The organism is Bradyrhizobium zhanjiangense (genome assembly GCF_004114935.1).
In the GTDB taxonomy this organism is placed as follows: domain Bacteria; phylum Pseudomonadota; class Alphaproteobacteria; order Rhizobiales; family Xanthobacteraceae; genus Bradyrhizobium; species Bradyrhizobium zhanjiangense.
Window position 1 is genome coordinate 2,118,008 of record NZ_CP022221.1, and the last position, 57,671, is coordinate 2,175,678.

Below are 57,671 nucleotides of genomic sequence, written 5' to 3' on the forward strand. Positions count from 1 at the left end.
AGGCGGGCGAGGGCTGTTGATCGGTGGGGTGCCCGGTGTTCAGCCTGCCCGTATCGTGGTGATCGGAGGTGGCGTCGTCGGTACGCACGCGGCACGCATGGCGGTCGGTCTGGGCGCAGAAGTGACTATCATCGACCGTTCGATACGCCGGCTCCGCGAGCTGGACGAGCTATTCGAAGGACGCGTTCGCACCAGGTTTTCGACTATCGACTCCGTGGAGGAAGAGGTATTTGCGGCGGATGTGGTGATTGGTGCAGTGCTCGTTCCAGGTGCGAGCGCGCCGAAGCTGGTCCGCCGGAGCATGCTGAGCTCGATGCGCAAGAGGGGGGTGCTAGTGGACGTCGCTATCGATCAGGGCGGCTGCTTTGAGACATCGCACCCAACCACTCACGCTGATCCTACTTACGAAGTGGATGGCGTCATTCATTATTGCGTGGCGAATATGCCCGGGGCTGTACCGCTGACCTCGAGCCAGGCACTGAATAACGCGACGCTGCCGTTTGGTTTGGCTCTGGCCAACAAGGGTTTTTCCGCCGTACTCGAAAATCCGCATTTGCGCGCGGGCCTCAACGTCCATCGGGGCCGACTAACTTACAAAGCGGTGGCCGAAAGCCTCGGGCTGCCCTTCTCACCGATCGAACAGGCTGCGGCCTGATCCCAGAGGCCCTTATGGGCGTTTCCTCCCTGACTTAGGCCACCCTCCGGGGTGGCTTTTTTTTGGCTCCATCGATCTGCTGACCGCCGTCGGCATTTATTTGGAACGCGGAGCGAAGCGAAGGATCACCAGACGAACGCCTGGCTTCAGTCGCCCGCACGTTCGCCCATACAGGGCATATGAATGCCGGTTTTGCCAGGTAATCCAAGGCAATTGAGAATGCGTCCCGCGGGTCCGCAGGGGACCCGCAATCATGGAGCGACTTTATCAGGCGCGATCGCCGTGTCCCTTTCTGGCTGGCTGTGGAACGCCGACCGGACCGGTGATGACTGCGCGGGTCGCTTATCGCGGTGCGGTCGCCGAAGCCGCCGCTGTCCCGGTGAGTGGAACCAACAAGATGCGGCTTGGGGTCGACCTGACACACCGGCGGAGAACTTTGTGAAGTCGCGTGGCGCATCGATCATAGCCGCGGCACGGCGGCCTTAGGATGCGTCGCAGGCTCGCGAACGCGATTTACCTGATCGCTAACTGCCGAGAGATCGACCATGCGCAAACGACGGCATCGAGATCAAGCTGCTGTCATGCGTGTTGTAGGAATTGCGACAACGTGTCGAGGCGGCGACTTGCGTTATCGAAAATAGCCCAGACAAATCAAGGTTAAACTGTCTGGCACAGGACTTGAAAGCAAGAAACTGTCCCGCAACTTTTGCTCATGGAATCGCAGTGATGGCCTACAAGATAATCGCATCCCAGTGCACCGTCTGCGGTGCGTGTGAGTTCGAATGTCCCAATGCCGCGATTAGCTTGAAGAACGATATATATGTGATCAATCCGACCCAGTGTACGCAATGTGAGGGACATTTTGACGCGCCGCAATGTGCCGTCGTTTGCCCGGTGCCCGATACCTGCGTGCCGGCATAGGTGGGGGAGCCGATGAGAGGAGCTCCGGCGCGAAACATGATGAAGACGCTATCGTCAGCCGCCGTCTTTTGGATCCATCTCCTGTTTCTCTCACGCGCTGGCTCCGAGTTGGCGGCGACTTGCGCGATCCGCTCAGAGAGATTGCGGGGCTATCCTCGCCGGCGGGGGGGGGTGTCGTTGCGCGAGTGGAGCGGGCAATGGTAGCTCTACAAGAGACGGTCGAGCGCGTGAAGCGCATCGACGTCGACCAGTATCGTTATGGGTTTGAAACCCTGATCGACTCCGAGAAGGCCCCCAAGGGGCTCTCGGAAGAGATCGTAAAGTTCATCTCGCAGAAAAAGAATGAACCCGCCTGGATGCTCCAGTGGCGGCTGGAAGCCTATCGGCGTTGGCTGACCATGACCGAGCCGACCTGGGCGCGCGTCGAATATCCCAAGATCGACTTCCAGGACATCTACTATTACGCGGCGCCGAAGCCGAAGAAGATGGTCACCTCGCTCGACGAGATCGATCCGGAGATCCTGAAGACCTACGAGAAGCTCGGCATTCCCTTGCGGGAAGTCGCCATGCTCGAAGGCGTCGAGCCCAAGGTGGGCGAGGAAGACCCGGCCCGCCGCAAGATCGCGGTCGATGCGGTGTTCGATTCGGTCTCGGTTGCGACCACCTTCAAGGAGGAGCTGAAGAAGGCCGGCGTGATCTTCATGCCGATCTCGGAGGCGATCCGCGAGCACCCTGAACTGGTGCAGAAATATCTCGGCTCCGTGGTGCCGACCTCCGACAATTTCTACGCGACGCTGAACTCGGCGGTGTTCTCCGACGGCTCGTTTGTCTACGTGCCGCCGGGCGTGCGCTGCCCGATGGAACTGTCGACCTATTTCCGCATCAACGAGCGCAACACCGGCCAGTTCGAGCGCACGCTGATCATCGCCGACAAGGGCTCCTACGTCTCCTATCTCGAGGGCTGTACCGCGCCGCAACGCGACGAGAACCAGCTGCACGCGGCCGTGGTCGAGCTGGTCGCGCTCGACGATGCCGAGATCAAATATTCGACGGTGCAGAACTGGTATCCCGGCAATTCGGAAGGCAAGGGCGGCATCTACAATTTCGTCACCAAGCGTGGCGACTGTCGCGGCAACCATTCCAAGATCTCCTGGACCCAGGTCGAAACGGGTTCGGCGATCACCTGGAAATATCCGAGCTGCATTCTCCGCGGCGACAACTCGCGTGGTGAGTTCTACTCGATCGCGATCTCGAACGGCTTCCAGCAGGTCGATTCCGGTACCAAGATGATTCATCTCGGCAAGAACACGTCGAGCCGCATCATCTCCAAGGGCATCGCCGCCGGAAAATCGCAGAACACCTATCGCGGTCTCGTCACCGCGCATCGGAAAGCGACCGGCGCACGCAACTTCACCGCCTGCGATTCCTTGTTGATCGGCGACAAATGCGGCGCGCACACCGTGCCGTACATCGAGGCGAAGAACTCCTCGGCAACCTTCGAGCACGAAGCGACGACCTCGAAAATCTCCGAGGACGTGCTCTTCTACTGCATCCAGCGGGGCCTTTCGCAGGAAGAGGCGGTCGGCCTCGTCGTCAACGGCTTCGTCAAGCAAGTTCTGCAAAGACTGCCGATGGAGTTCGCAGTGGAGGCGCAGAAGCTGATCTCGATCTCGCTCGACGGATCCGTCGGATAACCAAACCTCCCGCGAGCCCCCTCGAATGCGGCTCGCCAGATGATGCATTTCAGGGGTCAGATCAGAATGGCGCTACTCGAAATCCGAGATTTGCATGTTGGTGTCGAAGACCGCGAAATCATTCGCGGCCTGCATCTTAGCGTCCATGCCGGTGAAGTGCACGCGATCATGGGGCCGAACGGTTCCGGCAAATCGACGCTCTCGCACGTCATCGCCGGCAAGCCGGGCTATGAGATCACCGGCGGACAAATCCTGTTCAGGGGCCAGAACCTCTTGCAGATGGAGCCAAATGAACGTGCCGCCAAGGGCGTGTTCCTGGCGTTCCAGTATCCAGTCGAGATCCCCGGCGTGACCACCATGAACTTCCTGCGGGCGGCACTGAACGCCCAGCGCAAGGCGCGCGACCAACAGGAATTCTCCACCCCCGAATTTCTGAAAAGAGTCCGCGAGGTGGCCGGTTCGCTCAACATTCCCCGGGACATGATCAAGCGCGGCGTCAATGTCGGCTTCTCCGGCGGCGAGAAGAAGCGCAACGAAATTTTGCAGATGGCGTTGTTCGAGCCGAGTCTGTGCGTCCTTGACGAGATCGACTCCGGCCTCGATATCGACGCGCTGCGTATCGTCGCCAGCGGCATTAACGCCTTACGTTCGCCGGAACGAGCGATGATCGTGATCACCCACTATCGGCGGCTTCTCGAGCATATCGTGCCGGACATTGTGCACGTGATGTCGAAAGGGCGGGTCATGAAGAGCGGCGGCAAGGAACTCGCGCTGGAGCTCGAGGCTTGTGGCTACTCCCAGTTCGAAGACGCGGCCTGACGGCTCTAGGGATTTCCCGATGAAGCAGGTTTTGGTCAAAGCCGACGCCGGACGCGCAATGGGCAATGTTTTCGCTGCGGCGCGTGGACGGCTGCCTGGTGCAGGCCCTGTCCTCCAAATCCGGGCGAGGGCATTCGAGGTCTACGAGCGTACCGGCCTCCCGCATCGGCGCATGGAGGATTGGAAATACACAGATCTGCGCGCCCTGATCAGCGAGGTGCTGCCACTCGCTCCGCGGCCGGATGCTGAGGCGCTGGTGCGCGCAAAGGTCTCGGTCAAGCAAGTGGCTGCCGATCAGGCGGTCAAACTGGTTTTGGTGGATGGCATATTCGCGCCGGAGCTATCCGATCTCGGCGGGCTCGGAAACGAAGTCGTTGTGCGGTCGCTGCGAGAGGTTCTGGAGAATTCGGCCACTGGGGCCATGGCCGGTCTGGTGCTGTCGACGACGAGCGATTCAGCGATTTCGCTCAATGCCGCAATGGCGACAGATGGCCTGGTGATTACGGTCGCCGACGGCCATGCGGTGGAGCGTCCAATTCAAATCGTTCACGTCGCAACCGGGCTGTCGGTGTCCACCTTTACACGCTGCTATCTGCAGCTCGGTAAAGGAGCGCATGCGGACATCGTGGAAAGTTTCGTCCCGGCTGAACGCGCGAGCGGCTATCAAGCCAACGATGCGATAATCGCCCTGGTTGGTGACGAGGCGAGCCTTTCGTATATCCGCGTGGCAGCTGCTGCCTCTGACGCCGTAAACATCTCGTCGGCGATCATCGCAGTCGGCGCCAGGGCTAAGCTCGACCTCTTCAGTATGACCTGCAGCGGCTCCATCAGCCGCTATCAGGGATTCATCACGCTAGCCGGCGAGGGAACCAAGCTCTCGGCGAATGGGGCTAATCTCATCAGGGACAAGCTCCACGCGGACACAACGATCGTGGTCGACCACGCCATGCCACATTGCACCAGTGGGGAGAAGTTCCGCGCGGTCGTAGACGATTGCGGTCGCTCGGTGTTTCAGGGCCGAATTATCGTTCGTCCCGCCGCCCGGAAAACGGACGCCACCCTGACGACGCGAGCGTTGCTCCTATCCGACAAGGCCGAGGTCGACAATAAGCCGGAGCTCGAAATCTTGGCTGACGACGTGACCTGCCGCCACGGAGCGACATCGGGTGCGCTGGACGACACTCTCGTATTCTATCTGCGCGCTCGGGGGCTATCAGAGAAGGATGCGCAGATGTTGCTGATTAAAGCGTTCCTTGGCGAGTCGATTGAGGAGATCACTTCCGAGAATCTGCGCGATTTTGTGACGGCGCAAGCTGAACACTGGCTGCAGGCGGGCCGATGAGCGCACATCCCGCCGTGAGCAATGGCATTTATGAGGTCAACCGTCTGCGTACAGACTTTCCTGCGCTCGCCATGACGGTGTACGGCAAGCCGCTTGTTTACCTCGATAACGCTGCATCCGCGCAAAAACCCAACGCGGTGCTTGACCGTATGATGCAGGTGTACTCCAGCGAATATGCCAACGTTCATCGCGGCTTGCACTACCTCGCTAACGCGGCGACGGAGGCGTATGAAGACGCCCGTACCAAGGTGGCGCGGTTTGTGAACGCGCATTTAAACGAAGAGATCATCTTCACCCGGAGCGCCACGGAGGCAATCAATCTGGTGGCCCAGACTTTTGGCCGTGAACGCATTAGCGCGGGTGATGAGATCGTTCTCTCGATTATGGAACACCACTCCAACATTGTGCCATGGCACCTTCTCAGGGAACGACACGGTGCAGTGATCAAATGGGCCCCAGTGGATGATGACGGAAACTTTTTGCTCGATGATTTTGAGCGACTGCTGACCCCGCGCACCAAGATGGTTGCAATCACACAAATGTCGAACGTGCTCGGCACGGTGTTGCCGGTGAAAGACGTGGTGAGGATCGCGCATGCTCGTGGTATCCCGGTGCTGGTCGACGGCTCGCAAGGATGCGTCCATCTGAGCGCCGACGTCTGCGACATTGATTGCGATTTCTACGTCATGACGGGCCACAAACTCTATGGTCCGACGGGGATCGGTGTGCTTTACGGCAAGTCTGAGCATCTGGCATGGATGCCGCCCTTCAATGGCGGCGGGGAGATGATCCGCGAGGTCTCGCGTTCCGGCGTCATTTATGGTGATCCGCCACATCGCTTCGAAGCGGGTACGCCGCCGATCGTCGAAGCCATCGGTTTAGGGGCGGCTATCGATTACATCAATTCAATAGGCAAAGTGCAGATCCGCAGGCACGAGAGCGTACTGCTCGCTTACGCGCAGGAGAGGCTGGCGGACATCAACTTCGTGCGCATGATCGGGACCCCGGCCGAGCAGGGGCCGATCATTTCCTTTGATATGAAGGGTGCGCATGCCCATGATATTGCCACGGTCGTCGACCGCGCTGGTGTAGCGATGCGGGCGGGGGCCCATTGTGCGATGCCGCTGCTCAAGCGCTTCGGCGTGCTGGCGACGTGCCGTGCGTCACTCGGACTTTACAATACACGTGAAGAGATTGATGTGCTCGTGCGTGCGCTTATCAAGGCGCGGCAGCTGTTCTCGTGATCGGCGAGCCTACGACTCCGGGTAGGCAGCTCGCATTGAGGTCTGTAGCATGAGGTCATGCACCTCATCGTCATCGCAGCAGGTAAGCACCTGTAGGTCTCAGCAAGCATAGATTGCATCCGCAAGCCTGTGTCGGGCCAACCGGCCTTGCAGCCGGTCTTCCTGTACGGCCGCCTTCGGCGAGCGCGATCGCAGAGTACTGCGATCGCGGACACGCTCGAGAATTGGGCGGGGAATTTCAGGCATAGCCAGCCCTTGTTCCATTTCGAACAGGGCCAAACCAAGAGTTCTCTGCCCAAAGCGTGATGTCGGCTTCGCAACAACACCCCCTGTGACCGCACGGGGCGCGCTAAGCGATTGTGACTGTTTTGTTTTTTGTGCTCACGAGGCGCTGGCATGCTGGTTGCAAAAGTCTTGCTCAAGAAGCCGCCGTCGCAACAGCTAACCTTTGAAGGACATCAGATGAGTCTCGCTACGACCCAGAGCATCGCAGAAATCAGGGCTCGCAACAAAGAGCTGATCGAGGAGGTGCTGAAGGTCTATCCGGAGAAAACCGCGAAAAGGCGTGCCAAGCACCTCAACGTTCATCAAGCCGGCAAGTCAGACTGCGGGGTGAAGTCCAACATCAAATCCATACCTGGCGTGATGACGATCAGAGGCTGCGCCTATGCAGGGTCAAAGGGGGTGGTCTGGGGACCGATCAAGGACATGGTCCATATCAGCCATGGCCCGGTCGGCTGCGGTCAGTATTCGTGGGGCTCGCGACGCAACTATTACGTTGGCACGACGGGCATCGATAGCTTTGTGACCCTGCAGTTCACCTCCGACTTCCAGGAAAAGGATATCGTATTCGGTGGCGACAAAAAGCTGGTCAAAATTCTTGACGAAATCCAGGAGCTGTTTCCACTCAACAACGGCATCACGATCCAATCGGAATGCCCGATCGGCTTGATCGGTGACGACATCGAGGCCGTGTCAAGAGCGAAATCCAAGGAATATGGCGGCAAGACCATCGTGCCGGTCCGTTGTGAGGGCTTTCGGGGCGTGTCGCAGTCACTAGGCCACCACATTGCCAACGACGCGGTGCGGGATTGGATTTTCGACCAGCTCGAGCCCGACGGAAAATCAAAGTTCGAGCCGACGCCGTACGATGTTGCGATCATCGGAGACTACAATATCGGCGGCGACGCCTGGTCATCACGAATTCTGCTGGAGGAGATGGGCCTGCGGGTGATCGCGCAGTGGTCCGGCGACGGTTCACTGGCTGAGCTCGAGGCAACGCCGAAGGCAAAGCTCAACATTCTGCATTGCTACCGTTCCATGAACTACATCTCACGCCACATGGAAGAGAAGTTCGGTATTCCGTGGTGCGAGTACAACTTCTTCGGACCTTCAAAGATCGCAGAGTCGCTGCGCAAGATTGCGGGTTATTTCGACGACAAGATTAAGGAAGGTGCCGAGCGGGTGATTGAAAAGTACCAGCCTCTGGTGAACGCCGTGATCGCGAAATATCGTCCGCGCCTGGAGGGCAAGACGGTGATGCTGTACGTCGGCGGGCTCCGTCCGCGTCATGTGATTGGCGCATACGAGGACCTCGGGATGGAAGTCATTGGCACCGGATACGAGTTCGGTCACAACGACGACTATCAGCGCACAGCTCAGCACTACGTAAAGGACAGCACGCTCATCTACGATGACGTCAATGGCTACGAGTTTGAGCGCTTCGTCGAAAAGCTCCAGCCTGACCTTGTCGGCTCGGGCATCAAGGAAAAATACGTTTTCCAAAAGATGGGTGTGCCTTTCCGGCAGATGCACTCCTGGGACTATTCGGGTCCATATCACGGCTATGATGGCTTTGCGATCTTTGCGCGCGACATGGACATGGCCGTCAACTCGCCGGTCTGGAAGAAAACGAAGGCCCCTTGGAAAGAAGCTTCGAGGGCCAAGCTCCTGGCTGCAGAATAAAGCAACTCATCTCGCTCTCTGGGAAAGCCGGGGCGACACCAATCTCGATAGTGAAGGACTTCAACAATGGCGCAGAGTGCCGAACACGTGCTCGATCATCTCGAACTGTTCCGCGGTCCAGAATACCAGCAGATGCTGGCCAAGAAGAAGATATTCGAGAATCCTCGCGATCCCGCCGAGGTCGAACGTATCAAGGAATGGACGAAAACGGCCGAATATCGGGAAAAGAACTTTGCGCGGGAGGCGCTAGCGGTAAATCCGGCGAAGGCCTGCCAGCCGCTTGGCGCGGTATTCGCCTCTGTTGGCTTTGAGGGCACGCTGCCCTTCGTCCACGGCTCGCAAGGCTGTGTGGCCTACTACCGCAGCCATCTGTCGCGGCACTTCAAGGAGCCTTCTTCCTGCGTCTCTTCGTCGATGACGGAAGACGCTGCCGTATTCGGTGGCCTGAACAACATGATCGACGGGCTCGCGAACAGCTACAACATGTACAGACCCAAGATGATTGCGGTCTCCACGACCTGCATGGCCGAGGTGATCGGCGATGACCTCAACGCCTTCATCAAGACGTCGAAAGAAAAAGGCTCGGTTCCGGCGGACTTCGACGTGCCGTTCGCCCACACGCCGGCGTTCGTCGGCAGCCACGTCACCGGTTATGACAATGCGCTCAAGGGCATTCTGGAGCATTTTTGGGACGGCAAGGCCGGAACAGCGCCGAAGCTGAAGCGAAAGCCGAACGGGGCGATCAACATCATTGGGGGGTTCGATGGCTATACCGTCGGAAACCTTCGCGAGATCAAGCGCATCTTGGCGTTGATGGGCGTCCAGCACACGATTCTCGCCGATAATTCTGAAGTCTTCGATACTCCGACAGACGGCGAATTCCGGATGTATGACGGTGGCACGACGCTGGAAGATGCGGCCAACGCGGTTCACGCCAAGGCGACAATCTCGATGCAGCAGTGGTGCACCGAAAAAACGCTGCCATTCGTGGCTGAGCATGGCCAGGACGTCGTATCCTTCAACTACCCGGTGGGCTTGTCCGCAACAGATGAATTTATCGTCGCGCTGTCACGCATCAGCGGCAAGGAGATTCCCGAGCAACTCGCGCGAGAACGTGGCCGCCTGGTCGACGCCATCGCTGACTCCAGCGCGCATATCCATGGCAAGAAGTTCGCGATCTATGGCGATCCGGATCTTTGCTATGGGTTGGCTGCGTTTCTGCTCGAGCTCGGCGCCGAACCGACTCATGTGCTGTCTACCAACGGCAACAAGGCGTGGCACGAAAAAATGCAGTCGCTGCTTGCAAGCTCGCCATTTGGGCAGGGCTGCCAAGCCTATCCGGGCCGAGACCTCTGGCACATGCGCTCACTCCTGTTCACCGAGCCGGTCGATTTTCTGATTGGCAACACCTATGGCAAGTATCTGGAGCGCGATACTGGAACGCCACTGATCCGCATCGGCTTTCCGGTTTTTGATCGACATCACCATCACCGCTCCCCCCTATGGGGCTATCAGGGCGGCTTGAATGTGCTGGTGAAGATCCTGGACAAGATCTTCGATGAGATCGACAAGAAGACAAACGTTCTTGGCAAAACTGACTACAGTTTCGACATCATTCGTTGATGATCGACCGTGCGCGTGCCATCGCCCAAGCACTCGACGATGGCGCAAGCACACGAGGGTTGACCACGCAATTAGTTTGCGCTGAGAGGAAAAAGGGATGAGTTCACTAGCGGCCACGGTCCAGAATATTTTCGACGAGCCGGGCTGCGCCAAGAACGGCAGTAAGTCGGAGGCTGAACGCAAGAACGGCTGCACCAAACAGCTGCAGCCGGGTAGCGCTGCCGGCGGCTGCGCTTTCGATGGCGCCAAGATTGCGTTGCAGCCGTTCACCGACGTCGCTCACTTGGTGCATGGTCCGATCGCGTGCGAAGGTAATTCCTGGGACAATCGCGGCGCGGCGTCGTCCGGCGCGAACCTGTGGCGCACCGCATTCACAACCGATTTGAGCGAAACCGATATTGTATTCGGAGGCGAGAAGCGGCTCTGCAGAGCGATCAAGGAGATCATCGACAAATGCGACCCGCCCGCCATCTTCGTCTATCAAACCTGCATCCCGGCGATGATCGGCGACGACATCAACGCCGTCTGTAAGGCAGCATCTCAAAGGTTAGCAAAGCCGGTGATCCCGATCAATTCGCCGGGCTTCGTCGGCTCGAAGAACCTCGGTAACAAGCTCGCCGGCGAGGCCTTGCTCGAATATGTGATCGGGACGCAAGAACCGGACTATACCACGCCGTACGACATCAACCTGATCGGGGAATACAACCTTTCGGGAGAGCTCTGGCAAGTGAAGCCATTGCTAGACGAGCTTGGGATACGGATTCTCGCCTGCATCTCCGGCGATGGCAAATATCGCGAAGTCGCGTCATCTCATCGCGCGCGGGCGGCGATGTTGGTGTGCTCAAAGTCCATGATCAACGTCGCACGCAAGATGGAGCAACGCTACGGGATCCCGTTCTTCGAGGGGTCGTTCTACGGTATTCAAGATTCGAGCGAGTCGCTGCGTCAGCTTGCCCGCTTGTTGGTTGAACGCGGCGCGCCGACAGATCTGCTCGGGCGCACCGAAGCGGTGATCGCGCGCGAGGAAGCGTGGGCCTGGGCTGCGATCGAGCCGTACAAGCCACGATTCGAAGGCAAGAAGGCCTTGTTGATTACCGGCGGCGTCAAGTCATGGTCGGTCGTTGCGGCACTCCAGGAAGCCGGACTTGAGTTAGTCGGAACCAGTGTGAAGAAATCAACCAGGAAAGACAAGGAGCGCATCAAGGAGCTCATGGGGCAGGATGCCCACATGATCGAGGACATGACGCCGCGCGAAATGTACAAGATGTTGAAGGACGCAAAAGCGGACATCATGCTATCGGGCGGCAAGTCGCAGTTCGTCGCCCTGAAAGCGGCGATGCCCTGGCTCGATATCAACCAGGAGCGTTGCCACGCCTATATGGGCTATGTCGGAATGGTCAAGCTGGTGGAGGAGATCGATAAGTCGCTCTCCAGTCCGATGTGGGAGCAGCTACGTCGACCGGCGCCATGGGAGGCATTGGCCAAGGCGATGGAGCAGATGCAATCGTCAGCGGCTGCGATCGCCTGTGATCCGGCGCTCGCCGAAACCGCGCGCCGCGCCAGGAAGATCTGCGTGTGTAACACGGTCGATCTGGGCACGATCGAGGATGCAATTTACGCGCACGGTCTGAGGAGCGTCGCCGCGGTCAGAGAGCATACCAATGCGGTCGGTGGCTGCTGCCAAAGACGCATCGAAGGTATCTTGTTGTCCGCGCCACCTGCCATGCGACAGGCCGCAGAATAGGGAGGCGTCATGGCCATCGTCACGGCGCAGACAAAAGCCTGCGCTGTCAACCCGCTGAAGATGAGCCAACCGATCGGCGGCGCATTCGCCTTCATGGGGCTGCGCGGTGCGATGCCGCTTCTGCACGGCTCCCAGGGGTGCACATCCTTCGGGCTCACGCTCTTTGTCCGGCATTTCAAAGAGGCAGTACCGCTGCAGACCACGGCGATGAGCGAGGTCGCGACCGTACTCGGCGGCTATGAGAATCTCGAGCAGGCGATACTGAACATCTATAACCGTACCAAGCCGAAGATCATCGGAATCTGCTCGACCGGTGTCACCGAGACCAACGGCGACGATGTGGATGCCTACCTCAAGCTAATCCGGAGCAATCATCCGCAACTCGCAAAGTTGCCACTGGTGTATGTCTCGACGCCTGATTTCAAGGGCGCGTTCCAGGACGGCTGGGAGAAGGCTGTGGCGCGCATTGTGGAGGTGCTGGTGGAAGGGTCCAACGCCGATGGCCTGCGGGATCCATCGAAGGTGAATGTTCTGCCGGGATCTCACCTCACGCCCGGTGATCTTGATGAACTCCGTGTCATACTGGAGGATTTCGGGCTGTGCCCGTCCTTCCTCCCTGATCTGGCGGGATCGCTCGATGGTCATATCCCCGATGAGTTTACGCCAACGACTATCGGCGGCATCGGCGTCGACGAAATTGCGAGCATGGGTCGCGCCGGGTGGACAATTGCGATCGGCGCGCAGATGCAGCGCGCGGCAGAGGTCATGCAGGGCAAGACCGGCGTGCCTTTTCGTGTCTTCGAGCGGCTGTGTGGCCTGTGCCCGAATGACGAGTTCATGACGTTCTTGAGCGAGATCAGCGGCCGCCCTATACCGTTGAAATATCGGCGCCAGCGCAGTCAGCTCGCCGATGCAATGCTGGACGCGCACTTCCATATTGGCGGCCGCAAAGTTGCGATCGGCGCTGAGCCAGACCTCCTGTTCGATCTGTCCGGCATGCTGCATGACATGGGCGCGCAGGTGACCGCGGCCGTGACGACCACTCAGTCGGGGGTGATCGAGCGGATCAAGACCAAGGAGGTACTCATTGGCGATCTCGAGGATCTGGAAGGGCTTGCCAAAACAAAGCATTGCGACCTGCTGATCACGCATTCGCATGGCAGGCAAGCGGCGGCTCGACTGAAAGTCCCGTTCTATCGTACGGGTTTTCCGATGTTCGATCGCCTTGGCGCGGGACACCAACTATCCGTGGGCTATCGTGGTACCCGCAATCTGATCTTCGACATCGCCAATCTCGTGATCGCGCACCGCGAGGAGAACGATCAGCCTACGCCCGATAAATGGAGGACTGCGGCCGGGCTGCCACGATACTCGGGGTATCGCAGTCCGATCGGCGCAGCTGAGGGGTCGATTGCATGAAGATCGCGTTTGCCACTCAGGACCTGAAACGCGTCGATGCCCATTTTGGTTGGGCAAAGAATATCGCAATCTACGATGTCACGCCTGGCGGCCACGTGTTTCTCAAAGCGGTTGAGTTTGAGGGCGATCTTAAGGAAGACGGTAATGACGACAAGTTGGCGCCGAAGATCGAAGCAATCAAGGATTGCGCAATCCTTTACGTCGCCGCCATTGGCGGTGCTGGGGCTGCGCGAGTGGTGGCCAACAAGATCCATCCTATCAAGGTGAACAAGCCAGAAAGCATTCTGGTGTTGCTCGAAAAACTTCAGCGCGTACTGAAGGGCACGCCACCTCCCTGGCTCCGCAAGGCCATGGCAAAAGACCGACGGCGAACCTTCGAGTTCGACGAATGAGGTGATATGACCGCAAAAATAGAGCAGCAGGGGAACGCCGCCGACGCGCCGTTCCTCATGGAGTTGATCAAGGTTTGGCGTGCTCAGGACACCAGCGGAGTCTGGGAGGCGAAGAGCGATCTCGATCTGCTCGAACTCTATATTCTGGACAAGGAGAAACGGCGCGCATTGCCGATTATCGGTGATCCTGATCCCGATACGCTGTGGCGGCTTAAGCTGTTCTTCGATGCGGTCGCGCTCTCGATCGAGAGGGAGACCGGCGCGATGACCCAGCCGATTCTGGATCTGCATCATGAAGGCTTCGCCCGCATGGTGCTCATCTCAGGCCGTCTGATCGCCGTGAACAAGCAGCTGCGCGATGTGCATCGCTTCGGATTCGATAATTTGGTAAAGCTCGCGCAGCAGGGCGACAAATGTGTCAGCGACGGAATCGACTTGATTCGGAAATTTCCGGAAGTGGCGAACTATTGGGGATATTCATGAGCGATCGTGAAACACTGAAGGCAGAACTAAAGAAACTGTCCGTCAAGGCGACACAAGCCAAGATGGATCTGCACGACCTTTCGGAAGAATTGCCCGTCAACTGGACGTCGATCATGGTGGTGGCGCAGAAGGCGCACAACGCCTATGCCGAACTGGAGCGCAAGAGCCGTGATCTGAAGGCGACGGAAAATACCTAAAGGAGGCCCGAGCCATGTCATTTGCAACGCGCGATGGACGCGAATGGACGCCAGAATATCTGGTCTCGATCAATAACAAGAAGTGCATCGGCTGCGGCCGCTGTTTCAAGGTGTGCGGTCGGGATGTCATGACTTTGAAAGGAATCAACGAGGAAGGCGAACTTGTCGACCTCGACAATGACGAGGACGATGAGATCGAAAAGAAGATCATGGTTCTGAACGATCAGGGGGCCTGCATCGGCTGCGGTGCGTGCGCCAGGGTTTGCCCGGCGGACTGCCAGACCCACGTTTCAGCCGCAGCCAAAGCTGCATGAGCAAAGGCGGCTCTCTCTCTCTCTCTCTCTCTCTCTCTCTCTCTCGCAGCAGCAGCAGGCGGGATATGGAGGGAGGACCCGTTGGTGATCAGGTGAACCGGCAACGCAGACTCGGCCGGCGGGCTTGAATGGCCCAGATCTTCCACTGAACAGCAAGACGGAACGCGCGGACATAGGCCGCAAAGGCTGCTTAGTCCCCAGACAAGCCATACCGACTGAGTGGCGTCCCGCTTGCGAATCGCTCTCATATCGCAGGGTCCACGTTTTCGGCAAAGGCGCGCTGGCCCTTACGCGGGGCGGGTGATCAAGTTGCCTTCGTGGTCTTCATAGATTTCGAATTGCTGGTTTCCGAAGTAGGGGGCGTTCCTGCGGAGCCAATGGTGCCCATCTTGTCCTGTGGCGTGCCCGGTTGCTGGATCGGCATGAACGTAAGTCGGCCGCGTGCGCCGAGAGGGGACAATTGTCTGCCCGATCATGGCCAATCGCGTTGAAGCGCATGTGATGGCGGCACCTGTATCCTCCGCAATTCTCCACTGGGGACCGGATGGCGCTGCCCGGAATTGGATGGACGGTGCAATAGCGTAGGCGAGGTCGTCGACGCCGCGATAAAAGCACCGAGCTGTAATTCCGCTCGCAAGTCGCCGATCCTCGATACACGGCTGCATTGGTCAATGTGCCAGGTCGAATGGGGTGTCTCAATGGCGGCGGCGCGATACTCTCTGGTTTCGGACCCGCCCATTCAAGAGATCGGCCGAGCTGACTTCATGGAAGGAGTAAGAGAGTCTTGGCCCGTGACATCAGGCACATCGTTGAGAACCCACAAGATTACTCTGATTTCGTGTCCGAGAAAGCTTAGCGTGCAGCAACGGTTGCTGGAAGTTACGCCAACACCTACGATGATCCAAATAAGCCGGCGAAATTTTACAGCTATAAGTTGGACGACGAAACTGTTGGGCTTTTAAGAGCAGGAGGCCCGGCTCGGATTAAAGAAGACACGAGCGCTCGGACCTGAGCCACTGGCGCAAGGCTAGACGACAAGCTGGAGCTGTTGCTGGCCGATAGCCTGCGGGTGGCGCACTACGAGTCGTGGCGCCAGCGCTCGCACCCCCCTCATCGGAGAGGGCTATCGCATATGGCGTGAATAATGCTTCGGCATCGGCAGTGGGCTCCCTCTCCCGCTTGCGGGGGAGGGCTGGGGTGGGGGTGCCTCCGCGTCGGGATTGTCGAGAATTGCGGAGGCGATCCCGGTGCGGTGAGAGCCCTCACTCGCCGCGCTCGGGACGATGCTTCGCATCGCCCGGGACGCGTCGGCCTCTCCCGCAGGCGGGAGAGGCGGAGCAAACTCGCGGGTGGTCCCCGCAAAATGCATATGCGATAGCCCTACCTCATCGGACAGGCCGTAAATGTGCTTGAGTAGCAGCAGCCCGATCACAAAGCGGGTCGCGATCCAGCGCTGGCCGTTCTCGCTGTATAGCGGCGCGATCTCGCCGTCGATCGACTTCCAATCGACCTTGCCGGCGAGCTGAACCAGCGCGTGCTTCATATCGATGATCTGATCTAGCCTGGCCCGGAACAGATCGCCCGATCCTCGTCGTGTGCTTCTTCGGTTGCATCGCCACCTCCGATGCGACGACGGAGTCATGACTGGCGATTCGACGGAATTCCAAAAATGAAACTGCAAGGCTCCGATGCCCGGTGCATCAAATGCTCGGTGCATCAAACCCTGCATTCGGAAACCAGCCCACAACGACAAAATGCGATCCTAGCTCAATTGCTTAGCCGTTCTTCGTGGACGACGAAGTCGCTTCCTCCACAAGAGCGCGCGACAGACGCTCAACCTGCGCGCGTCAGCTCATAGTCAGCTAGCCCTCTTACCATCATCGGTAGAGCTCGCGCGAGCTCAGCACCCTCAACCCGTACCGACAGGAGATCGATCCAATGTATGGCCGAATTGTTGGCTCATCCAGCCAATCCACAAGCGCTAGCCAGGCTGATGAATCGAGGCATTCAGATGACGAGGGCTTTGCGGAAAGGCTTGCAGCCACGGCACCCGATGCTGGCCCAAGTTCGTCCCAGCCAGCGACACGGCGGTACTTCATAGATTCCCGAGCTCCGATCAAAGAGATCGAACGCGGTACTTTCGGGGAAGAAGTAAAGGCCTTCTACAGCGATGAGATCAAGCACATTGCCGATCATCCACTGGAGTACTCGGATTTCATATCCAAAAAAGCTGAGCGCGCAGCAAACGTTGCTAGAACCCAGGGGCACACCGACGAAGACACGGACGAGGCGCGATATTACGCATATCGCTTGGGTGACAAAACTGTTGGGCTTCTGAGAACAGAAGGCGGACTTCGGGTAGGAGGAAGGCGATTCAGCGCCCAGTTTCCCGGTCGAGACGCGGTCACATCCCAAGTAGATCTTCGGGTTACTCATCCGCTCGTCGAGAACGCTGGCGATATTCTACTGGAGCATCAGCTTCGGCAGGACGGCGAGAAAGCATTGATTATGTCAAAACCTGCGTTTACAGGCGTCGAGCCCCGTCTGGCTCAGATGGGCTTTGTTCCTGTGAGTGATAAGAATCACTGGGTGCTTGATCCTCACCAGCATCCCGATAAGTGGACGCATAACGCTGAAGGTAAATGGCAACGGGTAGGCAAACCTGAAGGATATCTCGCCGCCGAGAGTAGTGGTGGTCAGGCAAAAATCGAGCGAGCTTTGAGTGAAGCAAGTGATGAGACAGAGTCGTCCGGCGATGACACGTCTTGGTACTTCGAACGCCTCAATCTAGGCCCGGGGTCGGCTGCCGGATAGTCGCTGTGGACGAGGCCGGACCTGAAAGCGGTGGCTACTGAGCTCATCGAGTATGTCGCTGCCCAAACGGCTTGCCACTTCAAAACGAGCTTGCGTCAGGCGGCGGGATCGCGCCCGGAGTGCCCAGCGCTGGGCCGCTCGCCGCCAGTGCGGCTTAACCCTCAGCTGCCTGCGCTGGCGCCGGGCGGCCCGGTGCTCCCCCGCCGGGGTCGGCTGGGGGGCGGCCACCGACCAATCCTGCTGACTGGGACATTTTGATCAGTCGGCGACGTCTCGCTCGCGAGCGCAACCGCTTTGTCAATGCACCAAAGCAGAGCGCGTAAGAGCGGCGGCGTGCGCTCAAAGAGTACCATTAAGTGATCATGAAGCAGATCGAGGATAAGCAAGCTGGAAATGATTTGGTCTCTCTGCGAGATGGTCAAACTTGGCTGCGAGCTTCGCTTGGAGCTGTGGGGGAAAGAAAGTGGGCGATGACGGCCTGAGATAGGCGCCATATCGAGGGGCGTGTAGAAGCCTGCCGGATCCTCTCGAGGAGAGCGATACGCCATGAATGAGACTACCAATACCGTCCCGCATCGTCGGCCTACGCGATCGACGACCCACTAATCGGTGTACTGCGCGCCGGTGCGCGGCAACTTCTGGCGCAGGCCGTCGAGGTCGAAGTCGAGGCATTTCTTGCCACGGTGAAGAAGGTTAAAGCTTGCCGACGGATGCGCCCGTGTCGTGCGGCATGGTTACGGCCCGGCGCCAACATTGCGAGCATTGGCCCGGTCGAGGTGGCGCGGGCGAAGAGTCGTGGCCGCGGGGCGGCCGGAGATGGCGAGCGGATCCGGTTCAGCTCGGCGATCCTACAGCTGTGGGCACGGCGGACCAGAACTTTGCATGCCATGTTGCCGGTGTTGTACCTGCGCGGCATCTCGAGCGGTGATTTCCAGGATGACGGCCTTGCAGGGTAATAACGCGTCCAACTCGTCGCCTGCGGTGATTTCCCGGCCGACGGCGGAGTGGCAAGGCGAGTACGAGCGCTGGCAGAGGCGCGATCTGTGGGCGCGCCGATACGTCTACGTGTGGGCTGATGGGGTCTTGCTGCAGGCCGCATGGAAGATCATGACGACTGCATGCTGGTGCTGGTCGGGGCAACGCCGGAAGGCAAGAAGGAACTGATTGGTTTTCAAGTCGGCGTGCGGAAGAGCGCACAGAGCTGGCGCGAGCTCCTGATCGACATCAAGCAAGCGCGGGTTGCAGATCGCCCGGCAATTGCCGTCGGCGACGGCGCGGTCGGCTTCTGGATGGCGCTCGAGGAGGTCTTGCGGCACGCGACACCAGCGAAGCTGGGTGCACAACACCGTTAATATCCTGGACAAGGTCCCGCTCGATGCAGGCCGCCATGAAGATCTGCACGAGGTCTATTGGGCGCCGAATCGGACGTCCGCCCGAAGCGGCAATCGACGTCTTTGCGGAAAATGCCGTGCCAAACACGGGCGGGCAGTCGAATGCCCGGTCAAGGATCGCGAAACCCTGCTGGACTTCTACGGCTTCCCTGCCGACGACGGACGAGATGGAAAAGCGACTTCTTCATGGTGAGACGACGATTGCAGCGATCGCCGCAAGTCCATTCTTTTGTTCCGCCACGCTGGTGTGGAGCGGACGGCATTCCCGGCTAGAATGTGCCGTCAGCCACGATTATGGTTCTGAGCGCGGGCGACCTCGTGGCGAAGCGTGATGCGTCGGCTGCAAGCGTCACCGGATTGCCTATTTTGACTTGCCGAGCTGAGGCGCCCGCTCGTCGGTCTTTGGCCGGCGCTGTTTTCATTGCGACACGAATTGTTGGCAGCTTTGCGCCGCGTGAGTGGCAATCAACATCTCGCGGTCGCGCAGCGCCTTGATGTTGTAGGTATAGAAGGCTGGACTACTCCGGCTGCCTTTCTGTTGCGGATGTCCGGCTTGAGACTTAACCCCACAGCGGGTGCTTTGTAGCGCCAGGTGTCCGACAAAAATCTCACGTCCGGCGTCGCGCAAATACCCGGTGTCGCGGTCGGTCAGGATCCAGTTCGGCGGAATGCCATGCCCGTCGAAGAGCGGCACGACGCACTCGTTCGGCTTAAGCCGTGTGGCAGCCTCGAAATCATATGATTGCTGAAGCCTTCGCCGTGTTGGATCCTGGGGCAGCATCGGAAAAGCCGCTATGGTCAGGTTCACCGGTTCGGCCGGGGTCTCAGAGCAGGGCAAAGGTACGGGACGGATCACCAAGAAACCTGAGAGATCCCGTTCGTGCCCACGTGGAAAGCCGGTACGGAGCACCGGCCTCAACAAAGCTCCATCCTCAAATCCGGCCGTTACATCGCGCCGCCGGTGCGACGGCACTACATGCCCAAGGCGGATGGCACCGAACGGCCACTGGGGATCCCGACACTGGAGGACAACGCAGCGAGCGATTCTCCTGCTGCTGGAGCCCATTTACGAGACGGACTTCTTGCCGTGCTCGTACAGCTTCCGACCGGGACGATCGGCCCATGATGCTCTGCGCGCCCTGCGTACAGGGTTCGTGGGTAAGAATGTCGTCCGGCAGATAACGGCAAAAGACCGTTACGCTCGCGCGCTCGCATCCGTGATGGAATGGTGTCGGCTCAACCTGCATCGTCCATTCCAGGAACAGCACGCCCACTTGTCGCGGGTGATCCGGGGGCACTGCGCCTAATACGGCATCTCCGGCAACGGCCGACGGATCAGATGGTATCACCACCAGCTTACGCGGAAGAAATGGGTCGCACGGCGTGGCCGCCACAGCAATCTGCCGTGGAAGCGCTTCCGGGCCATGCTCGCGCGACACCCGCTGTCGAACAGCCAAGATCGTCCACCAATATGCCGTCCCCTGAGCGAAGCTTGCGCGTGAAGAACCGGATGCGGGTAATCCGTTCGTCCGGGTCTGTGAGGGCGGGGATGGCAACATCCCCGCCTACTCGGCAGCCATGCGGGCGCAAAGGCCTTGGCCTAAGGGGGGCGCACGCTCGCCGCGTGCGCCCCGTCGCTCGCCGGAAGCGAGCGTTCAACTTTCTGCGAAGGCACTTGCGATGCCGCGATGGGATATACCATCGGAGGGCATCGTAACCAGGCCTTCTGCAGCGTGGCGATCACCGAGCAGCAAAGACCAGCCAGCGCGTTTAGCTGTCCGGCAAATGGTTCAGAAAGGTTGGAGGCGAAAGCTGCAGCTGCGCAGCCAGCATGGAAAGGGCAGCAAGGCTCAATGCTCGTGCGAATTGGTCTGAATTGTGCGCCCGGGCCAATGAGGTGTCCTGCAATGGCGAAGCTTGCGCGTTGGATTGCCGGAAACACGAGCCGTTCCGGCACTTGTACGGTTCTTGCAGGGGTGATTGCACAGCGACAATTAACGTCTTGCAATAAACGAGCGATGAATGCAGCCAGATGCGATCTATGCGGTTTGCGGCTTTAACGACATTCCGAGCCGCCAGGCAATGGGATTTCATCTCATAGTCGTCGATGATGACGGCAATCACCGCCCGTGGTCCATCATTGTGGTGCGCTGGGGCAAAAAGGTGCTTGGCTATGTCAATAAATGCCCGCACAACAGCGTCAATTTGGACTGGGAGCGGAACCAATTCCTCGATCCATACGGCATCCGACTGATGTGCGGCAAACACGGTTCTACCTTCGAACTCGGCACTGGGCGGTGCGTCGAAGGTCCGTGTAAGGGTAGAGCGCTCACGCCGATCGCGGTGACAGTTCTGGATGGTGATATCTGTGTCGGCGGCGTGCGCCTTGTTGAAGATGATGCGGCCCAGAACGAATGAACCGCGCTTAGACTGGCCGGTTCTCGTTACGGTTTCTCACCGGTTCCATCCTCTTCAGGCCATCCTCGTAGGAGATCTCGTCGTAGGCCAGATCGAGTTTCTTTGCCGCATCGAGCAGGTAATCGAGCTTGCCGCCCGCATCCAGCTTCTTGATGTCATCCTTATTGATCCCGACCAGCTCCATCATCTCCTTCCAAACTGTGGATTCATCGCACGGCAGGATGCGGAAGGTAATACCATCGAGCTTGGTTTGGTATTTCGCCAGCAAGTCTATGTTGTTACAGAACATGAAGTAGCTGCCATCTGGGCTCAACGCGCCATCGAGCACGGTTGCGACGTCAGCAAGATAGGCGAATGAGTGCAGGTAGCCGGCCAGCACCGGAATGGTGCCTTCTCCCTCCTGCGCGATCGTCAAAACTTGCTCAATCGAATAGTCCGGCGGCCGTTTCTCGTCCGCAACTTGAGCCTGGAATTTTAGTGCAACGTCGCCGCGAAAACCGAACCGGCCCGGCTTGGAAGTCCCGCCTTTGAGTACGGCATTGAGCAGGCGGCCCTCGCTCTCAAGTCTGCCGAGTGCGGTGTTCTCGATTGCAGTCATTAAATTCGTCCTCGATCTAAGCTCTTCACCGACGATTTGGCCGGTGCCAGATGCGATGCAAATTGCTTGCCGTCGCATGCGTCGCTTCCCCGAGCGTAGCTTAGAAAGAAAACGCATCGAGGGGCTGCGCCTAGTTCTGTCAGGAATCCAACACCGGTTCCAAAGCCAACAGGCGCGATTCGAAAAAGTGCGCATCATCAAGCTTCTGCGCGCTGGCACGTGACTTGCCCTTAGCAGCTAGATCGAAGCTGATGAGGGAAAGCCGTGATCAACCTGACGGACAGCGCAGTGAATGCAATCAAGAGCGCGATTTCATCGTCGGCGCACCCGGCCGGCGGTCTGCGTGTCATGATCGAAGCAGGCGGCTGCAATGGATTCAAATACAAGATGGGCCTGGCCGAGGAACCGAAGCCTGACGACGCCGTGATCGAATGCGACGGGCTGAAGGTGTTCGTCGATGAGAAGAGCCGTGAGCATCTGGTCGGCACGACCATCGATTTCGTGATGGCACTGGAGAGTTCTGGCTTTACTTTTTACAACCCGAACGCCACCGCGAACTGCTCCTGCGGAAAATCGTTCGGCTGATGAAAAAATCATTCAGCGGATGAGGAGACGTCGAAGCATGCCGGCCGAACCAGAACAACTGAGGCAATCATTATCCACTGCGACCGACCGAGAGCGTCGCATTCGCGGCGCAATCGATCCGACCCAACGCGACGGTGGCGACTGTCACCTGATCGGAATTCATGGCGGCAGAGTCATGGTCAGGCTGACCGGTGCCTTCACGTTGTGTAAGCTTTCGAAGGTGACGCTGAAGGGCATTCAGGCGCGGCTAGTCGATAAACTCAGCGAATGGGTTCGCCTGAATCCCGTCGCTGCTGCAGGCGAGGCAGTGAATTGAGCGAAAATCGAGTGCCGATTTACCTCGATAACAATGCAACGACGCGGACAGATCCATCCGTCGTGCAAGCCATGTTGCCGTTCTTCACCGAGCAATTCGGCAATGCCTCGTCCACGCATGTCTTTGGCAGCGAGGTCGCAGTCGCCGTGAGGCAGGCCCGGCGTAGCTTGCGGGGGCTGCTAGGGAATGCACACGATCATGAAATCGTTTTCACCTCGGGAGGGACCGAGGCCAATAATGCCGCGATCCTTTCTGCGCTTGCGACGCAGGAAGACCGCGACGAGATCGTCACCACCTCGGTAGAGCACTCTGCCGTTCTTGCGCTAACCGAGCAATTGGCGACCAGAGGAGTCAAGACGCACATCGTACCCGTAGATTCCCGCGGCCGGGTCGACATCGAGGCGTTTCGCCGCGCGCTCGGGCCGCGCACAGCGATAGCCTCGGCTATGTGGGCGAACAACGAGACCGGCACGATATTTCCTGTGGAGTTTCTGGCAGGGTTGAGCCGTGAGGCGGGCGCGCTGTTTCACACCGATGCTGTCCAGGCCATCGGTAAGGTGCGAGTAAACCTAAAGGACAGTGCGATCGACATGCTGTCCCTATCCGGGCACAAACTGCACGGCCCCAAGGGGATTGGCGCGCTATATTTGCGCAAAGGGACAAAATTCCGGCCGCTGATCTGCGGCGGATCACAGGAACGAGGGCGCCGCGGCGGGACTGAGAATATTCCCGGCATTGTCGGCCTGGGAAAGGCTGCCGAGCTTGCGGCGGAGCAGGTCGAATCGGAGCGCATTCGCATTGGCGGGTTGCGCGACCGTCTTGAGCAGGGAATTTTACACAATGGCGAGTGCGTTGCGCTCGGCGATATCGGCAATCGATTAGCGAACACGGCCCACATTGCCTTCGATCATCTCGAAGGCGAAGCCATCGCTCACCATCTCAATCTGGCGGGCATTGCCGTGTCGCTCGGATCAGCCTGCAATTCCGGCTCAATGCAGCCATCGCATGTTCTGCGTGCCATGGACGTGCCGGCGTGTCGGATGCGTGGCGCGGTGCGCTTTTCTCTGTCGCGTGAAACCTCCTTCGCGGAGGTCGATGAGGTCGTGTGCGCAGTGTCCGACATCGTGGCTCGCCTGCGCGCCACCTCCTGCGTCACAGCCAGGGAGTTGACCTCGTGAAAATCATGATCCGCCGGTCTCCGGACGCGGGCCTGTCGATCTACGTGCCAAAAAAGGATCTCGAAGAGCCAATCGTGGAATCCGAGCACGAGACGCTATGGGGCGGCTGGATCAAAGTAGCTAATGGCTGGGTACTCGATTTGCCCGAGATGGCGAGCGACACACGGCTACCGATCACAATCAACGCTAAAAAACGGGGCGAGAACGGGGACGATCCGTGAAGGTGCCCCCGCAGATCGACTTTGTCGATGCGGCCAATGCAAAAAGCCACGCTCGTGGACACCGCTGCCGGAGAGAGCCGCGAGCATTGTTCCCCATCTCGGTCCTGGCCTCGCCGAATTGTGCAGATCCGATATGCCGACCACACCAGAGACGTTGGCCGGCTTCTTCGAGCGAGGTTGCGCTGCCTCGGCGGGCTAGGGGCAATGCGTGGGCGTCGGCGTAACATGTCGAGATCAGCGAAGATCGGTCCGCCGTGACGGCATTGATGACGCAAGCTTCGCTCGGCCGGTCGAGCCGACGCGGTTGCACCATTATCTTGCGTCCCTGTCGCTGCCAGTCATGGTCGACGTCTGGTATGACGCCGTCATGCGCGCGGCGCTGGGTAAGCGCGATGGATGGGGCGAAGTGCAGGGGTATCACCCGCGTCGGCATTGGCGAAACTCGCTGATATCGCTTTTACGATTTACTTGGCGTGAGGTCGGCAGTGCGTGGCCGTCAGCTGGGCTACGGGGGTGCTGTACAAGTCGCAGGGTAGCGTGCAGCCGGCCAACAACTTCCTTATCTCCACCGCGGACTACGTCAGGCGTTGACCGAAATCGACATTCAGACGCCAGTTCCGGACATCATGAAGGAAAGGTGAACCAGACAGATCTCTTGATCGGCTGTCGCTTAACGAACAGCTGTTGCCTAGCTATGCGCGGCAGATCATCAAGCGCTCGGCCGACACCCACTATGCCATCGTTGATCCGGACGCGCTCTCTCGCAACGAGCTCCGCTTTTTACTCGAGCAAGGCCTGACACCGCTTGCGATTGGGCTCCGTTGCGCAGTTGAGATACTGCTCACCCATTAGCGGCCTTGCGAAGCCGGGATCCCTCAGCTCGTATTGGCATATTGTGAGAGCCGCAACGCGAGAAAACCCGTTCGGATGGAGCCGGGTTCCGGCGAGCTTAGCGCGAGAATGAATGCGCAAGCCATGGAGCTCTGCGTGAGAATGGCGACGTATCTGTCGCATCATCAACAAGCGCATCATTGCGTTCTTTCATGCGCCAGCGACGATCGTTTCCACAAATCCCTTGGCGTACGGCTGCAATTTCATCGTCTCCGCCATGGCATGCAAGTTGCTACTCAGCTCCTTGAGGCTCGCTCACGGATAGTCCTGGGTGGCCGATGATGCCTGCAGGGAAAAATTTAGAATGAATGCGGTCGTGGAACGCGGAAAGCATGTCAAAGCTGCAATGGATAACGGCAGGATGATGCAGTCCGCCGCCTGCCGCGCTTCGGCCAAGTCCGCGCAGGCGAGCTACGGCTCGCAGGCAGGCCAAGGCGATCTGCCGACCGAAGTCTGGAAAAAGGTCAAGAACCATCCCTGCTACAGCGAAGATGCGCATCATCATTACGCCCGCATGCATGTCGCGGTCGCGCCTGCGTGCAACATCCAGTGCAATTACTGCAACCGAAAATACGACTGCGCCAATGAATCGCGTCCGGGTGTGGTGAGCGAGAAGCTCACCCCAGAGCAGGCGGTTAGAAAAGTGCTTGCGGTCGCGACCACTATTCCGCAGATGACGGTGCTTGGCATCGCTGGTCCCGGCGATCCCTTGGCCAATCCAGCAAAGACGTTCAAGACGTTCGAGCTGGTTGCCGAGGCGGCTCCCGACATCAAGCTGTGTCTGTCAACCAACGGACTGGCTCTACCGGACCATATTGATACCATCGCCAGGTTGAAAATTGATCACGTCACCATCACCATCAACATGGTCGATCCCGAAATCGGCGCCAAGATCTATCCGTGGATCTTCTTCAACCACAAGCGCTACACCGGCATTGACGCGGCAAGGATACTCACCGATCGCCAGCTGCAAGGTCTCGAGATGCTTAGCGAACGAGGTATCCTGTGCAAGGTCAACTCGGTGATGATCCCAAACATCAACGACGACCACCTGATCGAGGTCAACAAGGCGGTGAAGTCGCGCGGTGCCTTCCTTCACAATATCATGCCGCTGATCTCCGCGCCCGAGCACGGCACAGTATTTGGCCTCAAGGGTCAGCGCGGACCGACGGCACAGGAATTGAAGGCGCTGCAAGATGCTTGTGGAGGTGAGTTAAAAATGATGCGGCATTGCCGCCAGTGCCGCGCCGATGCGGTCGGTCTACTCGGGGAGGACCGCAGGGCAGAGTTCACCACCGATCAGGTCATGAAAATGGACGTCCAATATGACCTAGAGATGCGCAAGGCATATCAGGAGAGGGTAGAGCATGAGCGCGCCGCTAAAGTCGCAGCCGCCCAAAATGAGCGTGCGGAAATGTCCGGAGAGATGAGCCCGATCACTCTTCTAGTGGCCGTCGCAACCAAGGGCTCGGGGTTGATCAACGAGCACTTTGGGCATGCAAAGGAATTCCAGGTCTACGAACTTTCTACATCCGGCGCCAAATTCGTCGGTCACCGCCGCGTGGACGTTTACTGCCAGAGCGGTTATGGCGAGGAGGACCGGCTTTCCGCCATCATGCGTGGCATCCATGATTGCCATGCGGTCTTCATCTCCAAGATCGGCGGCTGCCCGAAAAGCAATCTGATCAAGGCGGGAATCGAGCCGGTTGATCAATACGCCTATGAGTTCATTGAGAAATCGGCGATCGCCTGGTTCAGATCCTATCTGGACAAGGTGAAACGCGGGGAGATCCAGCACGTGCAGCGAAGTGACGCCGCGATCCGGCAAGGATCTCTGATCTCTGCAGGGTAAGGGGGAATATGTGCCATTCAAGATCATCTCCTCGCAGTGTACGAGCTGCTCAGCCTGCGAACCCTTATGCCCGAACGTTGCAATCTCGGAGAAGGGGGGGAGCTTTGTCATTGAAGCGGCGAAATGCACTGAATGTGTTGGTCATTTCGACGAGCCGCAATGTGCCGCCGCCTGTCCGGTCGACAATACCTGCGTGGTTGACACATCCTTGCCTCGCTACCAAGGCGCCAGCCTAAAGCGTGACCCTCATGAACGGCATGCCAAGAGCTGTTGCTGAAAACGTCGCAAGCGTCGCGCTGCGCGTTGGCGGCGACGGCAGCACGGCCCTGGCGGCATTTCATGCTGCGCGGCGGCCCGAAGCCGCTTCGGGATTCCGAGAGCGGCCTTTCTACCCAGCGCTGCCATCGTCGATGAGACTGACCGCGCCGCGCGAGCACGAAGTGACGCAGGATCTCGCCTGCGGTGGGCGAGGCGACTCTCTACATCTCCACGAGGGTGCGATGCAGGAGCAGCGGTACATGAGCAGCATTGTTCGCGACAGCGACGTCGTCGAGCTCAGTGACCCGCCTGTCTTCAGCTTTGGCCAAAAGCTGCGAGCCAATCGCACCATCCGCAATGATGGTACCTATCGCGGCAAAGAGATTGGCGACGTCTTAGTCAAGAAGGGGGAGGTGGGTTACGTCGTCTCGATCGGCACGTTCCTGCAGCAATTCTACATCTACGGCGTTGAGTTTCTGGAAAGCGGCTACCGCGTTGGCATGAAGCGCAAGGAACTAGAGCCGGTGGACGTCTGCGAGGAGATTGATGATCCGCCATTACCGGAGGAGTTATGACTCAGCCCGGCTTTCCGAAATATCGGCGGGGCCAGCGGGTCAAAGCCGCAGTCGACCTCATCAACGACCACTCATATCCCAATACGGAGCCCGAGGGAGTCTTACTCGCTGCCGGAGCGACCGGCCAGATCATCAACGTCGCGATCCATACCGAAGCGAACGTGCCGATCTATATTGTCGATTTTGGTGAGCAGATGCTCATCGGCTGTCTTGAACAAGAAATCACAGTGCTTTGAATGGAGGCTTCGCCATGAATGCCGCGCTGATGAGAACGGTAAAGGCCGGGCTGGTGCCTCACCCCAACGAGCTCGATCTCAAACGGATCGAGCGCGGCTTGAGCTCCCGCAAGCGCTATCTCTACGTCTCGCCGAACGTGACGCCGGTGAGGGGCGGCTACCTCGTCGAGAGCCCCTGTTGCTCGTGCAACATCGACAAGAATGGCGCTCTCATCGATGTCGCACTGATTCATTATGATGCCGTGAGCGGGATCTGGAAGCTGTTTCGCAAGAACCACGCGCGAGGAATCTGGGAATTTTACAGCCTTTACCATCGGTTGACTTCTGTAATCGCCGAATTGAATGCGGATCCGGAGCGTCTATTCTGGCAATGACGCCCCGCCTTTGACGAGTCATCGAGGAGCCACGATGGCGCTCACCACGGATGAATTGATCGAAATCGAGCGGCTGCTTGCAGCCGATGGCGCAGAAATGAGTCCGTTTGTCGAGCTGCGGCGCCGCTTTCCGCAGCTTGCCTGGGTGTGCTGTGATGCGTCGGACGTGGCGGATCGGCCGTTCCGGCAGTTTCCGCGTTTCGACCTTCATCTGATCGATGGATCGGATCATTGCGTGCAGATTACGGCCGATCCGACGCGGGCGACCGGCATCGTATTGGCCAAAAGGAATGTTGGGCGGTGAGCACTGAACGAGCTGAGTATCTGCTTGATGGCGCGCCGCCATCGCTAGAGATGAGCAAACGGACAGGGCATACGTCGTTTGTGGCAGCTTCGCCTGGCGCGGATCGTGATCCACACAAATGCGGGAGGCACGCCGGATGCCCTGGAGGCATGCACTCGTCTTAAGTCCGCAAGAGAAATGTTCCAAGCGAGCGCGAAGAAGACCTGCTCGATGGTAGAAAAGGCGCTGCGTCTAAGGCGCGGCTTGAGGCCCACGCGACAAGGTGTCCGAGTCGAGATCGTCTGGTGTCCGCTCGGGATCTTTTGAGTTACCATAACAGGGGAGCGGTATGAACTCGCAAGAAGTCATCATCCACGTCCGCTTCGGTCCGAACGGGAGGGTGATCCAGATCAGTGAGCGTCCGGCGAAGCTCACGCCGAACCAATGGTTTGATGTCCTCAACGTTCGTGCCAGCTCGGCTTATCGGCCGCTCGCTTGTGGCCGCGGGATTTTTCGGCTGCGCCGGACTGCAATCGAAGCCTTCAAGCAGGAAACTGCGAGGCCGGGATTAGCGAACCGAGAATCGGCGACCTGATGAGCGATCAGATCGAGGTTTTTGTCGTCTGCCCGGCCGATGCCATCGAGCGGAGTGGGGCCATGGGCTTTAGCCTGTCGCGGATCGACGATAGGGGTGAGAGCCGGCCGTTTCCAATTATTGTGGTGCGCACCTTCGGCAACAACTATTTTGGTTACGTCAATCGTTGTCCGCACGAGAGCGTCTGGCTCAACATCGGCTCCAGTGCGTTTTTCTCGGCGGACAGCTCCTTTCTCAGATGCGGCCGGCACGGTGCAAAATTCGAGATCGACACTGGGATGTGCATCGACGGCCCCTGCGATGGACAATCCCTTGAGCCGGTAGCGCTCGCCGTGATCGAAGATGACGTCTGCGTGTGCGGCGTCAAGCTGCTCGAGGACGATCGGTTTGCCGACCCCTTTGGGGACAGCGACGAAACCATGGATATCACGATCCATCCGGACTAGCGGTCGTATCGCTTTGTTGTGCTCAAGTGCCTGAGGCGCTTTGCCCTCGGATGAGGCCATTGTACTCGTGAGCGTTGGCAGATGCGTGTCACAGCATTTGATTTGAGAGACAGAACGGGCACCTCGTCGGATTGCGGCCTTGCACTCCGCGACCTCCGCAGCACCAACAAGCTGCTCTTGCGCTGGCTCATGAATCGAGCCGGCAGGCGGGACATGCTTCCTACCGCCGGCGGAATCTTTTAGCGGGAAATGCCCTCGGCGGCTGGAACTTCGCCGAGGGCATCGTCTGGGCTTGAAGAATGGCAGGACCCAGACTGACAGGACCGTTTGGGGAGGAGGAATGACGATCCTGTGTCAGAAGTCTTTGGCCGGCTGGCGCAGCTGGCGTTATTGCCTGTGCTGCAACTGCCATGCCAAACCTCCGTTCGTGCGACGCCCTTAGCGGATGGCGCCACTATCGTCAGCTAGGCCCGTTAGGAGCAAATGCACATGAGCAGGTGCTCGTTGTTCGTCCCCTAGTTACCGCTGCAAGCGCGTCTTGTATCGTGTGAAGCGTGGGCCCATTCTGGGACCGCTGTGTTGTCGGTTTACCTTCCTGCGAATCGGGATTGCGGCCGGCTTGGTCCGCAGCCTCAAAGGTGGCTCAGCGATCATCGCTGGCTCGTTGGGCTCTTGCGACAGGCGCTATCTGTTGAGCAAATGATAGATCGGCAGCGACGGAACGCTGCGTCCAGCTTCAGGGTAAAAAGATGCTGTGGGCTCGCGCGGTCAATGCGGCCAGCCCTCGCCCCTTGGCAGAACAGAGCGCCCGATTCACCGCGCGATCGTCGAGCCTTCGCTAGGCGGCTCGAGGGGCATGAAGATCGCTAGTGGGCAAAATAACCGACATTCTCAGTTATTCTGCGTACGAAGTTGCAGAAGGTTGAGGCCGGAGGTCAGCGCCATGCGAGGTTTGTCGTGTCCGAAACAGAAGCGAACGACGTTGTCGTAACCTCGGCAATAATTGTGAGTCGCGCCGGGCAAAGCAAGAGATCGTTGCACAAACGAACGTTACGCATCTGGTGTGCAACTTGCTTTGGAGAAGTTGGATGGTGAGCAAGTGATGCGGGAGTAGAAAGATCGCCATGAGGGCAGAAGAGGTTGGAATTGATCAAGGAGGCTGCTCCGAACGCGAAGGTATCTATCGCTGATCTTCAGCGACGACAATCACTATGGCGCCCGCTCATTTCATCTGCCTTGGCAAGCGCGAGTGGGAATCAGTAGCATCAATTGTTCGATGCGGCGTTTAATCGTAAGAGATTGTGGGGGGCGATGTGCTCGCACCTTGTCTCTTCTCAGATGAAGCCCATTGATCACAGGATAGGCGCATGAACCTAGAAACCGAATTCGAGCTTCCTCAACTTTATAGGCATCATGTCTTTGCCTGCAACACGCAGCGTCCGCCAACTCATCCGCACGGCAGCTGTGGAGCCTCCGGCGCGCAAGCCCTGTGGGATCGAATGGCCAAGGCAGTCGAAGCGCAAGGCCTCAACGATATTGGCTTCACGATGGCAGGCTGCCTTGGCTTTTGTAACTCTGGTCCCTTGATGGTCGTCTATCCCGATGGAGTGTGGTATCGCGCGACCACGCCTGAGGACGTTGACGAAATCGTAAACTCCCACCTCAAGCAGGGCAAACGTGTCGACCGCCTTGTGATGGTGCTAAAGCGAAGCTAGAGAGTTCGCTTAGCGGCCACGTGCCCGGGCTAGCAAGCATGGATGGCTTGTCCGCCCATGAGGTGGCTGCTCGGAGCTCGGATCGTCTGAGGGGAGCGGATGCCTCATGCTCCGGGTTTGCGAACAGCAATCATTGACCTTGGCGCGGCGTGCCGCCTTTTTCTCCGGCTCAATCGGCAATGGCGCCTTTTGCGACGCGGACTAAATAAAAATATGAACACATGCTGGGTCGATCTGTTTGTGTACCGTCACTCCATGCCGCGCGATCCGTAGCTCACAGCGAGAGCAATGCTGCGAACGGCTCTCCGCGTCTCGCGAGATGACGCTTTCTTGACGCGTCATCTCGCTCGCTGTTTGCACGGCCGAGGTTAAGGGAAGCGCTCGATGAACTCGCCGCGTCCGGAATGATCAAACGGATTCCCCTTTCTGGTCCTGTTCTCGTTTCAGAACTTGTAAGTGACGCCGCCGCTGACGAGCCATGGATCGATATTGGCGCGCCCGGTGACGGCAATTGCATTGTTTACGGTCGCGGAGTACTCCGGCCGCAGCCACAGCTTCTTCACGTCAAAGTTGAGGCCCCAGTGACGATCAAGCATGTAATCGAATCCGAATTGGACCGCCGCGCCGAATTGGTTACTGATGTGCAAATCCGTCACAGCAAGACCGGCGAGCGACGTATTGGCTGCCGATTGGTTGAAGAATGCGGTGTAGTTGATGCCCGCGCCGATATACGGCTTGAGCGCGCCGAAATCGGTGAAGTGATATTGCAGGGTCAGTGTTGGCGGCAACAGCCAGGCCTTGCCGATATCGAGGCCAGTGAGCGCGCCATTGCCGCTGATGTGATGGCTGGTCACGCCGAGAATGAGTTCGGCGGCAACGTTCTTTGTAAAGAAATAGGTGATGTCGAGCTCGGGTACGGCTTGATCGCTGATCGAAAGCCCAGAACTTGGTGACGACAGCGAGGGCGCCCCAGCGACGCTGACTGAGCTGCCTGCGGTATCCGGCAAAACGCCAAGCACGCGCAGGCGGATCATCCATGGATTGAAGGGTTCGATCGGAGGCGCTTTATAGTAGACCGGCGCCCGACCCAGATCCGCAGCCTGTACCGAGATGCTGGCCAACGAGGTCGCGAGCGCGAGGAGCGATGCCCTCGTCAGAATTGTCCTTTTTCTCATCGAATTCTCCATTCCAAAAGTCGCGCGAAGAGCCGCGCGAGATCTCTGTCACACACGGGGTATGGCGGGGGGTTTGATGCCGATCAAAATGGGAGCGGGCAGAACGCAATTATGCCGCTAAGTTGCATAAGGATCACGGTCCCGAATCCTGGAGATCTGTTCTGATCGTTCTTCAATTCAAGAGAGCCGTGTCTCTTCAAGAAACCGCCTCTCGGCCTGATGCTCTGATCGAAATCGAGGCCGCGGATGTCATGCACGATAAAGGCGGCAACTGTCGCGGCCTCTCGCAAGGGCGAGAAGCGCGGCATTCGAGCGTAGGCGATGTCCCTCACACACTGAGCAGCCACTCGCGCGGGCCATCTCACCGGAGGTCCGTATTGCCCGTTGAAGGAAGCCGGAAGTGGGAAACGTCATCTTTGGCTTTTTCGATGGACTGGGGGACGGTCCTTCTTCCTCACGTCTGCGGACAACGCGTGCGGCTTGCTTCGTGCAAGCATCCATCGAGATCATCTTGCGCGTTGCCGCCAAGCAGCGACAGCACGGGCTCATGATCGAATCCGGCACATCGTGCCCCGTCGACGTCGATCAGCGGTCGTCGTATCAGGAGCGGATCGCTCACCATCAAAGCGAGTGCGCTTGCCGCGTCGATATTATCGGGATTGACTTCGCCTGACTTGATACGCGCCGCAGCTCGGTTGAACCAGGAGGCGACGGGCATATTGCCGAAGAAGCCGCGTAATTCCTCCGCATCCCATGGCTCCTTCAAGATGTCTTGGGCGATCACGTCGTGGCCGTCGGACTGCAGCGATTGAATCTGACGCGCGTTAGTGGCGCAGCCGGGCTTCTGATAGAAGATGATTGTCGCCACGACATACCTATGTAGGCGCGCTGAGCTGAACGATTGGCACGGCGCGGACGCTTCGGGAGCCTGTTCAATTTCTTGCCGATCATCTTCAAAGTCAACGCACCAAGCGCCGTATCATGTATGCATCCTCGCCGCTGGTGCACCAGGTTTCGGGACCGACCGGCATATTCACTGTCGCCAAATCGGAGCACGTTCCGTTCCACACCTGAAGGCATCGGAACAGGTCCCGCCAAATTTGGCTTTTCGCGTTGATGGTTGTGCCCGTTGTTGGTTTTCTGACACCCGCGCAGATCCTGTTAGATCCAAAACAGGCAGGGTCTTACTCATCGGCTAGTCGGTTTTCAGAAACGTAATCAGAAGCTTAAGGAGCGCGGTCAAGCGTTGGCACGGCGGTTGCTAATAAGCGGTAGCAACACTGAGTGAGGGCTGAGCGCACGCCGACGCGTAAGACGAGCGATGCGCTCCTTCCCTTGAACCCGTGTGCCCCCGTTTCTGAGAAAGAAACAAGCTCGCGCGCAAGAAGCGCAACTTTTGGCAAATCGGTTGATGGAGAGCAACATGTCTTCACTGAGACAAATCGCGTTCTACGGGAAGGGCGGCATCGGCAAGTCGACCACTTCGCAGAACACGCTGGCGGCGCTGGCCGAGATGGGTCAGAAAATTCTGATTGTAGGGTGCGACCCGAAAGCGGACTCGACCCGCTTGATTCTGCACGCCAAGGCGCAAGACACGATTTTGAGCCTTGCAGCGAGCGCCGGCAGCGTTGAAGACCTCGAGCTCGAGGACGTAATGAAGGTGGGCTACAAGGACATTCGCTGCGTGGAGTCCGGTGGTCCTGAGCCGGGTGTCGGCTGCGCCGGCCGCGGCGTCATCACCTCGATCAATTTCCTGGAGGAGAACGGCGCCTACGAGAACATTGACTATGTCTCATACGACGTGCTCGGCGACGTCGTCTGCGGTGGCTTTGCGATGCCAATCCGCGAGAACAAGGCGCAGGAAATCTATATCGTGATGTCCGGTGAGATGATGGCCATGTATGCCGCGAACAACATTTCCAAGGGCATCCTGAAATACGCGAACTCTGGCGGCGTTCGGCTGGGCGGTCTGATCTGCAACGAGCGGCAGACCGACAAGGAGCTGGAACTGGCGGAAGCGTTGGCCAAGAAGCTAGGCACTCAGCTGATCTACTTCGTGCCACGCGACAACGTGGTGCAGCATGCCGAGTTGCGCCGCATGACGGTGCTCGAATATGCACCCGATTCCAAGCAGGCCGATCACTATCGTAATCTTGCGACCAAGGTTCACAACAATGGCGGCAAAGGCATCATCCCGACCCCGATCTCCATGGACGAGCTCGAGGATATGCTGATGGAGCATGGCATTATGAAGCCCGTGGACGAATCCATCATCGGCAAGACCGCCGCCGAACTCGCGGCCTCGTAAAGGTCGCGAGTCGCGGCCTTGTAAAGGCGCGCGACGGATGCCGGTCTCCCTCACCGCCCATCCCGGGAGGCCGGCATTCTGACGAGCGACCCTGATCAAAACCAGGATACTGCACGCAAACCTGACCATTGTGGAGACCCGCAAAATTATGTCCGAAGCGCACTTCCTTCCGTCGCTGGCTGCTTGTGACGTTGATATCAACAGCCAGATGCACAGGGGAATTGCAACCTACCGCATGCTCACCGGTGTGCCTCCTGCAGATGCCGATACTACTATTGACAGCCATCTCGATCGCCATGTCCTGGCGTCTATCTTGGCGGCTGCCACAATGGATGGTGGCTCCCTTCCCGAGAAGGCTGGCCTCTCCGGCCTTGAACTGGTGGCCTTGCTGGAGCAGTACTTTCCCACGCTTGAGGTCAAGCTCGCGAAGCAGCTCTCGGCTTTCAAGTGCGAAGAGCACGACGAGATCGCAATGCTGCGCGATCTCTTGCTCAAGCAACGATCAACGGAAGGGGATATCGGCCACTGGCTGGCTGCGATGATCGCGCGCCGCGCCATTGAGCCGGGCCATCTGTGGGAAGCTCTCGGCTTGCGCAATCGCGGCGAACTCTCTCGGCTGCTGAGCCGCCATTTCGCGCCGCTCGCCGCGCGCAATTTCAACAATATGCGCTGGAAGCGCTTCTTCTACCGCATGCTTTGTGAGAATGAAGGCCTCGTGATGTGCACAACACCTGTGTGCAACCAATGTGACGACTTCAACCTCTGCTTCGGCGAAGAAAGCGGTGAGAGCCGGATGGCCGAGCGCCGGCGCGATTTTCTGTTGCAGGCGGCTCGGCCGGTGGTTGCCGGCGACTGGCCATCTGAACCGCCACAAAGGTCCGCTATCGCCCAGTCATCCGAGAAAGCCTCGCCGGATTTGGTAAGCCGCGCGGGACGTTGAGGGCGCGGCTGACGCCGTTTCCATGCGAGCGAGTGACCATGTGTTCAAGGCCGCGGCGGCCCCCAAATGCTCCGCGACAATTCTCACATCCTGGCGAGCCACAATTGCTAACGTTCGAACTCGGCGTAGCAACAGGCAAGGCGTCCGCTTCATGACCTGTCGCATTTGCGACAATTCATTTGCTCAAGGAGGTCGAGGACGGAAGCGGTAGATTCGTCAATGGGTTGGCCGGGCGGCAGGCTGGCATGCTGGTTGCTGAAGCGTAGGTAGGTCAAACAATGAGGAGCTCTCGCGTGATTGCCGCCAGCACCGCCGCCAAATCGTCTTGGTCCGACCAAGTGCGCGCCAAGCCCACCGTGCTCAACGACACGACATTGCGCGACGGCGAGCAGGCACCTGGCGTTGCGTTCACCACAGAGGAAAAGCTGGCGATCGCGCAGGCGCTGGCGCGGGCCGGAGTCACGGAGATCGAGGCGGGAACGCCGGCGATGGGCAACGAGGAGATCGCCGCCATCCGCGCCATTGTCGAAGCAGATCTTCCGCTGACCACCATAGGCTGGTGCCGGATGCGGGAATCTGATGTCGACGCGGCGATCGAAGCAAAGGTGTCCATGATCAATATGTCGATCCCGACCTCCGATGTCCAGATCGCGGCCAAGCTAGGTGGTCATCGCGACCTGGCGCTAGAACGGGTGAAGCGAGTGGTAGGCTATGCCTGTGAGCGCGGACTTGAGGTCGCCGTCGGTGGTGAGGACTCCTCCCGCGCCGACATTGATTTTCTCATCAGGCTGATGGCGACTGCAAAAGCCGCGGGCGCGCGTCGCTTTCGTATTGCAGATACGCTCAGTGTGCTCGATCCCGACGCAACCTACGCGCTGGTCGGAAATTTGCGTGCGACTACCGATCTCGAGCTCGAATTTCACGGTCACGATGATCTAGGACTCGCAACCGCGAACACGCTCTCCGCCATCAGGGCTGGCGCGAGCCACGCCTCAGTGACCGTCATCGGGCTGGGCGAGCGGGCCGGAAATGCACCGCTCGAGGAAATCGCGGTCGCACTCAAGCAGCTCTACGGGCGCGAGACCGGCATCATACTCCCGGAGCTCGAGAACGTCGCCACGGTGGTAGCAGCCGCGGCCGCACGTGCGATTCCTATGAACAAGGCGATCGTCGGACAGCATGCATTTACGCACGAATCCGGCATTCATGTCGCTGGCCTTTTGAAGGATCAACGCACCTATCAATCGCTTGATCCCGTTTTGCTTGGCCGCTGCAACCGCTTTGTGTTCGGCAAGCATTCCGGACTTGCGGCGATCACCGCGTTACTCGATGAACTGCAGCTCGTCGCCAGCGACGATCAAGCCAGGCAGATCCTGTCGCAAGTCCGCAAATATGCCATCGAGCACAAGCTGCCGGTCGAGCGCGAAACCGTGGCGGCGATCTGGCGCGACGTGTGCGGATGCTTGGCAACCCACCCCGCGTGAAAAGCCGTGTCCAGCAACGTTTGCGTCGACCCTTCGCAAACCGACGCGCCGCAAGGACAGTATCCGATGTCGCTGATGGCGCGAGCGGAGTCCAGCTTTCGCACGTCAGATCCCCTGGCGCGATCTCATCTCCAGATCTTACTTCCCGTTCCGCCATACATGCTGTGAGCTCCTACCCAATGACGAGCCGTCCCCGGACTGCCAATCGGCATCTTCTCGCGCGGCTGATTTCCGGTCCGACGACCGTCCTGACGAGCGTCAACCTAGATCGTGCCATTGATCCCGGATCTTCATCGGGACTGGCTTCGTCACCGGCGGACCTGCCGATCTGGGCAGCGCAGTTGAGAGCACCGCTTTCCGGAGTCACGCTGCGTCGATGCGCACCAGCTGTGCGAGGCAGGACGGCAGCAGTCAACAGGCGCCACCCCATCTCATTGACCGTCCAGAGCTAATCCAAAGGAGAATTTTCGATGATCAGCTCATCCACGCCAGCCGGTATCCTGGATCGGCTCAGCAAGGCCTCGTCGGCAGAGGATTTTTTCTCGCTGCTTGGCGTCGATTACGACCCCAAAATCGTAAATGTCGCGCGCCTTCACATCTTAAAGCGCATGGGACAATATTTTGCCGAAGAGCAATTTACTGGCGCCGAAGAGCCGGCAATCAGAGCTCGATGCAAGGCGATGCTGGAGCAGGCCTATGCCGATTTCGTGTCATCGACACCGATCGACCAGCGAGTGTTCAAGGTTTTGAAGGATGCCGTCGCAGACCCCAAGAAGGCCGTGGCCTTTGTCGCCTTGAGCGAGCTGAAGTAATCTCGCGCTCCACTGCAAGCAAGGTTTACGCGACGGGCGTCGTGGCACCCCGATGTGGGGCCTTCGTCTTCATCCGGGTCAAATCTCTGCAGCCATGACTCGAGCGGCGCCTGTCGTATTCCCGACCCATGTCTGGACTGGTCGTGTCCAGGGTATCAGCGGTCATTTAAAGTGTCTGCCAAACCAATACTTTCGCCTGACTTTCAATGGTTTTTGCAACTGGTACGACACTTGCTGTTGTCCTGCCGATCCGATCATCGATGCCGACAGATGGTAGTCGTCCGAGATGAGATTGAAGGAAGACCTATGATGCTGCTTTTACTGCCTGCCGAGCGCTGCGCCATCATCTCGTGGCCCACGATCGCGCCAGGTACGTTCGAAACGGTCTTTGACGCGATCGAAGCTCCGTATCGACGGTGAGATGGTGGTCAATGGATAAGTTGCCTCTTCGCGCTACACCTGGAGAGGGTATGCACAGCATCCTCCGCATCAAATCGGCCCCCGATTCCGCTCAGATTCGTATCCATCTCATGGCGGATAGCAACATGCGTCAGGAAGAGGGCCAACGTCGGCCCACACCGGTTTTCGGTGCTGGAGGCTCGCGCATGGACTGCGTGACAGGTGCGTTGCCGGTATCACCCTCGTCGTCACCGTCAATGTGGAGCCGCTGGGCCGAAAGTGAGGCGCAGGTATTGCGCAGCGAATGGGTTCGCCAACTCAGGCATGGAAGCGACCGGTCAGAATCGCCGCGGCGCCCTGGCCGCCGCGGTGGCGCTCGTTGGACATGGCGAAGGGTCCAGTGTGAAAGACCTCTCCAAATCCGGCCGGACCGGTACGTCTATCGCGACGACGCGTCTTGTTGTGCGGCCGGTCGGACCAAGCAGACGGGGCAGAGCAGCCGGCCCCTTGCTGACCAGAAGTGATCTTCAGTTAACGAAGCTAAAAAGCAAACCTGTGGCGCGGGCGTGCCTATCTTTGAGGGGAATTTAGAGTATGAGCAATGTCACCAGAACGGCCATGCCGGCGGCCGCCGGCCGCGCAGCAGCCAAAAAAGAACTGCCGGAGCACTTTAAGGCGTACAAGCACGTCTGGGTCTTCGTCGAGCTGGAGCGCGGCCAGGTGCATCCGGTTTCGTGGGAGCTCATGGGTGCGGGGCGCAGGCTTGCCGACAGGCTAAAGGTGAATCTTGCCGCTGTCGTTATCGGTCCGGAGGGGCAGCACACACGTAACGCCGCGCTTGACGCCTTTTGCTATGGCGCCGATCTGGCCTATCTCGTGAGCGACAATGTTTTGTCGGATTACCGCAACGAATCCTATACCAAAGCGCTGAGCGAACTCGTCAACACATACAAGCCCGAGATCCTGCTGTTGGGGGCGACGACGCTCGGTCGCGATCTCGCAGGTTCCGTGGCGACGACTCTGTCGACGGGGCTCACTGCCGACTGCACCGCGCTGGACGTCGACGCCGATGGTTCGCTTGCGGCAACGCGTCCGACCTTTGGCGGCTCGCTGCTCTGCACGATCTATACCTTGAATTATCGTCCGCAGATGGCAACGGTCCGCCCGCGGGTCATGCCGATGCCTGAGCGCGTCGTACGCGATGCCGCTCGTATCATCGTCCATCCGCTCGGCCTTCTCGAAGATGATATTGTCACAAAGGTATTGTCGTTCCTACCCGACCGCGATGCAGAAACCTCCAATCTGGCCTATGCCGATGTCGTGGTTGCGGGCGGTCTGGGACTGGGATCGCCTGATAACTTTAGGTTGGTGCGCGAGCTCGCAACTCTGCTTGGCGCTGAATATGGCTGCTCGCGTCCTCTGGTACAAAAAGGGTGGGTTACGTCTGACCGGCAAATCGGCCAGACGGGGAAAACCATCCGGCCAAAGCTCTATATTGCCGCCGGCATTTCCGGCGCGATCCAGCACCGGGTTGGCGTAGAGGGCGCGGATCTGATCGTCGCCGTCAATACAGACAAGAACGCTCCGATCTTCGACTTTGCCCATCTCGCGATCGTCAGTGACGCCATTCAATTGCTACCGGCGCTGACGGCCGCATTTCGCGCCCGGCTTTTGCCGAATTCGCGGGCCCGGATCGCGGTCTAGAGGAGATGATGATGATTGAAGAGAGATTCGATGCGATCGTGGTCGGAGCCGGTATGGCCGGCAACGCGGCGGCATTGACCATGGCCAAACGCGGCATGAAAGTGCTGCAGCTCGAGCGGGGCGAATATCCTGGATCGAAGAATGTGCAGGGCGCCATCCTATATGCCGACATGCTGGAAAAGCTGGTCCCCGAGTTTCGAGAGGAGGCGCCGCTCGAGCGTCACCTGATCGAGCAGCGGTTCTGGATGATGGATGATCGCTCCCATGTCGGCATGCATTACCGCTCAGACGACTTCAACGAGGAACGGCCGAACCGGTACACGATTATACGGGCCCAGTTTGACAAATGGTTCTCTTCTAAGGTGCGCGAGGCTGGCGCGACCGTGCTGTGCGAGACGACCGTCACCGAACTCGTACGGAACGAACGTGAAAGGATCGTCGGTGTTCGTACGGATCGCCGAGACGGCGAAATACATGCCGATGTCGTCGTGCTGGCCGAAGGGGTCAATGGCCTGCTCGGGACGCGCGCGGGCCTACGCGCGCGCCCGACACCTGATAATGTTGCGCTCGCGGTGAAGGAGATGCATTTCTTGCCTCGCGAAACTATCGAGGCGCGCTTCAATCTGAAGGGCGATGAAGGCGTCGTGATCGAGGCGGCCGGTACCATTTCCCGCGGCATGACAGGGATGGGCTTCATCTATGCCAACAAGGAGTGCATTTCGCTCGGCATCGGTTGTCTCGTTGCCGACTTCCAGCGCACGGGTCAGACGCCATACGGCCTGCTCGATCAATTCAAGAGGCATCCCTCTGTGGCACCCCTGATAGCGGGGTCCGAAGTCAAGGAATATTCGGCGCATCTCATTCCTGAAGGCGGGTACAAGTCGATCCCGCAGCTTTATGGCGAAGGCTGGGTCGTAGTGGGCGATGCGGCCCAACTCAACAATGCCATTCATCGTGAGGGCTCCAATCTCGCGATGACTTCCGGCCGCATCGCCGCCGAAGCGATAGGTCTGGTAAAATCGCGCGGCGAGCCGATGAGTTCAACAAATCTGGCGATCTACAAGAAGATGCTGGACGATTCCTTCGTCATCAAAGATCTAAAGAAGTACAAGGATTTGCCGCCCCTGATGCATACGCACTCACAAAACTTCTTTCTCACCTACCCGCAGCTCATCTCCAAGGCGATGCAAAACTTTGTGCGCGTCGATGGTACGCCCAAGGCTGAGAAGGAGAAGGCGACCCTGAAATCCTTCGCCAAAGCGAGGTCATGGACAGGTCTGTTCGGCGATGCTTATCGTTTTGCACGGGCCTGGCGCTGACCGAGACAGCGTGAAGGCCCAACAATGGAAGGTCAAAGCATGAATGTCGAACCCCCAGTGCGCGTCGAAGACAAGCTGTATTACAACCGCTATCTTGTCGACATTGGTCACCCTCACGTCAAGGTCCGTGCGCACACGACGCCATCACCGCAGCTACTTGCACTTTTGAAAGCCTGCCCCGCGCGGTGCTACGAGCTCAACGACGACGGCCAGGTCGAGATAACAGTTGACGGCTGCATCGAGTGCGGTACCTGCCGCGTGATCGCCGAGCCCACCGGCGACATCGAATGGAGCCATCCGCGCGGCGGATATGGAGTGCTGTTCAAGTTTGGGTAATGGTGGAACAAAGGGTCGTGGTGCGACCGAGGTTAGGCGGCAGGATCTCAACGCATGTGTGGCGCATTCCGCGTCAGTTGCACGGCGCCTGGAATTCGAGCAAGACGCTCCTCATGCGGACGCTGCGCAAGAGATGACTTGCAGATGCTCGTTCGTTCGGGAGCCGCGAAGGACTGGTTGTGGCGTCACCGAGTGGCGCCACGACGCAGACGATCGGATGGCAGAAGAAGGATCAGCCCCTCGCCTGAGAGGGGTTGTGCCCAGCGGCCTCGATTGCGATCGCCACTGACTGCATGATCGCGGCAAAGCGCACCGCGGTCTGGATCGCTTCGGAACTGACGCCCGCGGCTCTCAGTGTCTTCTCATGGGCATCGATGCAGGCACCGCAGCCGTTTATGGCCGAGACCGCAAGCGACCACAGCTCGAAATCGGACTTCTCGACGCCGGGATTGCCGATCACGTTCATACGCAGCCGTGGCGGCATCGTTTTGTATTGCGGGTTGGAAACGAGGTGGGCGAAGCGGTAGTAGACGTTGTTCATTGCCATCACGGAGGCTGCAGCTTTTGCTGCGGCGATCCCCACAGATGTCATCACGGTGGCGGCGGCCGATTCGATCGCGGCAATCAGGGCTGCATTGCGGGTGGCAATCGCGCTCGCCAGCAGAAGCCCGTATTTTCGTTGTGGCGAAAGCGTCTCATCGGCCACCAAGGAGGTCAAGTTAAGCCTGACATCCTTCGCGAAATCGGGAATCCTGTCGCTTAGTTGTTCGATCGACGACATGCTGCCTCAAGCAACCTTCAAGGTTTCGCCGCCGATTTCGCGGTTGCAGGGACAGAGCTCGTCGGTTTGCAGCGCGTCCAAAACGCGGAGCGTGTCCTTAGGACTGCGCCCGACACTGAGATTGGTCGCATAGACGTGCTGGATCGTATTTTGGGGGTCAACAATAAAGGTGTAACGATAAGCAACCCCTTCGGGTGAACGCACGCCAAGACCATCGACGAGCGTTCCCTTTGTGTCGGCAAACTGCCAGATTGGCAGATTGTGCAGGTCGACATGTGAGCGCCGCCAAGCGAGTTTGCAGAACTCGTTGTCAGTCGAACCACCGAGTACAACCGCATCGCGGTCGGCGAATTCCTTAGAAAGCCGGGCAAACTCGGCGATCTCTGTCGGGCAGACGAAGGTAAAATCCTTAGGGTAGAAGAAGATGATCTTCCATTTTTCTGCAAAGCTCGCTTCGGTCAGCGTCTCGAATGCGCTCTGTCCTCCTTCTTCCTGCGCTTGAAAACCGGGCTTCACGCCTGTGATTTCGAACGGTGGCAACTGACTTCCAATTCCGAGCATGCTGTCCTCACAAATTTGCTTTTTGTAGATCGTGACTTCACTGTTGAAGCAAACTATATGCCATCCGTTCTCGGGAGTGGATTCCTTGATACAAGCATGCTCGCGCGCTTGGAGAGTCGATCAGCGCTAAGTGCTGAAAAACCACAAGCGCTTCTTTCCAACGAGTCACGATCACAAGGCAGCAGCGTGCCAACGCCCACGCTGAAGGTTCGCCATCGGCAAGGAATTTCTTCGGAACGGCTGTCAGAACTGGTACGACCTCGGGTGATCGCGTCAACGAATTCGGCGCGCAGGTCCAGCGAGCTGCTGCTTGTTTGGCGAATTTGTTGATCATGAGGAGATCGATCTTGTTGCGAAGTGCCTGGGAAACGACAGCTGAGGCCTTGGCAAGCACATTTGTGTCGAGATTGCAGGAGCTTCGCTGTTGAGTGGCTGGGAAATCGAGATCTCTTATCCCGTCGCAACGTCGATTGCGAGCATGATGTGCGTGACATTTGCGCGCCTCGAGTGTCGCTGCACGATGCCGCCGATGCGTAGGCTTTGCTAGGCGATATCCTGAGCGAACTCGGCGAGTTGCCTGTCGACATCGTCTTTCGGACGGTAGAGAATTGCCTCCACACTATTCGGATCTATCTCATCCAGATCGTCGAGCGCGGCTAGGATCCTGTTGACGTGTTTCTCGTGTCCGGGCATAGCTGTCGAACGTTCTCATGCGGTTCGTGGCGGGCGTTGCAAGCACCGCTCGACAGCCGCGAGCGGAACGGCGCGCGCGACCTCGGCGAATACGTCCACTCCATTGCTGAGCCGTAGCGCATCAAAGGATCGGCGCGTGATGCGCGCCAAAAGCTGCGCGCCAGAACGGTCAGTTTCAACGGTCAGAACCAAGGTAACCTCAGCCTCGTCGAACGGCAGAGAGGCTTTGATGCGTGCCGGAAATACGTTGAGGATAGAGCTCGCACGCGGGCGCTCACACGCAATGCTGACGTCGCCGGCTGCGATGCGGAGCCGCAGCTGCGCGCCCGGTCTAAGCGGCACTCCAGGTATCAGAAGGCGTGCCCCCTTGAGGCGGAGCATGATCAGCCCATAGCGTCCGTCATAGCCCCCGACCACGGTATCAAGACAGACTGCCGCTTCGCCGCGCCTGGCAAGCGCCGGATCGCTCTGAACGACATTAAGCGGCCCTGCCGCAGTCACTACGCCATCTTTCATCATGACAAGATGATCGGCAAAACGCTCGACATCAGCGATGTCATGGCTGATGTAGATCATCGGCAGTGGGAGCGTTTCCCGCAGGCGCTCGAGAAATGGCAGGATCTCGCATTTGGCGGAGCGGTCGAGCACAATGAGTGGATCGTCCAGCAAAAGCAGCCTAGGCTGGCCTAAGAGCGCGCTGCCAAGCGCAAGTCGCTGTCGCTCAGCCGCGGAAAGATGGGATGGCGAACGCTCGAGCAGTGGCGCCAAGGCGAGCAATTCGACCACACCATCAAAATCGATCAGTGTCGGTGTCGATTTTGACGCGTTATATAGAAGGGTGCGCCGTACAGACCAATGAGAAAAATGAGTTGGTAGCTGGAATACATATGCGACGTGACGCAGGTGGGGTGGTCGAAATGTCGTCTCGTCCTGCCAAATCTCTCCATCCACCGCACAAAATCCGTTCGGCAGACGCTGCACGCCAGCGATGCAGCGCGCGAGTGTGGTCTTGCCGCACCCGGGGGGACCAAAAATCGCTGTAACGCCTTTGGCTGGTACGCTGAATTGCGCATCTAGCGGAATGTTTGCGAGAGAACCGTTGAAGGCAATCTCAATATAGCCCGTTTTTGCTTCTCTCATGAACCTGCGCCGGTGCTGTCTCTTCCCATCCAAGCCACGAGCACAAACACTGCAATGGATATCATGACCATGCCTCGGACAATCCGGTCCGTGCCGCTCCAGCACGGCGTCTCTAATCGCGTGAGGGCATAAGGTGCGGCGGCGAACTGCAGAACGGTGTTAAGACCAGAGGCTTCTTGGGCATCTCCCAGCCGCGAGGATCGTGACAATCGGACGCTGCCCGGTGCGCTTGGCAATGAGACAAGGCGTTCTCAGCCTGCTTGGCCGAGCCGAGGGTTTCTGCTGAATGTCCAAATGGCGCGGCTTGAGAGGTTTGACGGTAAAGACGTCGGCTCACGCCAGAGTTGAGTACTGGCAAGGGACCGGAAATCCACATCAAGCGTCCCACAGCGTTGGTAGCCGATTTGAAGCTTGCGCCGGTCGCCATAGTCGTGGCCCCTGCATTTTCGGGTGCGAGCAGCATCAAAGCCAGATCGATCAGAATGAATCGGATAAGTCTCATTGGAACTCCGGCTCCGCCGTCGCAACTGGTTGATTCCTACCCAGCAATCCGTGTGCCGTTTCAATGAGTATCTGCGCGTCTAGCGGCGAGGATAGGCTTTGTATCAATCTCCCCCGGCGTAAATCGCCGTATCTTATTGTAGGGATTTGGACGCTCGCGTCACCAACCGCACATACAGGAGCTACGAGATGGAAGCTGAGGATGATCGATCGCCTCTTGCATTGGAGATGGTGCTTTGGCGAACATGCGGCCATAAAGCTCGTCAATGATGCAGCGAACCTTCCGATGTGCGCGGAGGAGAAGGTCGTCTGCCCGGCGCTTGAAAAAAAGCTAATGTGAGATGATACGCTGTGCCCGCGAGCTACAGGAGGACGTCTTCCTGGCAGCACCGGTTGCGGGCGCATCTCAGAGCGCGGGCCTTTGTTGTAACGCGAGATGACCCGGGATTGAGCTGCCCAAGATTGATATTTTACAGGCCCTAAGGGTTCCTGCCGTCAGCGACGAACGGGTTGGGGCTCGAGGTTCGCAACTGCGGCCTGCTGAATGCTCCAGCTTGGACCGCGATATCGCCTGATTTCGCTGCGGCAGCCGCTATCTTCCTCGCTAATCACAACGTAGCGTGTCGCTATCGTGAAGGCCTATTTGTCTAAGGAGGGCTTTGGGGTTGCAATGGTCCGCGTTGGCAGTATCGGGTAATCGATCTTTGGCAGCTGCCCGGTGAGCGAATTCAGAAACGCGACAATCTCGTCAGCTTCTTCATCACTGAGCTTTGCGCCAAGCTGAACCTCACTCATCACTCCAACCGCTTGCTTAAGACTCCAAACCTGACCAGAATGGAAGTAAGGAGGGCGCAATGCGACGTTCCGCAACGGCGCCGAGCGGAAAACATACTCGTCGCCGGGATCCTTAGTGACGGCAAAACGACCCTTGTCCTCTCTCGGAAGCAGCCTTTCGGCGGGCTTTTCAATCATGCCGAACGGGAAGTATTCTTGTCCACCGACGTTGATTCCGTTGTGGCAAGAGGAGCATCCCTTTGCGATGAATAGCTTCAGCCCGGCCTTCTGCTGATCAGTGAGAGCATATTCATCACCCTCGAGGTATTGATCGAAGGGGGCAGCGGGAGTAATCAAGGTCGCCTCGAAAGCCTCGATGGCCTTGGCGAAATTTTCAAACGTAATTGGCGCCGAATCGTTGGGAAAAGCCTTACTGAACATAGCGACATAATCGGTCATTGAATTCAATGTTCTGAGCACGCGATCGGGCGTCGCATTCATTTCGACGCTGGCCTGGACAGGACCTGCGGCCTGCGCCTTAAGATCCGCCGCGCGACCATCCCAGAACTGCGCCACGTTGAAGACTGCGTTATAGACTGTTGGCGCACGACGTGACCCCAGTTGCCAGCGATGACCAATCGACGTCGGGCCGGCATCTACCCCACCCGTCCCAAGGTTATGACACGTATTGCAGCTAATAACCCCGCTCGCCGATAGCCTCGGATCGAAAAACAAGGATTTGCCAAGTGTGACCTTTTCATGGGTGATAAGATTGTCCTTCACCGCTGGAACAATTGAGGGAATCGGCTTGAAAATCCGCTTGGCGGCGCTCATCAAATCCTCATTGGCACCTGCTGCTGGCGAAACCAGAATGGCTGCGGCCACAACACTTAACCTGCCGACCCTGGAAAACTCGCGTACCGCTAATGTCCTCACGTGAAGTCTCGCTTTTCTCCTAGATCGTGGAATCGCGAACATAGCGCTCGGTCCCAGAAGACCTGTAGCAGTCAACGACGAATGATGTCCGTGTTCCGGCTAGGCTGCACCCAGGCTGACGTTCTGCCGGTGTTAGTAGCAACCGGTGTGCCAGCGGGGCTCAAGCTCGAAGCTGCTGAGCCGGTTTCAAGCAATTGCGCACCGTGAATAGCAGCAGGCCGCTTGAGCCTGTCATCGACGGTACGTGACAGTTGCGACAATCACCATTCCAGGCATGGTATCCTGGCCTGTCGGTCCAAACCTCGGTGCTTCTCGGAAACCCATCGTACCGAACTCTCTTGACTCTGCAAATCGGATCGCGAACAAAACGAGCTGCGTCGACGCAGTTTGTTGCTGATCGTCTCGATGCGTGCCCTTTGCGGCTTCAACCGCTTCACTAGGCTAAGCGTCATCCACCAGCATCGGTAACATTCCTACCCCGGGGGCAGCCGGTCAGGCGTGCAGTTGTCGGGAGTTCGTCCTACTGCGCCCAATGAGAGCATGCCCGTCTCAGAACGATTCACACATGCCGGACGCTCAAAGTGCTTGAATCGACCGTAGCGTCAGGTTGTAGGCTTTGCGAAGGCAGAACGCCATATTGGGAGCCAGCATCGCCGCACATGCTAAACCGCCGATCTCTGTTGGACCTCCGTGTCTTCGCAATGAGCCGGGACGATGATTCGGGAGGCCGTAATCATTGCGGCTGCCCCGCAACAGCGCGACCATGGCTGCCGAGGCGCCGGTAAACAGATTACGCCCGCGGAGGAAAGAGTAATAGTTACCGATATGCGGCTTAAGAGAGATTTGGTGGGTCATGAGCGACGAATGAGCTGGATTCCCAATGCGCATCGCTGTGCAGCGGCCCTCATTGCGATCGTGATCGCGATCGCAGCGGCGTGGTGCACAGGCTACGCTCGCGCGCGAGATCGGCGGGCCGAGGAAGTCTTGACCTCGTGCAGACCAGACGTGATGCGCTTCTGTAACCGCTTTACAGGGCGTGGCGATGTGGACGTGGCCATGTTTTGTCTTAGGGACAATTTCAAGAACTTGCGCGGAGAATGCCGCCGCAGGATGCCAATCGCGGCGGAGAGAAACGACCGACCAAGACGGCGTCTCAACAGGCTTCCGGTCGTCCTCCATCGAGAGTGAGGCGTCCGAGCGGCAGTCGCAGAAATCGAGCGACAGTGAGGTCTTCCAGACTGACGGGAGCCGGAGTTTGGCCCGCTTGGTGGCCGAAAGTCGATCGGGCTGAAGCATCAGCTTGCCGAGCCGCAGTTCATCTATCAGGGGCACTGAGCTCTGTGAATCGATTCGCCTCGATCAGCGATCGATGTGCGCCCATACGTGTTACGAGGTTGTAATGCGCTCCGAACTTCGATTTCGTACTGCAGCAGTTGCGCTTTATTCTGAGCTGCTGCCATTCGCTGACTTTGAGGCCGTCGTGATTGCCGTCGGCCTAACTGGTCGGAAGGGGAATCTGCGTAAACTTTGGTGGTTGCTGCCGGACATTTGCAGAAATCCATGCTGCTCATCAACGTATGGCGTTGTGCCCGGCAACCAAGTATTTTCCGGCAGGTGGCTAAATCGGCTACAACTGGCAAAAGATCGCCGGAATCCTGGCGTTGGATGTTTCTTCAATAGCGGTCTTCCTCAGATTTCTCAGCTGGGAATTAGCCTGGTCTTGACTGGCGGGCTCAAGGTACAGATACAGCTAGGAAGCCTCTTAGCCGCCCATCGACTTCCCGAAGGAATCGCTTGATGCCATTGCGGCGTTCTCGATGGGCGCTTCACGGGAGTCGCTTCGCCCGATCGTGGTGCTCTTGGCCGAATACACTTTAGGGCTCAAGGTCAAGGGAAACGACGTCGACAAGAGCCGTTCAAAGGCAGAAAGCTGTTCAAGCAGACGCCTCTCAACGGCCTTGCGCTCCGCGTCAGGTAGGTCCCTGTTAAGGAATCGACGGCAGCGCCAGATTTCGTTCCGCAGCCATCTGATCTCACTTAATGTATCATCAATTGAAGTCATCACAGATCTAGTTCACTTCGTCCCTGGGGTATCAAGCATGTCTATCGTCACCGAGGGCCATTCCTTGGCTCCGCATTCCTGCCGAATAGTTGATCCGAGAACTTGCGACCTCCCGCCGGTTCTTCGCGGGAGGCGGCGAGCAGTTGGATGTATGCAACTCTATCAATCAATATCACCCTACACCGCGCGTGTGACGAGAAATCGCGGCAGATCCTCGCGTTTTCACGGCGCCGCGGTCGTGCGCCTTGCACAATTCCAGCGCTCATTGATTGGTGCGCCAACACCAGAGAGCAGTTAAGTCCATGCCCGCCACGCAGACGGCTTAAGCAGGAGCTGGTAACACACAACGCATGTCCCCATGGTCGATGGCAGCGGCATATGCAAGCGTTTGACGGCTTTGTTGCCTGTTCAGGCGCTGGGCGCGAGCTGACTTAGGCCAGCAGCTCGCGACCCCGAACATAGCGATGTCGACCTCTAGCGGCCCAAGCGGCGTAAGGCGATGGCGGCTTCATTACGAGCTCTGATGGTGGTCGGTCCCGCGCTGCTACGGCCATTCGCAGTCGCTTACCCGATAAATCATCGAGGGGCCGAGGTGGATCTCATCAACATAAAGGGAAAGCCACGGGGGTGCGATTTTGAGGAAGGCGAGCCAGGCTGGTGCGATCCACGGCGCGCGCCAGCCAATCAAAGAAACGCGCCGGGATTGGATCTTGGTTATCCAAGGTAAAATGTCGGCTAGACGCAGTGTCGAGCCAAATGAGCATTCCACAGACAATCATTGCTATCGACATCCGCTGTGCACGCCTCAGAAGACCGATTTATTAGCTTGAATCTCACGTTGCGACAGGTTGTACGCTTGCTGATGGGTAAATGGTCAGGGCCCGCTTGGCAGGCGTTGACGGCGCAACGCAAATGGAGACCGAGAGGACGGCCTGCTGATTGCTAGTTTTCTCGTTTTGCGGGCGATGGCCAGGAAAGCCATTTCCGTCGTCACACGGGGCGCCGGGCCAGCCATTGCCAGTACACTGATCAGTTGGAGTCGTCAGATCGCAATGATGGAATGATGCAGGCAGCAGAATATGGTTGACCACAGCCGTAGGCGCTTTTTTAACGCAACAGCGAAAGCGCGCTGGGTAAGCAGCCCGCGCTCGCAAGCAGATACTCCAACGGAATAGCCGGTCACTCCGGCCAGAGGCGATGACCCGCAGCACTGATGGCCGCGCAGAGCGCTGCGGTGAAAGCTCGGAAGGCCTTATGTCCTTTCAAACCAGCCTCACGAGGGCGCTAGGCGAAATCGATTACGCCGGCGACATCGTTAAATGCTCAACAGTGGTGGTCACGCGCGACAAGCAACTGCGCACCGTCGTCCTTTCGATGTTCCAGAAAGGTGCGGCGGTTGAGTTTCAATCTAGATTTCTGCCGAGTTTCGAGGAAAGCATCCGCGCCGGAAGATCGTGGGGCTACGCCACGACATGCAATGCGTTGAGCCGAAAGACCGGAGGCCAGGCCGGCCAGGACGTTTGCCAGAGAATAGCTTCTCGAGTGTCGCATCTTGACGGCGTTCTGATTGGGAAGGTCGGAATTAGGGCCCCTTCCATATTTGTACCATCATTCGGTCGGCACACTCCAAAAGAGCGGAATGCCGCTGTGGAGCTATCAGAATCGTGCAACTCACGCAATCTGAAGCCGTGCGCGTGTGCTGAGGATAAGCGGTCCGAGCAGGTGAGGTAAACGACCATCTCTCGATAGCAGAGTTCAACGGGCATGAAGCTGCGATGTTGAAGACGACTGTCCGTCGCAGCGACACTCTATGCGATGTGGTCGCCAAAGGAACTGAACAAAAAATCAGAAGGACTAGGTCTTGAGCCAGGCGGAGAATGACGTCGTCGAGCACATGCTCTCGTCATTGACGACCAGCGTGTTGCAGAATCGTATCGCGCCCTCCGAGGAGCAGGTGATGCATCATTTTGGGGTAGCCTGCGAGAGAGTGGGGCTGATTGCGACCGAGGAGATAGCAATACGTATACTGAAACGAGTTTCATGCGAGATCAAAAAGTCTCAGTCGATGCTCAAGTTCATTGATCGCGGCGCCGCTCGATTACACTGAGCTCGACATATAAACTCTGTCGCACCAGTGCAGATACAGCTGTCCGGTCATTCAGTCGAACGTGCACGGGTCAAGAGCGTCTCATGGGCGCTTGCCTGTCGAGGTCTGCGACGGTAAGCCGAGGGGGATGGCCGGTTCACGTGGCCGATGTCAAAAACGCGAGGAACTTGTCATCGGAGAATTTAGCGAGCCCGTGTTGTTAACATTCGAGTGCGCGCGCGTCTCGTAGCTAAGGGCGAGCGGCGTTAGGCGCGATGGGCTGGAAGCTTTTAAAGCTCAGCTATTACATAAGCGTTTGAAACGGGGAGAAGTGGGGCCGCCTCGCCGCAAGCGACAGCAAAGTTGCCGGCGCAAGCGCACCGCTGCCGGCGTGCCGGCACCCGGCATCAGTCGGCCCAGCTCGAAGTCATTCGCCTGCGGGGCGCTGAGCCTAAGCTTGAGAAATTGATGGGGACCATCCGCCATTTTGTCGCTCCGCGGTCCGTCAGCTTATCGACAGCTAGCTCTCGTATCATGAACGTCGCTACTCGCTTGCATGCTCTGCTCAATGGGCGCAGATCTGGCAGGCGAGACCAGGGTGGACTCCAATATCAACCGATCCACGAGCGAGACTTCGCCTGGGTTCGCTGCACCGTCTGCAGTTCCTCGGTGGCACTCGCAGCAGCATATTCGTCCAGTCGTGCGTGACGGCCTCGCTCTGTGATCGCACCTCATTGCAGTTAGCCGGTGGAGCGTCATCCATGGTTGGGGATTACCGGTTCTACGATGCGCCGCCCCGGCGAGTTCGCTTCATTTTTGCTACCCGATAAGACGACATCGATGAATGCAGAACAGCTCGGCGCTGGTACTCCTTCCGCAACTTCCGATTCGGAAAGCTCCGAACTGGGCTCTCCGGCCGCATCGCAGTGGGGAGAGGCCTGACGGACGTGCAGGTGTCCGCTGCCGAGGCCGCTGCCTAGCAGGAGGAGGTGTTGACGGATTGGGCTGCCGAAGACGGGCAGGGGCAAAATGAGGATCGGTAACAGGCGGTAAGTCGAACGAGGGCTTGGCGGTGCACGGGCGATCTCAATGAGCCGCTAGATCTGTCGCCTCTGTCCCTGACCGCCTTGTCTGCGCCCATTCTGGCCGGGGTGCGTCGCCTGAATGTCGACAACAATCAGCTGGCCAGCCTGCCCGAACGCCTTCCAGCAACGCTTCAGGAGTTGGACGCCAGCGGTAACCGCCTGACCCGCCTGCCCGGGCTTCCAGCCGGGCTCCAGCGTCTGAACGTCGAGTACAATCAGCTGACGGACCTGCCCGAACCTCTCCCCGCCGAGCTCGAATGGCTCAGCGCCAGCCACAACCGGCTGACCAGCCTGCCTGAGACGGTCCCGCCCCAGCTGATATGGCTCGGCGCCAGCAACAACCAGCTGACCAACATGCCCGAGACCCTGCTGACGCAGCTAAGCCGTGACTCGAGCGTTAATCTGGAGAATAATCCGCTCGCCGATTGGGTGCAGGCCGGCTTGGCAACGGCGATGCATGCCGGAGACTATGCCGGCCCTCAGGTTTTCTTCTCAACCGCGGATGGAGCGGTGGAAGTTAAGCCGCGGTCCCTGCAAGAGGTGGCCGCGGACTGGCTCGAGGGCGAGCCCACGGCAATGGCCACTTGGCAGCACTTTGCCCATGAAGCGGGAGCCGCGGACTATGCACGCTCCCTCGACAGGCTCCGGGGGCGAGGCGTTCCGCCAGTCGGTTGCCGAAGATTTGCGGCAGGCAGCCGTCAGGCCGCGTTTGCGCGAGCACTATTTCGAGTTGGCTTCGGGAGCGAACGCGAGCTGCGAAGATCGCATTACTTTGGCCTGGAACGGCATGCAGACTGCACGCCTGAACGCTGATGTCGAGGACGGCGTCTATGACGGGCGACTGGGCGAACTGCTCCAGCACGGCCGCGTCATGTTTCGCTTGGAAGCTCTGGACGGAATCGCGCGCGAGAGGGTCAATTCGCTTCGTCGTGCCGCCCCCGACGCGGAAGTCGATGAGATCGAGGTCCACCTTGCCTACCAGACCCAGCTGCGGGACGCGCTGGAGCTGCGGCATATCGCTCCCGACATGCGCTTCATGAACGTCTCTCACGTGACCGAGGATGATGTGGCCAGGGCCGAGGCATCGGTGCGGACCCAGGAAGCCGCTGAATTTCCGGACTATTTGGCAGCGCGCTGGCAACCATGGGCAACCGTGGTGAGGCGCATCGCACCCGAAGACCATGCTGAACTGCAGGAGCGGCTCGTCGACGCGATGGGCGTACAGTTTCAAGCCCGCTTGGATGGGCGACTGGCCGAGCATGGTCTGACAGGCGATGCCGATGCCGAGCGGGTGCTCGGCGCCCAGATACGCAACGAGATCGCCCGCGAGATCAAAAGCGCGGTCATGCACCAGGTGCTCGGGAAACTCGGCCTTGAGCTTTGAGCGCCCTCCGACTGAAGGGCCCGTCGATCTGCCTAGCGGCTCACAATGTCAAGACAGTCATCGATCCTTTCGAGGACGGGCGCGTCTGCGTGCGACATCCAGCGAATGAGCTGCCGTCAATTGCCGGTCGCGCGGTCTGTGCGGACGATCACTGTAAAGATGAGCGATCTAAGCAACATGCCGTATACCGCAAGTCATGCGTTCGCGTTGCGAACGCCATTGAAGTCATGGTCAACGACCACTCATAGGTCGGGCGAATAGATGGCGAACAAACCGAAATCTCAAGTGGCCCTTGTACAACGTAGGCTATCAATATCTGTCCCCCGCGATCGATAGGACCCTCGCAGCATCACACTCGAGTCTAGATCGCGGAACATGCTGTAATTCCGTCGGATCCATTGATGCAGCTCGGTGGACCAGTCCTTCTCGTTGCGCAGATAACCCGTGAAGGAAAAGCCAAGCCGGTCTATATATCTCTTGAGGAACAGCGGAAGTGCGGGAATCCGAATCACCCGCTCGCCATCCATCGCTCCAGGTAATCCGCCGCGCAGCACGAATTCATTGTGGACGGTGATCAGCGACGCCGGCGGAATTCGCCGGCGCAGCATTTCATAACCGCGAAAGGAGATGCGGTCTGCGCCCGCGACGTAGAGGATGATAGGGGCGACATAGCAGCGCGCCGTCTCCTTCATGAAGCCAATCTCCTCGCACATCTTGAAGAATTCGTCGAAGGCGTGAAAGCCGAGATCAATCACCTTGGGTACCCGATCGTGGATAATAAGAGGGTCCATCAGCTGCATCTTGCCGTAAGTGTCGATCACATCCGCGGTTTCCGTGATGTTGGGGAGGTAGTCGAGCAACGATGGCTCTTTCAAGTTGACATCAAACGACAGCGCTGTGCCATTTTTCAGCAGCAAGAACTCGCTCATGGCCCGAGCGATGAGGGTTTTACCGACCTGCGGGCTAGGAGAGCAGATAATGTAGATTGGGGTCGCTAACATAGCCAGCAGATCAATTCGTTTCGTTCGTGGGCCGACCTGAGCTCGCCGAATATGCGATTACTTCTCGCCTGCCCGGGTGGCCGACTTGGTGCCGGCCAATTCCGTCAAGTTGATGCGATCAAATTCGCTCCAGACATTTGCCAGCCAGTGCCGGACATAGCCGCGCAGCACGAAGGAGTTGTTCGCAGGTTCATCGTTCCGCCCCTTGTTTGCGACGAAGTCTATGAATGGGACGGATGCGACTTCCACCTGCTCATAGGCCATCTCATTAAGCTTCGGTATGACCAACTCAGTCGCATGTTTGATGCGGTGAAAATAGGAATTATATGTCGCTTGATCCCACTGGAAGAATTGAGTGTCGTTGATGAAGTTCTTAACTAGGTAGTACTTCGCGCCGCTCATGAAGGTCGCTGTTTCCGCGATCTCGTCCAGCGAGGCGATCGATGATCCCAGGATATGGAACACGGCGAATGTTATCTGGCCGGACCGCGCCGAGTCCAGAAATCCGATGTCGCGCAAGGAAGCCAGCGCAGAGGACAGTAAGCCTGCGCGAGCATCAATGACAGTGACGGAGAGCCCTGAGTTCAGGGTATCGAAGATCTTCATCTGGTCCGCCGTCGTCGTCATGTCAACGATCTCGGTGATCTCGGGATAGAAGCGCTTCAGCGTTCCGCGCGGCGACTCGGTGTCGAATGCGCGTGTTTGCACGTTGTTGACGCTGAAGTAGTCGAGTAGCGTTCGTGATACGGTCGTTTTGCCGACTCCTCCCTTGTCCGCACCTACCACAATTACAACTGGCTTCACCATGGAAATCTCCTGAGACACTCGCTATTGCCGCGCGCAAACTGCGCAACCGGCGCGTCTCTGCTTTGGGTGCGAACATGGCAGAAAGAAGGGGCAATCAACCTTCGATGCGAGAGCTTGATGAACATTTTCAACATCAAGCGAGTGACGTCCTTGGATCGCAACGACGATGCACGCCGAGAATGGGGGTTAATCACTGGTGCTGGTGATCTACGTGAGGTTTGTAAACGGCTGGAATGCGTCCCGCCGAACCAAGGTCTGCCTGTGGTGATCGTTGCGATTGCCATAGGGTATCTTTCGCGGTCGCTATCTAGATTGGGATGAAGCGACCGAATCTTACGTAGCGTCAGATTGCGAGCGCGGAGAATCACAATCGAGGCGGGGCTACGCGGTCAAACCATGGCTTGGCAAATCATCAAGGTCTGCTGCATCAGATCGTCGTCTTTTCGGTAGACAAGTACTGAGAGATGACCGTGAACGACCTGCTCTCGCTCTGCTGAAGGATATCGAGATAAGCAAGCGCTGAAACGGTTGCTGACGCAAATCGCAAGCATGCCTCTGTTCGCGCCGAGGCGAGATTATCGTGTCATGGAGAACGAGATCGAAGGGTGAGCGGGGCGCCGCTCGACGGCGCACTCGAGGACGCTCCGTCAAAAGAAGCCGGCGTCGAGCGAATGCGACCGACGATCTTTGTCTTGGGCACAGATTTCGCCGATGACGCTACGTGGTGCGGTCGAGAAGAATCTGCAGGGAATGAACGATGGCCTGGCGCGTGTGCGTCCTCTGGGCCGCTTCCTTGGGTGCGGCGGATGGTGTATATTATCGTTTTAAAGCGCCCACTCTGACCACCCTTTCGATTTATTAGGCAAGCCCGCCTGAATGGGATGCGAGGTGCTCGTCCGGTCGCGCTTTAGATAGATGCTCTGCATATTCGGCCTCGGCGTAAGGCAGCTCGAGCAAAACTGAACGCGACCGGGTCTGTACTTGATCAGCGGGTTCTGCTGCCCGAGTTGATTCGGCGTGGGACTTCGATGCGCAGAAGGACCGTTCGGTCTAGACGACAAGAAGCGGGCTCAGATAGAACCGTATCTGCCAAGGAACCAGACCGGCCCGTCGCGCGAAGACGATCGACGCATCATCAGCGGTAGTGTTCATGTGCGTCAGCGCGGCGGATTGCCCGCCCACACGACGATCTACAACCGGATCAATCGCTGGGCCAAGCGCCCCCATGGGCAGCTGTTCTTGAAGCTCTCGCCCGCTGCGGGAACGACAGCGTGAGTTTGTCCATCGGCTCCGCCTCGATCGAAGCGCATCGGTCCGTTAGCGGCGGAAAGCGGAGCATAGACATGCCGTCGCCCATTCGCGCGGTGGGCGGACGACGAAAATCCACGCGCTAAGCGCCCCTGATTGCAAACCTTACACGACGTCAGCTTGCCGACAGCTTCGACAATGAGCAATCCACTGTAATGAGGATCAACTGCTACACCGCCCCCTCCGACGAGCAGAGTCTGGACCAGCAGCGCGATGCGCTGGCCGGCGCCGCTCGCGCGAATACGACCAATTTTACGACCGCTTTAGCGGCCCAGGCACCAGCCTCGTCCGCTATTGACAAGAGGAGGGGTGAGCAAGTGAGGCTGTACAGAGCAATCACCAATAGCGGCAGCGTCCAGTGTGTTTTTTTGTTTTCGGATGCGAACGAACGCAATAAGGTGGGAAGTATGAGCGTAGCGCCAAGTGGCGACACGTTGCGAATTCTCACCATAGAGAGTCACGGGCGATCCAGGTACAAAGGAATCGCGACTGCTATGCTGGACATTGCCGACCGAAT

General features: G+C 58.4%; 50 protein-coding genes and 3 pseudogenes (1 of these 53 cut by a window edge). 40 read left to right on the forward strand and 13 right to left on the reverse strand.

The window, feature by feature from the left end; translation table 11 throughout:
* The 14 genes from ald to fdxB form a co-directional block, all read left to right on the forward strand.
* On the forward strand, window positions 1-655 hold the 3' portion of the coding sequence (ald, locus tag XH85_RS10145; protein WP_128937187.1) for an alanine dehydrogenase. It extends 458 nt beyond the left edge of the window; the window shows 655 of its 1,113 coding nt (coding positions 459-1,113); the start codon falls outside the window, past its left edge; the stop codon is at window positions 653-655.
* A 726-nt stretch (window positions 656-1,381) separates the two neighbouring features.
* On the forward strand, window positions 1,382-1,576 hold the full coding sequence (locus tag XH85_RS10150; RefSeq protein ID WP_035730311.1) for a 4Fe-4S binding protein: 195 nt from the start codon (window positions 1,382-1,384) through the stop codon (window positions 1,574-1,576).
* 197 nt (window positions 1,577-1,773) lie between these two features.
* Window positions 1,774-3,270, forward strand: a complete 1,497-nt coding sequence (gene sufB, locus XH85_RS10155) for a Fe-S cluster assembly protein SufB (RefSeq protein WP_128931782.1) — start codon at window positions 1,774-1,776, stop codon at window positions 3,268-3,270.
* Window positions 3,271-3,336: 66 nt separating this feature from the next.
* The gene (gene sufC, locus XH85_RS10160) at window positions 3,337-4,089 is read left to right on the forward strand and encodes a Fe-S cluster assembly ATPase SufC (protein ID WP_164934971.1); all 753 of its coding nucleotides are present in this window, start codon (window positions 3,337-3,339) and stop codon (window positions 4,087-4,089) included.
* A 19-nt stretch (window positions 4,090-4,108) separates the two neighbouring features.
* The gene (sufD, locus tag XH85_RS10165; RefSeq protein WP_128931783.1) at window positions 4,109-5,431 is read left to right on the forward strand and encodes a Fe-S cluster assembly protein SufD; all 1,323 of its coding nucleotides are present in this window, start codon (window positions 4,109-4,111) and stop codon (window positions 5,429-5,431) included.
* Window positions 5,428-6,675, forward strand: coding sequence for a cysteine desulfurase (locus XH85_RS10170; protein WP_128931784.1), 1,248 nt, complete (start codon window positions 5,428-5,430; stop codon window positions 6,673-6,675). Before sufD ends, XH85_RS10170 begins: the two co-directional genes overlap by 4 nt.
* A 462-nt stretch (window positions 6,676-7,137) precedes the next feature.
* A complete protein-coding gene (gene nifD / locus XH85_RS10175) occupies window positions 7,138-8,640 on the forward strand; it encodes a nitrogenase molybdenum-iron protein alpha chain (protein ID WP_128937189.1) in 1,503 nt (500 codons plus the stop codon).
* 66 nt (window positions 8,641-8,706) lie between these two features.
* A complete protein-coding gene (gene nifK, locus XH85_RS10180; RefSeq protein ID WP_128931785.1) occupies window positions 8,707-10,263 on the forward strand; it encodes a nitrogenase molybdenum-iron protein subunit beta in 1,557 nt (518 codons plus the stop codon).
* A 97-nt stretch (window positions 10,264-10,360) separates the two neighbouring features.
* Window positions 10,361-12,007 (forward strand): nitrogenase iron-molybdenum cofactor biosynthesis protein NifE, encoded by a 1,647-nt coding sequence (nifE, locus tag XH85_RS10185; RefSeq protein ID WP_128931786.1) that lies wholly within the window; start codon window positions 10,361-10,363, stop codon window positions 12,005-12,007.
* A 9-nt stretch (window positions 12,008-12,016) separates the two neighbouring features.
* Entirely contained in the window at window positions 12,017-13,426 is a 1,410-nt protein-coding gene (gene nifN, locus XH85_RS10190; RefSeq protein WP_128931787.1) for a nitrogenase iron-molybdenum cofactor biosynthesis protein NifN, read from the forward strand.
* Entirely contained in the window at window positions 13,423-13,818 is a 396-nt protein-coding gene (nifX, locus tag XH85_RS10195) for a nitrogen fixation protein NifX (protein ID WP_128931788.1), read from the forward strand. Before nifN ends, nifX begins: the two co-directional genes overlap by 4 nt.
* 6 nt (window positions 13,819-13,824) lie before the next feature.
* Complete coding sequence (locus tag XH85_RS10200) at window positions 13,825-14,301, forward strand: NifX-associated nitrogen fixation protein (protein WP_128931789.1); 477 nt, start codon at window positions 13,825-13,827, stop codon at window positions 14,299-14,301.
* Window positions 14,298-14,498, forward strand: a complete 201-nt coding sequence (locus tag XH85_RS10205; RefSeq protein WP_128931790.1) for a CCE_0567 family metalloprotein — start codon at window positions 14,298-14,300, stop codon at window positions 14,496-14,498. The genes XH85_RS10200 and XH85_RS10205 overlap by 4 nt, the downstream gene beginning before the upstream one ends.
* A 14-nt stretch (window positions 14,499-14,512) precedes the next feature.
* The gene (fdxB, locus tag XH85_RS10210; protein WP_128931791.1) at window positions 14,513-14,812 is read left to right on the forward strand and encodes a ferredoxin III, nif-specific; all 300 of its coding nucleotides are present in this window, start codon (window positions 14,513-14,515) and stop codon (window positions 14,810-14,812) included.
* A 1,384-nt stretch (window positions 14,813-16,196) separates the two neighbouring features.
* Here fdxB and XH85_RS10215 read toward each other — a convergent pair.
* Window positions 16,197-16,425: pseudogene (locus XH85_RS10215) on the reverse strand (transposase); the annotation flags it as partial.
* Window positions 16,426-16,750: 325 nt separating this feature from the next.
* On the opposite strand from XH85_RS10215, the gene XH85_RS10220 reads away from it, so the two are divergent.
* Entirely contained in the window at window positions 16,751-17,626 is an 876-nt protein-coding gene (locus XH85_RS10220) for a host specificity protein (protein WP_245473939.1), read from the forward strand.
* Between the two features lie 546 nt (window positions 17,627-18,172).
* Window positions 18,173-19,174: pseudogene (locus tag XH85_RS10225) on the forward strand (IS256 family transposase); the annotation flags it as partial.
* Between the two features lie 261 nt (window positions 19,175-19,435).
* Here XH85_RS10225 and XH85_RS10230 read toward each other — a convergent pair.
* Entirely contained in the window at window positions 19,436-19,711 is a 276-nt protein-coding gene (locus XH85_RS10230; protein ID WP_128931792.1) for a hypothetical protein, read from the reverse strand.
* A 1,328-nt stretch (window positions 19,712-21,039) separates the two neighbouring features.
* On the opposite strand from XH85_RS10230, the gene XH85_RS10245 reads away from it, so the two are divergent.
* On the forward strand, window positions 21,040-21,435 hold the full coding sequence (locus XH85_RS10245) for a Rieske (2Fe-2S) protein (protein WP_128931793.1): 396 nt from the start codon (window positions 21,040-21,042) through the stop codon (window positions 21,433-21,435).
* Window positions 21,436-21,442: 7 nt separating this feature from the next.
* On the opposite strand, the gene XH85_RS10250 is transcribed toward XH85_RS10245, so the two are convergent.
* Window positions 21,443-22,033: a hypothetical protein gene (locus XH85_RS10250; protein WP_128931794.1), complete on the reverse strand. Its 591-nt coding sequence runs from the start codon at window positions 22,031-22,033 to the stop codon at window positions 21,443-21,445.
* A gap of 264 nt (window positions 22,034-22,297) precedes the next feature.
* Between XH85_RS10250 and XH85_RS10255 the strand changes: the two genes are divergently transcribed.
* The 12 genes from XH85_RS10255 (at window position 22,298) to XH85_RS10320 (ending at window position 31,558) form a co-directional block, all read left to right on the forward strand.
* Window positions 22,298-22,618 carry a HesB/IscA family protein gene (locus XH85_RS10255; RefSeq protein WP_128931795.1) on the forward strand — a complete coding sequence of 107 codons (321 nt, stop codon included), beginning with the start codon at window positions 22,298-22,300 and terminating at the stop codon, window positions 22,616-22,618.
* 37 nt (window positions 22,619-22,655) lie between these two features.
* Window positions 22,656-22,934, forward strand: a complete 279-nt coding sequence (locus tag XH85_RS10260) for a NifU family protein (RefSeq protein ID WP_128931796.1) — start codon at window positions 22,656-22,658, stop codon at window positions 22,932-22,934.
* Window positions 22,931-24,112 carry a cysteine desulfurase NifS gene (nifS, locus tag XH85_RS10265; RefSeq protein ID WP_128931797.1) on the forward strand — a complete coding sequence of 394 codons (1,182 nt, stop codon included), beginning with the start codon at window positions 22,931-22,933 and terminating at the stop codon, window positions 24,110-24,112. The genes XH85_RS10260 and nifS overlap by 4 nt, the downstream gene beginning before the upstream one ends.
* A complete protein-coding gene (nifT, locus tag XH85_RS10270; RefSeq protein ID WP_027571421.1) occupies window positions 24,109-24,333 on the forward strand; it encodes a putative nitrogen fixation protein NifT in 225 nt (74 codons plus the stop codon). The genes nifS and nifT overlap by 4 nt, the downstream gene beginning before the upstream one ends.
* A 1,195-nt stretch (window positions 24,334-25,528) precedes the next feature.
* Window positions 25,529-27,076 carry a nitrogenase cofactor biosynthesis protein NifB gene (gene nifB / locus XH85_RS10280; protein ID WP_164940914.1) on the forward strand — a complete coding sequence of 516 codons (1,548 nt, stop codon included), beginning with the start codon at window positions 25,529-25,531 and terminating at the stop codon, window positions 27,074-27,076.
* Window positions 27,077-27,086: 10 nt separating this feature from the next.
* A complete protein-coding gene (locus XH85_RS10285; RefSeq protein ID WP_128931798.1) occupies window positions 27,087-27,353 on the forward strand; it encodes a 4Fe-4S binding protein in 267 nt (88 codons plus the stop codon).
* 241 nt (window positions 27,354-27,594) lie between these two features.
* The gene (locus XH85_RS10290) at window positions 27,595-27,909 is read left to right on the forward strand and encodes a nitrogen fixation protein NifZ (RefSeq protein WP_128937192.1); all 315 of its coding nucleotides are present in this window, start codon (window positions 27,595-27,597) and stop codon (window positions 27,907-27,909) included.
* Window positions 27,906-28,145: a nitrogen fixation protein NifZ gene (locus XH85_RS10295; protein WP_128931799.1), complete on the forward strand. Its 240-nt coding sequence runs from the start codon at window positions 27,906-27,908 to the stop codon at window positions 28,143-28,145. The genes XH85_RS10290 and XH85_RS10295 overlap by 4 nt, the downstream gene beginning before the upstream one ends.
* A gap of 14 nt (window positions 28,146-28,159) precedes the next feature.
* Window positions 28,160-28,519 carry a DUF3024 domain-containing protein gene (locus XH85_RS10300; RefSeq protein ID WP_128931800.1) on the forward strand — a complete coding sequence of 120 codons (360 nt, stop codon included), beginning with the start codon at window positions 28,160-28,162 and terminating at the stop codon, window positions 28,517-28,519.
* Between the two features lie 34 nt (window positions 28,520-28,553).
* On the forward strand, window positions 28,554-28,823 hold the full coding sequence (locus tag XH85_RS10305) for a DUF6129 family protein (RefSeq protein WP_128931801.1): 270 nt from the start codon (window positions 28,554-28,556) through the stop codon (window positions 28,821-28,823).
* A 573-nt stretch (window positions 28,824-29,396) separates the two neighbouring features.
* Complete coding sequence (locus XH85_RS10315; RefSeq protein WP_420809155.1) at window positions 29,397-29,843, forward strand: Rieske (2Fe-2S) protein; 447 nt, start codon at window positions 29,397-29,399, stop codon at window positions 29,841-29,843.
* 1,367 nt (window positions 29,844-31,210) lie between these two features.
* Window positions 31,211-31,558: a (2Fe-2S) ferredoxin domain-containing protein gene (locus XH85_RS10320; protein ID WP_128931803.1), complete on the forward strand. Its 348-nt coding sequence runs from the start codon at window positions 31,211-31,213 to the stop codon at window positions 31,556-31,558.
* Window positions 31,559-32,001: 443 nt separating this feature from the next.
* Here XH85_RS10320 and XH85_RS10325 read toward each other — a convergent pair whose 3' ends face one another.
* Both XH85_RS10325 and XH85_RS10330 read right to left on the reverse strand, forming a co-directional pair.
* Entirely contained in the window at window positions 32,002-32,745 is a 744-nt protein-coding gene (locus tag XH85_RS10325) for an OmpW/AlkL family protein (protein ID WP_206732795.1), read from the reverse strand.
* 442 nt (window positions 32,746-33,187) lie between these two features.
* The gene (locus XH85_RS10330; RefSeq protein WP_128931804.1) at window positions 33,188-33,601 is read right to left on the reverse strand and encodes an ArsC/Spx/MgsR family protein; all 414 of its coding nucleotides are present in this window, start codon (window positions 33,599-33,601) and stop codon (window positions 33,188-33,190) included.
* Window positions 33,602-34,156: 555 nt separating this feature from the next.
* Here XH85_RS10330 and nifH point away from each other — a divergent pair.
* From nifH to XH85_RS10370, 7 genes are all read left to right on the forward strand, one after another.
* Complete coding sequence (gene nifH, locus XH85_RS10335; RefSeq protein WP_027571409.1) at window positions 34,157-35,041, forward strand: nitrogenase iron protein; 885 nt, start codon at window positions 34,157-34,159, stop codon at window positions 35,039-35,041.
* A gap of 148 nt (window positions 35,042-35,189) precedes the next feature.
* A complete protein-coding gene (locus XH85_RS10340; RefSeq protein ID WP_206732796.1) occupies window positions 35,190-35,981 on the forward strand; it encodes a nitrogen fixation protein NifQ in 792 nt (263 codons plus the stop codon).
* Window positions 35,982-36,274: 293 nt separating this feature from the next.
* Window positions 36,275-37,465 (forward strand): homocitrate synthase, encoded by a 1,191-nt coding sequence (gene nifV / locus XH85_RS10345; protein WP_420809156.1) that lies wholly within the window; start codon window positions 36,275-36,277, stop codon window positions 37,463-37,465.
* 470 nt (window positions 37,466-37,935) lie between these two features.
* Window positions 37,936-38,277 carry a nitrogenase stabilizing/protective protein NifW gene (gene nifW / locus XH85_RS10350; RefSeq protein ID WP_128931805.1) on the forward strand — a complete coding sequence of 114 codons (342 nt, stop codon included), beginning with the start codon at window positions 37,936-37,938 and terminating at the stop codon, window positions 38,275-38,277.
* Between the two features lie 993 nt (window positions 38,278-39,270).
* On the forward strand, window positions 39,271-40,380 hold the full coding sequence (locus tag XH85_RS10360; RefSeq protein ID WP_128931806.1) for an electron transfer flavoprotein subunit alpha/FixB family protein: 1,110 nt from the start codon (window positions 39,271-39,273) through the stop codon (window positions 40,378-40,380).
* An 11-nt stretch (window positions 40,381-40,391) separates the two neighbouring features.
* On the forward strand, window positions 40,392-41,699 hold the full coding sequence (locus XH85_RS10365) for an FAD-dependent oxidoreductase (RefSeq protein WP_128937197.1): 1,308 nt from the start codon (window positions 40,392-40,394) through the stop codon (window positions 41,697-41,699).
* 39 nt (window positions 41,700-41,738) lie between these two features.
* Entirely contained in the window at window positions 41,739-42,035 is a 297-nt protein-coding gene (locus XH85_RS10370) for a ferredoxin family protein (RefSeq protein ID WP_027571403.1), read from the forward strand.
* Window positions 42,036-42,267: 232 nt separating this feature from the next.
* On the opposite strand, the gene ahpD is transcribed toward XH85_RS10370, so the two are convergent.
* The 4 genes from ahpD to modC form a co-directional block, all read right to left on the reverse strand.
* Window positions 42,268-42,816: an alkylhydroperoxidase, AhpD family gene (gene ahpD / locus XH85_RS10375; RefSeq protein WP_128931807.1), complete on the reverse strand. Its 549-nt coding sequence runs from the start codon at window positions 42,814-42,816 to the stop codon at window positions 42,268-42,270.
* A gap of 6 nt (window positions 42,817-42,822) precedes the next feature.
* Window positions 42,823-43,377: a peroxiredoxin gene (locus tag XH85_RS10380; protein WP_128931808.1), complete on the reverse strand. Its 555-nt coding sequence runs from the start codon at window positions 43,375-43,377 to the stop codon at window positions 42,823-42,825.
* A gap of 37 nt (window positions 43,378-43,414) precedes the next feature.
* Window positions 43,415-43,831: a DUF2478 domain-containing protein gene (locus tag XH85_RS10385; protein ID WP_128931809.1), complete on the reverse strand. Its 417-nt coding sequence runs from the start codon at window positions 43,829-43,831 to the stop codon at window positions 43,415-43,417.
* A 254-nt stretch (window positions 43,832-44,085) separates the two neighbouring features.
* Window positions 44,086-45,210 (reverse strand): molybdenum ABC transporter ATP-binding protein, encoded by a 1,125-nt coding sequence (modC, locus tag XH85_RS10390; protein ID WP_128931810.1) that lies wholly within the window; start codon window positions 45,208-45,210, stop codon window positions 44,086-44,088.
* Between the two features lie 703 nt (window positions 45,211-45,913).
* On the opposite strand from modC, the gene XH85_RS44880 reads away from it, so the two are divergent.
* Window positions 45,914-46,051 carry a hypothetical protein gene (locus tag XH85_RS44880; RefSeq protein WP_164934973.1) on the forward strand — a complete coding sequence of 46 codons (138 nt, stop codon included), beginning with the start codon at window positions 45,914-45,916 and terminating at the stop codon, window positions 46,049-46,051.
* A gap of 299 nt (window positions 46,052-46,350) precedes the next feature.
* Here the strand turns inward: XH85_RS44880 and XH85_RS10395 are convergent, their stop codons facing one another.
* Window positions 46,351-47,463, reverse strand: coding sequence for a cytochrome-c peroxidase (locus XH85_RS10395; RefSeq protein WP_420809157.1), 1,113 nt, complete (start codon window positions 47,461-47,463; stop codon window positions 46,351-46,353).
* Between the two features lie 534 nt (window positions 47,464-47,997).
* Window positions 47,998-48,753, reverse strand: a complete 756-nt coding sequence (locus tag XH85_RS44885) for a hypothetical protein (RefSeq protein WP_164934974.1) — start codon at window positions 48,751-48,753, stop codon at window positions 47,998-48,000.
* A 2,591-nt stretch (window positions 48,754-51,344) separates the two neighbouring features.
* Between XH85_RS44885 and XH85_RS10410 the strand changes: the two genes are divergently transcribed.
* Both XH85_RS10410 and XH85_RS46250 read left to right on the forward strand, forming a co-directional pair.
* The gene (locus XH85_RS10410; protein ID WP_245473942.1) at window positions 51,345-51,590 is read left to right on the forward strand and encodes a hypothetical protein; all 246 of its coding nucleotides are present in this window, start codon (window positions 51,345-51,347) and stop codon (window positions 51,588-51,590) included.
* A gap of 1,686 nt (window positions 51,591-53,276) precedes the next feature.
* Window positions 53,277-54,038 carry an NEL domain-containing protein gene (locus tag XH85_RS46250; RefSeq protein ID WP_245473944.1) on the forward strand — a complete coding sequence of 254 codons (762 nt, stop codon included), beginning with the start codon at window positions 53,277-53,279 and terminating at the stop codon, window positions 54,036-54,038.
* 281 nt (window positions 54,039-54,319) lie between these two features.
* Here the strand turns inward: XH85_RS46250 and XH85_RS10420 are convergent, their stop codons facing one another.
* Both XH85_RS10420 and XH85_RS10425 read right to left on the reverse strand, forming a co-directional pair.
* A complete protein-coding gene (locus XH85_RS10420; RefSeq protein ID WP_128931813.1) occupies window positions 54,320-55,039 on the reverse strand; it encodes a hypothetical protein in 720 nt (239 codons plus the stop codon).
* 57 nt (window positions 55,040-55,096) lie between these two features.
* Window positions 55,097-55,846 carry a P-loop NTPase family protein gene (locus XH85_RS10425; protein ID WP_128931814.1) on the reverse strand — a complete coding sequence of 250 codons (750 nt, stop codon included), beginning with the start codon at window positions 55,844-55,846 and terminating at the stop codon, window positions 55,097-55,099.
* A gap of 1,017 nt (window positions 55,847-56,863) precedes the next feature.
* Between XH85_RS10425 and XH85_RS46255 the strand changes: the two are divergent.
* Window positions 56,864-57,260 (forward strand): annotated as a pseudogene (locus tag XH85_RS46255) (transposase family protein); the annotation flags it as partial.
* Window positions 57,261-57,671 lie beyond the last annotated feature (411 nt).

Excerpts from the sequence above, each read along its gene's own strand:
- XH85_RS10325 (WP_206732795.1), bottom strand. The coding sequence starts at position 32,745 with ATGGAGAATTCGATGAGAAAAAGGACAATTCTGACGAGGGCATCGCTC.
- XH85_RS10315 (WP_420809155.1), top strand. The coding sequence starts at position 29,397 with ATGAGCGATCAGATCGAGGTTTTTGTCGTCTGCCCGGCCGATGCCATC.
- XH85_RS10200 (WP_128931789.1), top strand. The coding sequence starts at position 13,825 with ATGACCGCAAAAATAGAGCAGCAGGGGAACGCCGCCGACGCGCCGTTC.
- nifX (WP_128931788.1), top strand. The coding sequence starts at position 13,423 with ATGAAGATCGCGTTTGCCACTCAGGACCTGAAACGCGTCGATGCCCAT.
- XH85_RS10300 (WP_128931800.1), top strand. The coding sequence starts at position 28,160 with ATGAATGCCGCGCTGATGAGAACGGTAAAGGCCGGGCTGGTGCCTCAC.
- modC (WP_128931810.1), bottom strand. The coding sequence starts at position 45,210 with ATGAGAGAAGCAAAAACGGGCTATATTGAGATTGCCTTCAACGGTTCT.
- nifN (WP_128931787.1), top strand. The coding sequence starts at position 12,017 with ATGGCCATCGTCACGGCGCAGACAAAAGCCTGCGCTGTCAACCCGCTG.
- XH85_RS10370 (WP_027571403.1), top strand. The coding sequence starts at position 41,739 with ATGAATGTCGAACCCCCAGTGCGCGTCGAAGACAAGCTGTATTACAAC.
- nifW (WP_128931805.1), top strand. The coding sequence starts at position 37,936 with ATGATCAGCTCATCCACGCCAGCCGGTATCCTGGATCGGCTCAGCAAG.
- sufC (WP_164934971.1), top strand. The coding sequence starts at position 3,337 with ATGGCGCTACTCGAAATCCGAGATTTGCATGTTGGTGTCGAAGACCGC.
- nifK (WP_128931785.1), top strand. The coding sequence starts at position 8,707 with ATGGCGCAGAGTGCCGAACACGTGCTCGATCATCTCGAACTGTTCCGC.
- XH85_RS10260 (WP_128931796.1), top strand. The coding sequence starts at position 22,656 with ATGCCGGCCGAACCAGAACAACTGAGGCAATCATTATCCACTGCGACC.
- XH85_RS10245 (WP_128931793.1), top strand. The coding sequence starts at position 21,040 with ATGCAGCCAGATGCGATCTATGCGGTTTGCGGCTTTAACGACATTCCG.
- XH85_RS10220 (WP_245473939.1), top strand. The coding sequence starts at position 16,751 with ATGTATGGCCGAATTGTTGGCTCATCCAGCCAATCCACAAGCGCTAGC.
- ahpD (WP_128931807.1), bottom strand. The coding sequence starts at position 42,816 with ATGTCGTCGATCGAACAACTAAGCGACAGGATTCCCGATTTCGCGAAG.
- XH85_RS10305 (WP_128931801.1), top strand. The coding sequence starts at position 28,554 with ATGGCGCTCACCACGGATGAATTGATCGAAATCGAGCGGCTGCTTGCA.
- XH85_RS10250 (WP_128931794.1), bottom strand. The coding sequence starts at position 22,033 with ATGACTGCAATCGAGAACACCGCACTCGGCAGACTTGAGAGCGAGGGC.
- XH85_RS10320 (WP_128931803.1), top strand. The coding sequence starts at position 31,211 with ATGAACCTAGAAACCGAATTCGAGCTTCCTCAACTTTATAGGCATCAT.
- XH85_RS10420 (WP_128931813.1), bottom strand. The coding sequence starts at position 55,039 with ATGTTAGCGACCCCAATCTACATTATCTGCTCTCCTAGCCCGCAGGTC.
- sufD (WP_128931783.1), top strand. The coding sequence starts at position 4,109 with ATGAAGCAGGTTTTGGTCAAAGCCGACGCCGGACGCGCAATGGGCAAT.
- XH85_RS10380 (WP_128931808.1), bottom strand. The coding sequence starts at position 43,377 with ATGCTCGGAATTGGAAGTCAGTTGCCACCGTTCGAAATCACAGGCGTG.
- XH85_RS10150 (WP_035730311.1), top strand. The coding sequence starts at position 1,382 with ATGGCCTACAAGATAATCGCATCCCAGTGCACCGTCTGCGGTGCGTGT.
- XH85_RS10340 (WP_206732796.1), top strand. The coding sequence starts at position 35,190 with ATGTCCGAAGCGCACTTCCTTCCGTCGCTGGCTGCTTGTGACGTTGAT.
- XH85_RS10365 (WP_128937197.1), top strand. The coding sequence starts at position 40,392 with ATGATTGAAGAGAGATTCGATGCGATCGTGGTCGGAGCCGGTATGGCC.
- nifD (WP_128937189.1), top strand. The coding sequence starts at position 7,138 with ATGAGTCTCGCTACGACCCAGAGCATCGCAGAAATCAGGGCTCGCAAC.
- XH85_RS10395 (WP_420809157.1), bottom strand. The coding sequence starts at position 47,463 with ATGTTCGCGATTCCACGATCTAGGAGAAAAGCGAGACTTCACGTGAGG.
- nifE (WP_128931786.1), top strand. The coding sequence starts at position 10,361 with ATGAGTTCACTAGCGGCCACGGTCCAGAATATTTTCGACGAGCCGGGC.
- XH85_RS10295 (WP_128931799.1), top strand. The coding sequence starts at position 27,906 with ATGACTCAGCCCGGCTTTCCGAAATATCGGCGGGGCCAGCGGGTCAAA.
- XH85_RS44880 (WP_164934973.1), top strand. The coding sequence starts at position 45,914 with ATGATCGATCGCCTCTTGCATTGGAGATGGTGCTTTGGCGAACATGCG.
- XH85_RS10170 (WP_128931784.1), top strand. The coding sequence starts at position 5,428 with ATGAGCGCACATCCCGCCGTGAGCAATGGCATTTATGAGGTCAACCGT.
- XH85_RS10290 (WP_128937192.1), top strand. The coding sequence starts at position 27,595 with ATGAGCAGCATTGTTCGCGACAGCGACGTCGTCGAGCTCAGTGACCCG.
- XH85_RS10205 (WP_128931790.1), top strand. The coding sequence starts at position 14,298 with ATGAGCGATCGTGAAACACTGAAGGCAGAACTAAAGAAACTGTCCGTC.
- fdxB (WP_128931791.1), top strand. The coding sequence starts at position 14,513 with ATGTCATTTGCAACGCGCGATGGACGCGAATGGACGCCAGAATATCTG.
- XH85_RS10425 (WP_128931814.1), bottom strand. The coding sequence starts at position 55,846 with ATGGTGAAGCCAGTTGTAATTGTGGTAGGTGCGGACAAGGGAGGAGTC.
- nifB (WP_164940914.1), top strand. The coding sequence starts at position 25,529 with ATGAATGCGGTCGTGGAACGCGGAAAGCATGTCAAAGCTGCAATGGAT.
- XH85_RS10360 (WP_128931806.1), top strand. The coding sequence starts at position 39,271 with ATGAGCAATGTCACCAGAACGGCCATGCCGGCGGCCGCCGGCCGCGCA.
- sufB (WP_128931782.1), top strand. The coding sequence starts at position 1,774 with ATGGTAGCTCTACAAGAGACGGTCGAGCGCGTGAAGCGCATCGACGTC.
- nifH (WP_027571409.1), top strand. The coding sequence starts at position 34,157 with ATGTCTTCACTGAGACAAATCGCGTTCTACGGGAAGGGCGGCATCGGC.
- XH85_RS46250 (WP_245473944.1), top strand. The coding sequence starts at position 53,277 with ATGCACGCTCCCTCGACAGGCTCCGGGGGCGAGGCGTTCCGCCAGTCG.